The sequence below is a fragment of the Sphingobium sp. CCH11-B1 genome, from assembly GCF_001556865.1.
Taxonomy (GTDB): Bacteria; Pseudomonadota; Alphaproteobacteria; order Sphingomonadales; family Sphingomonadaceae; genus Sphingobium.
Window position 1 is genome coordinate 1 of sequence record NZ_LSJY01000004.1, and the last position, 46,093, is coordinate 46,093.

Annotated in this window: 43 protein-coding genes; 11 read left to right on the plus strand and 32 right to left on the minus strand. The window is 62.6% G+C overall.

Annotated elements, in window-relative coordinates:
- The first annotated feature begins 191 nt into the window (after positions 1–191).
- Positions 192–836, plus strand: coding sequence for a helix-turn-helix domain-containing protein (locus AX724_RS01150; RefSeq protein WP_231736427.1), 645 nt, complete (start codon positions 192–194; stop codon positions 834–836).
- A gap of 99 nt (positions 837–935) precedes the next feature.
- Here AX724_RS01150 and AX724_RS01155 read toward each other — a convergent pair whose 3' ends face one another.
- A complete protein-coding gene (locus AX724_RS01155; protein WP_228227165.1) occupies positions 936–2,156 on the minus strand; it encodes a cytochrome P450 in 1,221 nt (406 codons plus the stop codon).
- Between the two features lie 119 nt (positions 2,157–2,275).
- Between AX724_RS01155 and AX724_RS01160 the strand changes: the two genes are divergently transcribed.
- Entirely contained in the window at positions 2,276–2,641 is a 366-nt protein-coding gene (locus tag AX724_RS01160) for a hypothetical protein (RefSeq protein ID WP_009823698.1), read from the plus strand.
- A gap of 36 nt (positions 2,642–2,677) precedes the next feature.
- Here AX724_RS01160 and AX724_RS01165 read toward each other — a convergent pair whose 3' ends face one another.
- From AX724_RS01165 to AX724_RS01175, 3 genes are all read right to left on the minus strand, one after another.
- On the minus strand, positions 2,678–3,481 hold the full coding sequence (locus AX724_RS01165; protein WP_082733354.1) for an SDR family NAD(P)-dependent oxidoreductase: 804 nt from the start codon (positions 3,479–3,481) through the stop codon (positions 2,678–2,680).
- A gap of 74 nt (positions 3,482–3,555) precedes the next feature.
- The gene (locus AX724_RS01170; RefSeq protein WP_062731362.1) at positions 3,556–5,949 is read right to left on the minus strand and encodes a TonB-dependent receptor; all 2,394 of its coding nucleotides are present in this window, start codon (positions 5,947–5,949) and stop codon (positions 3,556–3,558) included.
- Between the two features lie 147 nt (positions 5,950–6,096).
- Positions 6,097–6,975, minus strand: a complete 879-nt coding sequence (locus tag AX724_RS01175) for an AraC family transcriptional regulator (protein ID WP_009823701.1) — start codon at positions 6,973–6,975, stop codon at positions 6,097–6,099.
- Positions 6,976–7,149: 174 nt separating this feature from the next.
- Here AX724_RS01175 and AX724_RS01180 point away from each other — a divergent pair, with 174 nt between their 5' ends.
- Positions 7,150–8,496 (plus strand): MFS transporter, encoded by a 1,347-nt coding sequence (locus AX724_RS01180; protein WP_009823702.1) that lies wholly within the window; start codon positions 7,150–7,152, stop codon positions 8,494–8,496.
- A gap of 53 nt (positions 8,497–8,549) precedes the next feature.
- Here AX724_RS01180 and AX724_RS01185 read toward each other — a convergent pair whose 3' ends face one another.
- The 3 genes from AX724_RS01185 to AX724_RS01195 form a co-directional block, all read right to left on the minus strand.
- Entirely contained in the window at positions 8,550–8,942 is a 393-nt protein-coding gene (locus tag AX724_RS01185; protein ID WP_009823703.1) for a carboxymuconolactone decarboxylase family protein, read from the minus strand.
- Positions 8,939–9,790 carry an NAD(P)-dependent oxidoreductase gene (locus tag AX724_RS01190; RefSeq protein ID WP_062731364.1) on the minus strand — a complete coding sequence of 284 codons (852 nt, stop codon included), beginning with the start codon at positions 9,788–9,790 and terminating at the stop codon, positions 8,939–8,941. Before AX724_RS01190 ends, AX724_RS01185 begins: the two co-directional genes overlap by 4 nt.
- 128 nt (positions 9,791–9,918) lie before the next feature.
- Positions 9,919–11,247, minus strand: a complete 1,329-nt coding sequence (locus AX724_RS01195; protein ID WP_009823705.1) for a spinster family MFS transporter — start codon at positions 11,245–11,247, stop codon at positions 9,919–9,921.
- A 143-nt stretch (positions 11,248–11,390) separates the two neighbouring features.
- On the opposite strand from AX724_RS01195, the gene AX724_RS01200 reads away from it, so the two are divergent.
- Together AX724_RS01200 and AX724_RS01205 are read left to right on the plus strand one after the other, a co-directional pair.
- Positions 11,391–11,663 carry a PRC-barrel domain-containing protein gene (locus tag AX724_RS01200; RefSeq protein WP_062731365.1) on the plus strand — a complete coding sequence of 91 codons (273 nt, stop codon included), beginning with the start codon at positions 11,391–11,393 and terminating at the stop codon, positions 11,661–11,663.
- 70 nt (positions 11,664–11,733) lie between these two features.
- Positions 11,734–12,363 carry a TetR/AcrR family transcriptional regulator gene (locus tag AX724_RS01205; RefSeq protein ID WP_066762676.1) on the plus strand — a complete coding sequence of 210 codons (630 nt, stop codon included), beginning with the start codon at positions 11,734–11,736 and terminating at the stop codon, positions 12,361–12,363.
- A 27-nt stretch (positions 12,364–12,390) separates the two neighbouring features.
- Here the strand turns inward: AX724_RS01205 and AX724_RS01210 are convergent, their stop codons facing one another.
- The 12 genes from AX724_RS01210 to AX724_RS01265 form a co-directional block, all read right to left on the minus strand.
- Positions 12,391–12,924, minus strand: coding sequence for a VOC family protein (locus tag AX724_RS01210; protein ID WP_009823708.1), 534 nt, complete (start codon positions 12,922–12,924; stop codon positions 12,391–12,393).
- On the minus strand, positions 12,921–14,135 hold the full coding sequence (locus AX724_RS01215) for a hypothetical protein (protein WP_066762677.1): 1,215 nt from the start codon (positions 14,133–14,135) through the stop codon (positions 12,921–12,923). Before AX724_RS01215 ends, AX724_RS01210 begins: the two co-directional genes overlap by 4 nt.
- Entirely contained in the window at positions 14,132–14,908 is a 777-nt protein-coding gene (locus AX724_RS01220; RefSeq protein ID WP_009823710.1) for an SDR family NAD(P)-dependent oxidoreductase, read from the minus strand. Before AX724_RS01220 ends, AX724_RS01215 begins: the two co-directional genes overlap by 4 nt.
- Before the next feature lie 25 nt (positions 14,909–14,933).
- A complete protein-coding gene (locus AX724_RS01225) occupies positions 14,934–16,121 on the minus strand; it encodes a sulfotransferase family protein (protein ID WP_066762679.1) in 1,188 nt (395 codons plus the stop codon).
- 124 nt (positions 16,122–16,245) lie between these two features.
- Positions 16,246–17,376: a phosphotransferase family protein gene (locus AX724_RS01230; RefSeq protein ID WP_062731369.1), complete on the minus strand. Its 1,131-nt coding sequence runs from the start codon at positions 17,374–17,376 to the stop codon at positions 16,246–16,248.
- 2 nt (positions 17,377–17,378) lie between these two features.
- Complete coding sequence (locus AX724_RS01235) at positions 17,379–18,467, minus strand: TIGR03857 family LLM class F420-dependent oxidoreductase (RefSeq protein WP_231736428.1); 1,089 nt, start codon at positions 18,465–18,467, stop codon at positions 17,379–17,381.
- Positions 18,468–18,521: 54 nt separating this feature from the next.
- A complete protein-coding gene (locus tag AX724_RS01240) occupies positions 18,522–18,977 on the minus strand; it encodes a nuclear transport factor 2 family protein (protein WP_009823714.1) in 456 nt (151 codons plus the stop codon).
- An 11-nt stretch (positions 18,978–18,988) separates the two neighbouring features.
- Positions 18,989–20,302: a DUF1214 domain-containing protein gene (locus AX724_RS01245; protein ID WP_231736429.1), complete on the minus strand. Its 1,314-nt coding sequence runs from the start codon at positions 20,300–20,302 to the stop codon at positions 18,989–18,991.
- Positions 20,289–21,053, minus strand: a complete 765-nt coding sequence (locus AX724_RS01250; RefSeq protein ID WP_009823716.1) for a tyrosine-protein phosphatase — start codon at positions 21,051–21,053, stop codon at positions 20,289–20,291. The genes AX724_RS01245 and AX724_RS01250 overlap by 14 nt, the downstream gene beginning before the upstream one ends.
- A 4-nt stretch (positions 21,054–21,057) precedes the next feature.
- A complete protein-coding gene (locus AX724_RS01255; protein WP_066762687.1) occupies positions 21,058–21,570 on the minus strand; it encodes a VOC family protein in 513 nt (170 codons plus the stop codon).
- Positions 21,571–21,633: 63 nt separating this feature from the next.
- A complete protein-coding gene (locus AX724_RS01260; protein ID WP_082733355.1) occupies positions 21,634–22,425 on the minus strand; it encodes an SDR family NAD(P)-dependent oxidoreductase in 792 nt (263 codons plus the stop codon).
- A gap of 121 nt (positions 22,426–22,546) precedes the next feature.
- The gene (locus AX724_RS01265; protein ID WP_066762689.1) at positions 22,547–23,425 is read right to left on the minus strand and encodes a helix-turn-helix domain-containing protein; all 879 of its coding nucleotides are present in this window, start codon (positions 23,423–23,425) and stop codon (positions 22,547–22,549) included.
- Positions 23,426–23,549: 124 nt separating this feature from the next.
- On the opposite strand from AX724_RS01265, the gene AX724_RS01270 reads away from it, so the two are divergent.
- From AX724_RS01270 to AX724_RS01280, 3 genes are all read left to right on the plus strand, one after another.
- The gene (locus AX724_RS01270; protein ID WP_231736430.1) at positions 23,550–24,866 is read left to right on the plus strand and encodes a sulfotransferase family protein; all 1,317 of its coding nucleotides are present in this window, start codon (positions 23,550–23,552) and stop codon (positions 24,864–24,866) included.
- Positions 24,867–24,956: 90 nt separating this feature from the next.
- A complete protein-coding gene (locus AX724_RS01275) occupies positions 24,957–25,274 on the plus strand; it encodes a 2Fe-2S iron-sulfur cluster-binding protein (protein ID WP_066762691.1) in 318 nt (105 codons plus the stop codon).
- Positions 25,275–25,312: 38 nt separating this feature from the next.
- Complete coding sequence (locus tag AX724_RS01280; RefSeq protein WP_009823722.1) at positions 25,313–25,816, plus strand: ester cyclase; 504 nt, start codon at positions 25,313–25,315, stop codon at positions 25,814–25,816.
- 35 nt (positions 25,817–25,851) lie between these two features.
- Here the strand turns inward: AX724_RS01280 and AX724_RS01285 are convergent, their stop codons facing one another.
- Positions 25,852–26,505: a TetR/AcrR family transcriptional regulator gene (locus AX724_RS01285; RefSeq protein WP_231736431.1), complete on the minus strand. Its 654-nt coding sequence runs from the start codon at positions 26,503–26,505 to the stop codon at positions 25,852–25,854.
- Between the two features lie 78 nt (positions 26,506–26,583).
- Between AX724_RS01285 and AX724_RS01290 the strand changes: the two genes are divergently transcribed.
- From AX724_RS01290 to AX724_RS01300, 3 genes are read left to right on the plus strand one after another with little or no spacing between them, the layout of a single operon-like run.
- Positions 26,584–27,522, plus strand: coding sequence for a Rieske (2Fe-2S) protein (locus AX724_RS01290; protein ID WP_009823724.1), 939 nt, complete (start codon positions 26,584–26,586; stop codon positions 27,520–27,522).
- A gap of 14 nt (positions 27,523–27,536) precedes the next feature.
- The gene (locus AX724_RS01295) at positions 27,537–28,610 is read left to right on the plus strand and encodes an aromatic ring-hydroxylating dioxygenase subunit alpha (RefSeq protein ID WP_062731378.1); all 1,074 of its coding nucleotides are present in this window, start codon (positions 27,537–27,539) and stop codon (positions 28,608–28,610) included.
- Between the two features lie 59 nt (positions 28,611–28,669).
- The gene (locus tag AX724_RS01300) at positions 28,670–29,746 is read left to right on the plus strand and encodes an LLM class flavin-dependent oxidoreductase (RefSeq protein WP_037544038.1); all 1,077 of its coding nucleotides are present in this window, start codon (positions 28,670–28,672) and stop codon (positions 29,744–29,746) included.
- A 92-nt stretch (positions 29,747–29,838) separates the two neighbouring features.
- On the opposite strand, the gene AX724_RS01305 is transcribed toward AX724_RS01300, so the two are convergent.
- The 12 genes from AX724_RS01305 to AX724_RS01360 all read right to left on the minus strand — a co-directional run.
- The gene (locus AX724_RS01305; RefSeq protein ID WP_062731508.1) at positions 29,839–31,494 is read right to left on the minus strand and encodes an FAD-dependent oxidoreductase; all 1,656 of its coding nucleotides are present in this window, start codon (positions 31,492–31,494) and stop codon (positions 29,839–29,841) included.
- A gap of 75 nt (positions 31,495–31,569) precedes the next feature.
- Complete coding sequence (locus AX724_RS01310; RefSeq protein ID WP_037544041.1) at positions 31,570–32,490, minus strand: TIGR03619 family F420-dependent LLM class oxidoreductase; 921 nt, start codon at positions 32,488–32,490, stop codon at positions 31,570–31,572.
- A gap of 87 nt (positions 32,491–32,577) precedes the next feature.
- Positions 32,578–33,153, minus strand: coding sequence for a 2-phospho-L-lactate guanylyltransferase (cofC, locus tag AX724_RS01315; protein WP_082733356.1), 576 nt, complete (start codon positions 33,151–33,153; stop codon positions 32,578–32,580).
- The gene (cofD, locus tag AX724_RS01320; RefSeq protein ID WP_009823730.1) at positions 33,150–34,076 is read right to left on the minus strand and encodes a 2-phospho-L-lactate transferase; all 927 of its coding nucleotides are present in this window, start codon (positions 34,074–34,076) and stop codon (positions 33,150–33,152) included. Before cofD ends, cofC begins: the two co-directional genes overlap by 4 nt.
- Complete coding sequence (gene cofE / locus AX724_RS01325) at positions 34,073–34,810, minus strand: coenzyme F420-0:L-glutamate ligase (RefSeq protein WP_066762717.1); 738 nt, start codon at positions 34,808–34,810, stop codon at positions 34,073–34,075. Before cofE ends, cofD begins: the two co-directional genes overlap by 4 nt.
- A gap of 10 nt (positions 34,811–34,820) precedes the next feature.
- Positions 34,821–35,477, minus strand: coding sequence for an NADPH-dependent F420 reductase (gene npdG, locus AX724_RS01330; protein ID WP_066762695.1), 657 nt, complete (start codon positions 35,475–35,477; stop codon positions 34,821–34,823).
- Positions 35,478–35,520: 43 nt separating this feature from the next.
- Positions 35,521–37,860: a 5-amino-6-(D-ribitylamino)uracil--L-tyrosine 4-hydroxyphenyl transferase CofH gene (gene cofH, locus AX724_RS01335; RefSeq protein WP_066762698.1), complete on the minus strand. Its 2,340-nt coding sequence runs from the start codon at positions 37,858–37,860 to the stop codon at positions 35,521–35,523.
- Positions 37,857–38,864 (minus strand): LLM class flavin-dependent oxidoreductase, encoded by a 1,008-nt coding sequence (locus AX724_RS01340; protein ID WP_062731383.1) that lies wholly within the window; start codon positions 38,862–38,864, stop codon positions 37,857–37,859. The genes cofH and AX724_RS01340 overlap by 4 nt, the downstream gene beginning before the upstream one ends.
- 101 nt (positions 38,865–38,965) lie before the next feature.
- Positions 38,966–41,347, minus strand: coding sequence for a TonB-dependent receptor (locus AX724_RS01345; protein WP_066762699.1), 2,382 nt, complete (start codon positions 41,345–41,347; stop codon positions 38,966–38,968).
- 288 nt (positions 41,348–41,635) lie between these two features.
- Positions 41,636–42,730: a CaiB/BaiF CoA transferase family protein gene (locus AX724_RS01350; RefSeq protein WP_066762702.1), complete on the minus strand. Its 1,095-nt coding sequence runs from the start codon at positions 42,728–42,730 to the stop codon at positions 41,636–41,638.
- On the minus strand, positions 42,730–43,659 hold the full coding sequence (locus tag AX724_RS01355; RefSeq protein WP_062731510.1) for a 3-keto-5-aminohexanoate cleavage protein: 930 nt from the start codon (positions 43,657–43,659) through the stop codon (positions 42,730–42,732). Before AX724_RS01355 ends, AX724_RS01350 begins: the two co-directional genes overlap by 1 nt.
- Positions 43,660–43,742: 83 nt before the next feature.
- Positions 43,743–46,093 (minus strand): LuxR C-terminal-related transcriptional regulator (locus tag AX724_RS01360; protein WP_066762721.1); only part of this gene is annotated, 2,351 nt, incomplete at its 5' end.

Consider the following 46,093-nt stretch of genomic DNA (forward strand, 5'->3'; position numbering starts at 1 on the left):
TTTTTGCACGCCGATCACCCCACGAAGGGGGTGCCTATTGCACGCTGATCCTCAGACATTTTGCCTGGGATCGCAGTTGTGACGCCATATTCGAGCCGAACAGTCACTATCTCGACTATTCGCTTGGCCCACGCGCGCGCGGCTCACGCCTGTTCCCCGACGGCCGTCGTCATGCGCCGCCCTTTGGCGAGGTGTCCTATCTGCCCAAGGGGAGCCAATTTGCGGCGCGCTGCGAACCCAGCGAATATCGCATTTTCTGTTTGACGTTTGAAAGCCACGCAGCAGATCAACTCTTCGAGAATGACACGCTACCTTCCTCATTGCCCCCCTGTTTCGATGTGAAGGCACCGTGGATACTGAACGGTATGTCCCGGCTTGCACACGAGGTGCGCCATCCCGGCTTCGCTCCCGCCATCATGGTCGAGACCATTGCGTTGTCACTGGTCATCGACCTCTGTCAACACCTTCAAATTCCACACAAATCCGATGTTGAAACCGATCAACGCATGGCGGACTGGCGCCTGCGCCGTCTTCAGGAACGGATCGAGGCGGAACTGGCGGGACCATTGTCGGTCGTCGACCTTGCGATAGAATGCGGTGTCAGCTCACGGCATCTGGCGCGGATCTTCAAGAACACGGTCGGAAAGACGCTCGGCAGCTACATTGCCGATGCGCGGATTGCGCGGGCCAAACGGGAATTGATGCAGGATGGCGCTCTCATCAAGGTCATCGCGGGCAATTGCGGCTTCCAAAGCGCTGCAGCCTTCAGTGCCGCCTTACGGAAGGCGACAGGCCTCAGCCCAGGGGCATTCCGGAAGGATATACTATACAGCTAGACCGCACCAGAGCAGGGGCCGACGCCATCGACCCCGCTCCAGATTCCCGTTTCAGGCGCTCACTCCCCATATCGGTGGGCGTGAGAGCCTTGGGAATATTCAGCCCCATTGCAGGTGGAGGTCCGGCACATGCAGGATATTGCCCACATAATATGGCACCCGGAAACCGTCTTTGATCCGGAATTCCGGTATGGCCTTGACGAATTCCTCGACCGCGATCTGCAGTTCCAGCCGTGCCAGGTGCATCCCCAGGCATTTGTGGATGCCACTGCCCAGCGACATGTGCGGCGCCTTGCGATCGAAGCGGATCGCTTGGGGATCTTCATAGAAAGCCGGGTCGCGTCCCACCACGGGGGAACTAAACGCCACATAATCGCCGGGCATTATTTTCTGCCCATGAATCTCGATGACCTTGGTTGCGATACGGAAGGCCGTAACCGGCGCGAAGGCGCGCAGGAATTCTTCGACTGCCAGGACGATCAGCGATGGATCAGCGCGCAGCTCGTTCTGTTTGTCCGGATGCGACGCCAGATAGTTGAAGATGTTGCCGAGCAGGGACGTAACCGTGTCGAGGCCACCAATGTACAGATTGAAGCAATGGCCGAACACCTCGTCATCATTCCACAAACGGCCATCGACCTCGAAGGTCAGCACCTTGCTGATATAGTCGTCGCGCGGCTGCTGGCGACGTGCCTCAATCTCTTCCAGCAGATAATCCTTCACGCAGCGTACGGCGTTACCGCGCACTTGCCAGTCGTTGGAATGGAGCATTTCCTTTTCCCATTTAAGGAATTGCGTCATTCTTTCCTGCGGAAGGCCCAGCAGATCGAGGACGATGAAGATCGGGAATTTTTCCGAAAACTCATCGATGAAATCGCATTGTCCGCGATCCTTGAAGGCATCGATCAAGGCCTGCGCTCGCTCGCGCACCTGTTCCTTCATCGCGAACATCTTCTGGGGTGCGAAATGACTGTTCAGCGCCTTGCGATAGCCGGTGTGGATTGGCGGGTCGGCCTCGGTCGGAATGACCAGCCAGTTCTCGCCGATATTCTGCGCCCATTTGCCCATGCCATTCTTGGTGAAATTGTCGGCATCGCGCAGCATCGCCTGTACATCCTCGGCATTTTTGAGCAGCCAGCCAGGTTGATCGCCCGGGAAGATGTTGGTGACATAGGTGATCGGCGGCAGCTCCGCATGCATCGCGGGGATCAGCACTTCCTGTGGGTTGTCATAGATCACCGTCCGCGAAAAGAGCGGCAGCGCCATCGCCAGTTCGGGCGGCACGTGATCCGGCAGGGGCTGTTGTGCGACTTGGGTCATCATAGTCTCCGAAGCAAAAAGAGATAAATTCCACCCCTGCCAAAGACAGGTGCGATCGTGGGCGTCCGTCTGAGACTGGTGAGCATGCGGACGATCCGCAATGACAGGAGGCGATGCACATGAGTGAGGCAGACGTGCTGGATCTGGAACAGGCGATCCGGGACAATTACCGGCTGTGGAACGAAGGGAAGCGCGACGAACTCGATCGCCTTTTCCGGGCGTTGGGGCCAGAGGGGTTTACGATCGAATATGTCGGATCGCCCGCCGTGGACGGCGACGCCGCGATGGCCGACATGTGGGCGGAATATGGCGGAAAATGCACGACGGAACCGCTCGAAGTGATCGTCAACGGCGCCGAGGGCGCCGCCTATGTTGCCAACCGCCTGCAAACCAAAGATGGCATTGTCACTCTGCCCAGCCTCGAAACCTACAAGGTCGCCGATGGCCGGCTGACGATCCGCTATTTTCATCGAACCGGTCATTAACCTTGCATGTTCCGACGTGCAGGCGCTGGACACGGCTCAGTCCTTCGCCTGCATGAAGGCCAGCAGGTCGGCATAATGGGGTTGGTGGACGAGGCCGCCGCCCGAAATCGAGATATTCTCGCCCGTGATGTAGCGCGCTTCGTCCGAAGCCAGGAACGCGACCAGCGCCGCGATATCATCCGGCGTTCCGAATTCCGGCGTCAATATGTGCCGATGGATGATTTCCTTCAGCCCCGGCACGGTCTTTTCGAGGGCTTCGGTCAGCACGACACCCGGCGCGATACTATTGCAGCGGATATTCTCCCGCCCATGCTGGGTCGCCACATATTTGGTGAGCCCGATGATCGCCGCCTTGGACGAACCATAGGCGATGCGCGCCAGATCCCCTGCACTGCCCGAATTGGATGCGGTGTTGATGATCGAACCGCCGCCGCCCGCGACCATATGCGGGATGGCATATTTGCATCCGAGCAGATAGCCGGTGAGATTGACGTCGAGAATTTCGCGCCAGATGCCGATCGGGATATCGACGGCTGTGGTATCCTGCGGGCTTTTGTCCGGATCGGTCATTGCCGCGTTGTTGTGCAATATGTCCAGCCTGCCGAAATGGTCTACGGTGCGATCGACCATCGCCTTTACCGATTGCGGATCGGCAGCATCGAACTGTACCGGCAGTGCGTTGTCGCCCAGCGGTTCCGCCGCGCGAACGGCGGCAGCCTCGAACAGGTCGGCGATCACGACGCGCGCGCCCTCCGCGACCAGACGTCGGGCGACCGCGGTACCGATACCGCCGCCGCCGCCCGTGACGATCCCTACCCTGTCTACCAACCTCGTCATCATGCGCCCGTCCCCGGTGATGGCTGGCGAGAGAAAGCTGCATCGATTGCAGATTGTCCCGCCAGCCGCTTATCCGATCAGAATTTAAACGTTGTTTCAACGCCATAGGTAGCCGGCTGGCCAACATAGGCGGCTGCAATTCCCAATGTCCGATAGAGATCGGGGAAGCGGCGCAGCAGATATTTCTTGTTCGTGATGTTGCGGCCATAGACCGCCACTTCGACATTGGGATTTTCAAGCTGGAACGCGATACGCCCGTTGAAAATGCCATAGCCAGGTACGAAGCCGAGGCGGTTTTCCGTCTCGTAGGCCGCCTTTGTCGCCGCCGACGCCTGATCCGCCGCCCGGACCGCATCGAAATGCTGACCCCCGACATAGGAATAGGCGCCAGTGACGGCGAGCGTGCCGCCGCCGACAGGAATCTTCTGCGTGGCGCTGACGTTAAGCTGCTTCTTGGGCAATTGCAGCAGCGGCAAGCCGCTCAGATCGACGACGCAGCCGTTGGCGACCCCGGCGCTATTGGTGCAGCCGCTGCCGGCCACCACCTGGATTTCGCTGAAGCTGCCCTTCGCATATTTGCCATCCTGCAGCGAGCCGTTGACGCTGAGCGTCATGCCTTCCCAGGGCACGGCGGTGATTTCATTTTCTATGCCCCAGATGCGGACCTTGCCGTTGTTCTGGATATATTGGGTAACACCGATACCGGTCACGAAGCTGTTGACGATCGCCTGATTGTCATCCTTCCAGGTATGGAAGACCGCCGAGTTGAAGCGCAGGCGTCGGTCGAAGAGATCGACCTTCAGACCGGCCTCCACATCCTTCACCTTTTCAGGAGAGAAGGCAGGCAGGCCGCCTGCACGCAGGTTCCAGCCGCCGGCCTTCGCCGCGCCGCGGGTCGCAGCATAGAGGAAGATATTGTCGCTAGCCTGCCAGTCGATGCCCAGGTTCCAGGCCGGATAGTTGAATTTGGCATTCTGCTCCTGATTGCAGGTGGTCGCCGTCACGGGGCTGGTTGGCGTCACGGTGCAGTTGATGCCAGTCGGCGTACCCGCCACGGCGACGTTATAGGGCAAACCATATACCTGCGCATTATGCAGCACGCTGTCGCGGGTGTCCCATGTATAACGGAAGCCGCCGACCGCACGCAGCTTCGGGGTCAGTTCATAATAGGCCTGCGCGAACAAACCGAAGGTCTTGTTGGTGACGTCGGCGTTGGAATCGCGGATGAGTCCGCCAAAAATCTGCGAGCGACTGAATTCATAGCCGCTTTCCTTGCCGGCATAAGCGCCCGTGATGAAGCTGAGGCTGTCGGTAATATTGCCGGAAAGCTGGAATTCCTGAGAAATATAATAGGATCCAGACCCTGCAAAAGTCGCCAGCAACGGGACGGCCGTACCGTCCGTATCATTCTGGCCATAGTTCATCGAATGGCGATAGCCCGTGATCGACTTGAAGTTCAGGCCACCCAGTTCGACGTTGAGCGTACCGGAAAACCCATATACTTCGAGCGTATTGAATGGCTTCACACCGTAGAGAGCCTGCGCTTCCGGGGTCAGCGCACCGATCGTGGCCGGGGTCGATGTCCCGGTCGCGGTGTTGCCCCACCAATGATCCTTGGTCAGCAGACCGGCCGTGAGGCCCGGCTGGAAGGCGGCGGGGACGATCGCCGGATTGAAGGCCCAGAGCGCGATCTGCTGACCATGGTTGGACTGGCGGTTCCAGTCGGCCGAAAGCGTCAGGTCCCAGCCATTGCCTTCATATTTGAGCTTGCCGCGTAAGAATTTGCTGTTGTTATCGGAAAAGTCGCGATTGGTGGCGAGATTGTCGCCATAGCCGTCCCGCTCGTTGATCGCGCCGCTCAGGCGGATCGCGAGCCCCTCTGCGAGCGGTACATTGATATTGGCCTGCGCACCCAACGTGCTGTAATTGCCAAACTCCGCCTTGAAGGTGCCGCTGAGCTCGTCGTTCGGATCGTTGGTGACGATGTTGATCGCGCCGCCGGTCGTGTTGCGACCAAAGAGCGTACCCTGCGGCCCGCGCAGAACCTCCAGCCGCTGAACGTCCTGAATATCGGTCATGCCCGTTGAGGGACGAGGGATATATATCCCGTCAATATAGGTGGCCACGGCCGGATCGTTGGCAAGGATCGGCTGGAGATTGCCCTGGCCACGAATGGCCACGAAGACGATGCCGTCGCCCCCCGCCGAACCGCGGCCGATGACCAGGCCCGGCGCGGTGCGCTGAAGATCGACGACATTTTCCACCTTGGCCGTCGCCAATGCTTCGGGCGTGAGCGCCGTGACAGCGATCGGGGTCGTCTGAAGACTTTCTTCAGTGCGGCGCGCAGTGACGACAATATCCTGAATGCCTTCGCTTGCACCCGATTGCGCCTGCTGCGCAAAAGCGGGCTGCGCCAGAGCGACGACGAGCGCGCCCATGCCGATCGCGCCCATGGTGACGGCCTTATCCATGTCTTCCTCCCCTAGATTTAATCATATGTCGATTTGACGTATGAAATATGTTTAGCTTGGAGCCGATTTGCGCCATAGTGGCCGAGCCCGGATTGACTGCGCGGCGATAGAATTTGGCCGCTCACCGACAGTTTCCTGCTGCCGCGGTCAGTGGACCTGCGTCGGATGGCAACGGAAATCCTTCGGCGTCTGGCCGGTCGCTGATCGGAAGGCGGCGGAGAAGGCGGACGTGCTGTTGAAGCCACATCGCCAGCTGATTTCCTTTATGCGGGAGTTGTCGCTGCGTAGCAATTCCTTTGCCAGGGCGATCCGGCTGCGCGCGACGAATTCACCCAGGCTGCAGCCCGTTCCCTCCTTGAAGACGCGTGCGACATGCCGCACGCTCATGTTGCAGTCGCGTGCGATATCGGCGACGCCGAGCGGCGCGGAGAGATTCTCCATCACATAATCAATGATGTTCTGGACCTGTCGCGTGCTGCGCGAGTGCAGGCCGCGCCGTTCGCAAGGGCCCATGTGCCGGGTGAGTTCGACCGCAAGACCCATCAGCATCGATTCGACGAGCGTCTGGCTGGCAAATCCGGGCGTCCGCAGTTCCGCAGCCAGTCCCGCAAAGAGCCGGCGCATGGAAATATTCTGGACGTCGGCGCAAGGCTCCACCTTGTTCAGCGGCTGCTCTCCGTCGAACAACTCCTCCAAAAATTCGTCTCCGAGCGCCACGCAGACGAGATGGCGCTCCTGGAGCGCAGGCTCGCCGAAATATTGGCGATGCGGCGGCATGTAGAGGATGTCCCCCGACGCGGCGCGCCGGTCCGGGCGGCCCATGCTGACCATGCTGCGCCGCGGCTGACCATCGAGCGAATAGTCGAGATAGTGTTTCTCGGGACTGAAAACGCCGCTGCTGGGCTGGACCCAGTCGAAATGCCGCACGTCCACATGTGCGTCGCGAACGGTGGCCGCCGCTTCGATGTAGAAATTCTGGACGCCAAGCCTTCCTTGGCCGGTCCAATCGCTCTCCGGACGAAACATCTCTACCTCTGCCATTTTATATTTGTCTGCGAGCCAGATAGGCGCGCCACCCGCTTTTTACCTCTATCTTCGGATAGGTGGTCAAGACCCCGCCTACAGGCACATCCATGGCGCGTGTCCGATCGAGGCGCGGCATGGGAGCATGGGCGATATATTTGTCGTGCCCCCGTTTCTATGTTCAAACAGGAGGCGCTCAATGTCCATCGCACCGCTCTTGCAGCAGCGGACGCCATGAGAGCGCCATCGGACAAACCTGCCGCCGCCAGCCATTATCCCTGGTATGTACTGGGCATATTGACGCTGGCACAGACCTGCCATGGCATAGACCGCGCCATCATCGGGCTGGTGTTGGCGCCGGTCGGACATGAATTTGCGCTCTCCGACGGACAGTTGGGGATATTGGCGGGTTTCGCCTATGGCATATTCTTCGCGCTCGCCGCCCTGCCCTTCGGCGTGGCCGTGGATAGCTGGAACCGGCGCAACCTGATGACCGCGGCGCTGACATTGTGGAGCGGCGCGACCGCCTTGTGCAGCCTCGCGACAGGATTCTGGACGTTGCTCATCGGCCGGGCCGCGGTAGGGACCGCCGAAGCGGGGGGATCGCCGACCGGCATGTCGCTGCTGAGCGATTATTTCGGCGAAGACCGGCGCGCAACCGCCATCGGCATCTGGTATCTGAGTTCGGGAATCGGGCTCGCCATCGCCTTCATCGTGGGCGGCGCAATCGTCCAGAGCGCCGGATGGCGCTGGGCGTTTGTGGCCGCCGGCGTGCCGGGACTGGTGCTGGCGCCGCTGCTGCTGCTCACGGTCAGGGAACCCGTGCGCGGGGCACATGACGGGCCGGCCCCGCAGCAGGAGGAAACGCTGAGGCTGGTGCAACGCATCCGCCTGCTCGCGGCGCGGCCGGGACTGCTGTACTGCATCTTTGCCATCGTCCTGATCGCGGCGGGCATCTACGGCATGAGCACATGGCTCACCACTTTCCTGATCCGGGTCCATGGCATGCCCATTGCGAAGGCGGGCATCCTCATCGCCATTGCCTATGGCGGTCTCGGTTCGCTGGGCGGATTCCTCGCGGGCTGGGTGATCGACCGCGTCAATCGGCGGCGGGGTGGCTTCGATCCGGCAAGGACATCCCTGTTCGGCGCGGTGATACCCTTGCTGACGGCCGTGACCGGGGTCGGTACGGTCCTGTTCCACGACGTCGATCTAATGCTGGCGCTGCTGATGGCCTGCGGCTTCCTCAGCGCGTCCTATAATGGTCCGATCTACGCCGTCATCGTGACAATCGCCGGACCGCGCCTGCGGGGCCTTGCGGTATCGCTGGTGCAGTTGGGCGCGAACCTGATCGGCGTGGGCGCGGGCACCTATCTGATCGGCGCGGTCAGCGACTTTGTCGGGGGAACGGCCGGTGTCGCCTGGGGAATCGGCACCGCCATGCTGTTCACATTCGCCGGGGGCATAATGCTGCTGCTGGCGTCGCGCGCGATCCGCCGCGCCAAGGCTAGCGGCGACGCATAAGAAAAGGGCGGCCTGATCTTTCAACCAGGCCGCCCTTCATCCTGCACGTCCCATCACTTCGCGGCGTTGCGTTCCTTGCGCCGTGCCTTGGCGGCTTCGATCCCCCGGAATACGGTGGTCGTATTGCCCGCCCCGGCATAGAAGAGCACGAAGAGCGGCAGGAAATCCAGCTCCTCATCGGTGAATTCTTCGTTGATGAGGGCGCCGTTCATCTGGATCTCGACCAGATCGGCGCGGCCCAGCATGGCCGTGGCGCCCAGCACCAGCAAGCGCTTCTCTCGCATCGAGAAAATGTCGCTCGCCCACAGATTGGCAAACTGATTACCGACGATTTCCTGGTTGAAGGACGATTCCCGATACGGGAGCGTCATTTCCGACGATCCCGGTCCGTAGACCTTGTCGAAGACTTCCAGCCCCTTCTGCCACTGCGCTTCGTCGATGCTCATGCCTTTTCTCCCATTACATTTTCCAAGCCCACGACCGTCTGATCGGTTCGGCGCGTCAATTCGACCAAGGGCAGCGCGATGCCGTAGCTGCGCGCCAGATCGATGGCGGCATCCAGATCCTTGACCATCAGGCTGCGGGTATATTCGCGCACTGCCGCTTCCTGCTCGCTGGACGACGGATCGTCGCGCACCGCCAACATCAACGGTCCGCCGACGCTGTCCGAACTGGCGTCGATCACTTCCGCGAGCTGGCGGATATCCACACCGGCATTGCGACACAGGACGGACGCTTCATAACCGGCGCGAAGGCAGCCGAAGACGATGACGTTGCGGGCGATCTTCGCGGCCATGCCCGCGCCGGGGCCACCCATATGCGCCACCAGCTTGGCAAAGCCGTCCAGCACCGGACGCACCTTTGCGATTGTTTCATCCGTACCGCCGACGAGGCAAACGAGGCCATGCTCGCGGGATTTAGGGCCGCCCGTCACGCCGCAATCGACCAGTTCCACGCCTGCCGCGTCGGTCAGGGCGCGAATGGCGTCCAGATCCTCGATCGAGACGGTCGCGACCAGCACCACGATCATGCCCGGTCGCGCGCGCGACAGCACGCCGTCGGGGCCTGACAGCACATCAATCGTCTGCTTTGCGTTGACGACGGCGATGATTACGACATCGGACTGCGCGGCCAGTTCCGCTGGACTGGCGACGACGGACGGCACGCCTTCCAGCATGTCGGCAGCGTCCGCGCGAATGTCGTAAACCGCAGCCAACTGCTGCGTCCGCGCAAGGCATATGGCGACGCCCGCGCCGATCTGCCCCAAGCCGATAACGCCTGCTCTTTCTTCCATCCTCACGATCCTTTCCGCCGCTTGGTTCGCGGTCCTGTCATATCCAGACCGCAAGGGTGGCATAGCCGGGGATGCGCCGTCTTCCCGTCAACTGCTGCGTGGCCGAACCTCGACAGATTTACCGTCTTTCACGACGCATTTGTTTCCAGCGGCAGATTTTTTGCGGCCAGGCAATAATGGAGAACCGCGATCAGGAGCACGGATGCCGACAATTGCATACTCAGTTGCAGGCCGCTTGCCGATGCCGAGAGACAGGCGGGTGGCAGCGATGCCTTGCCCGAAACGAGGCAGTCGGCGGCATAATTGCCCTTATAGAGAAAGACAGCGAGGCGATCGCTGAGATAGCCCAACACCACCGATCCCAACCCCAGCCCGGCGACGGTCTGGCCGAAGGCATGAAGCGCCGCAGCCGACGCCCGCATGCGCGGTTCGACCAGCGATTGGGTGATGGTCATGATCGCAGGCGTGAAGGCGTAAAGCAGGGTGGTGGCGACAAAGAGAAAGGCGACCAGCAACCGCCAGTCCGATTGATGGATCGCCAGCAGATAGAAGGGCAGGGCCAGCCCCACCGCGATGGCAGGCGCCCACCCGCCCCAGCGTATGTCCCGCTGGATAAGCCGTCCGATCAGATAGCCGCCACTGACCTGTCCGACCATCGTCGCCAAACTGAACGACAGCGCGAACACGAGGCCCGCATGCGCCAGCGGGAGATCGAACCGGCGAACCAGCAAGGGGATTAGGAACAGATTGGTGCCGAACCCCACCAGCCCGACGAAGCCGCTGCCAAAGGTCAGGTGCAGGAAGGCAGGCGAACGGGCGAGCCGCCGAAGCACCATGGCGAAGGGGGGCGTATCCGCACTCTGCCCGGCATCCTTCCGTTCAGGTTCGGGAATGGTCGCAACCAGTAGCAGCGCCAGCAGCAGGCCGGGCGCACCAACCGCCACGAGCGCAAGACGCCAGCCGAACGCCTGCGCCACTGCGCCGCCCGCGATCGCGGCGACGGCGCCGCCCAGTGGTACGCCTATCGCGATCAGCGAAAAGACGACCGCGCGGCGCCCGGCATCGAACCGGTCGGAAATCATGGAAACGAGCGCTGGCGTGAAGCCCGCTTCGCCTATGCCGACGCCCATGCGGCAGAGCAGCAGCTGGACATAGCTCCCCGCCGCGCCGGACAACGCGGTCATCAGCGACCAGAGCATGGTCACCACGGCAATGATCCGAACCCGGCTGTAGCGTTCGGCCAGCCGCGCCAGCGGGATGCCGAGCACGGCATAGAAGATGGAGAAGGCCAGCCCACCCAGCATGCCAAGCTGAAGATCGCTCAGGCGCAGGTCGTGGCGAATCGATTCGCCGACCACGGCGATGATCGTGCGATCGATGAAATTGAACATGTAGATCGCGCCCAGCAGCAGCAGGAACCATCTGTCGTGCGGCCGAAACCCGCCTGCGTCCTTCATTCTCTCTCCCCCGCATCTGGCGGCTTTCATTCCATATGTGGGACAGATAGAACAGATTCTTTTCGATATGTATCGGTTTTCTCTTGAAACCATAGTGGTACTGCGCCAACAGATCGCCATCTTCGATAAGGGAGTTTCAGCATATGAAGACGATCATCATTGCGCTGGCCGGCCTGGGCCTGACCGCCCCTGCATTTGCCCAAGCGCCTGCGGTGAATCGCAACGAAGCGATCTACTCCGCCGACGGCACCAAAATCGGCAAGGTGGATCGCGTGCTGACGGCTGCCGACGGCGCCGTATCCGCCGTTCGCGTCATCTATCGTGGCAAGTTCATCTCGATCCCCGCCACCACATTGACCGCAGGCGAGAAGGGCGTGACGACCAGCCTGTCGAATGCCGAGCTGAAGAAGCTGTGACTCCTTTCCCTGCGGTCTTGACGGGCCGCGGGGCATGGACCCAAGACGCGCCTCCACTTAAAGCGGAGGCATGAGCGCAAACCAGCAACAGCCTGCACGGACTTCACGGCGGGGTCGGCCACCACGATCCGAAGGCCCCGCGCTTGACCGCGCGCGGCTGATCGCAACGCTGCTGGATATGGCGCGGTCCGACGGGATCGAGGCGCTCAACATCCGACCTGTCGCGCAGCGGCTGGGTGTGTCCCCGCGCCTGCTCTACCATCATGTCCGCGACAAGGAGGCGATGCTCGCCCTGCTGACAGACGAGATATTGCGCGTCCGGATGCCTGACCTGTCGGCGCCCGACTGGGAAAGCCGCCTCCGCAGCATCGCCCGTGCGGTGCACATGGCCTATCGGGATTTTCCGGGCTCCGCCGCCTTCATCCTGTCACGCAGCGCGAACCGGCTGGAGCAGCCCAATGCGCTGACGATCCGCCGCGCCATATTCGAGGCGCTGGCCGAGGCCGGGCTGACGCAACAGCAAAGCGACGAGATGCTGGTGATCTTCTCCGTCATCGTGCTGGGGAACGTCGTCGTGTCGGAAAGCCTGGATGACAATGACGACCGGCTGGCGATGCAGCGCAATGTCGTGGAAGCCGCCCTCACCCGCGCGACCGACATGCTGCTCACCGCGATCCGTACCGTCGCGGGAGCAGCCTGAGCTCCAGCCCCAGATTCAGCCCCAGATTCAGCCGAGGTCGGCGATGGACCGGACGGGGCGATCGATCCCGTCCCACGCGCAATGAGCGGCGTGCATCCGGTCGAGCAATGCCTCCATTGCGGTAGAAATCTCCATCAGTTCGACATAGCCGCCATTGCCTTCGCGGGTATCGAACAACGCGAAACGCTCGCCCGACGGCATCCGGCCGCTGAAGGCCATGGCATAGCCCTCGCCGGACAGCCGCGCCACGCCGTCGTCATAGGGAATGCGCAGCATGACATGATGATAGCCCTCACCATAACGGTCGAGCATTTCGGTGAAGACCGAAGGTCCGTCATTGGTCTGCTGGAGCAGTTCGATCAGCAATCCGCCGGAAAAGCCGAACGCGACCTTCATCGCCACCTGCGTTGGCGCGCCGCGATAGATCTGGCCCGGCAGCACGGGCACGTCGAACACGAAAAACGGCCCCGCGCCCATGACCCGCGTCCAGTGATCCAAGGCAAGCTCCATGTCGCGCACCACCTGGCACAATTCCAGTATAGAGCCCTTGGGCTGCATCATGCATCTCCCCAGCTCGCGCCATGGGTTCGCAGGCCATGCTGGCGCGCGCGGTCCCGCAACTGCTGTCCCCGCGCGGCGATGTCGACCCGGGGCACCCTTGCGTCCAAGTCGCGATCAATGGCCACAAGATCGATGACGCGCACGTCGCGGATGAATCGGGCGGGATCGGCGCCGTCGGGTACGCCCTGCCAGCGCAGAAGCACCCAACCTTCTTCAAGGCCTGCCGTATCGATCCAGTTGGCGATGCCTGGATCGACGCCCGCCACCACATAGCTGATCATGCCATCGGTCGCTGGCGTGACCTGAGCGCTGTTGAGGCTGACCAGGCGCAGCATCGGATCGGGGGAGATGGTCCACGGATCGGCAATCTGGATGCCGGTATAATAGCTGCCCGCCGGATCGATCGTCACCAGCAACCCCTGCCCTTCCCCAAGGGCGAAACGCCCGCCAGCCAGATAGCCCCAGCCCCCGTCGCGGCCATTGGGTCCGATCAGCCGGTTGGGTTCGGGATGACCGAGAAAATCATTCTTGAACCCCGACCAGAAGGCGACCCAGGCTGGCAGGTCGGCGACGACGGTCCGGGCGATCTCCTCCTCGTCGCGCGGACGCATGTCGGCTGGCGGATCGAGGCTATAGACCTGGATTCGTGCGCCCGGCTCGGTCCGTAAATGAGTCGCGCCGCCCTCCTGCGGGCCGACCGTCACAGTCACCTGCCCGTCGGCATCGCAGAAGGGCTTGAGTTGCTGGAGCGTCAGCGCGCCCAGATTGCGTCCCAGTCCCGCATGATGCGCCGGTTCGACCTCGGCCACGATGCTGAACTGCGGTGGATCGGCGGAAAAGCGGATGTCGACGGCATAGCGCCCGTCGCCGTCGATTGGAATCTCGCGGTTGAAATTGTCGGGATTGTCGATCGCCACCGCCGCGCCCGGATAGATATGGCCGAACCAGCGCCGCGGGGCATTGCTGATATTCCATACGACCCTGGGATCGGCGGGATCGCCATTGGCTTCGCGCATGGCCAGTCCCAGCACCCACTGATCAAGCGCCCGATCCAGCCCCAACCGTCCGTCGAGCGCGCCTGCGAGCGGGTCCGCGAGCAGCATGAGGCGCGCTTCTTCGCGCGCGGCACGGATGTCAGGCCGTTCGATGAGGCGCAGCGCCAGCTTTTCCGCCGCTGCCTGATCGTCGGTCCAGAGAGGGTTCGCGGTCATGAAATGGTCCCCACCCGGCCGCCTTCGGTGAAGATGGTGCTGCCGGTCGTGTAGCTGGAACCATCCCCCGCCAGCAAGATCGCTGCGCCGACCGCCTCGTCCGCCGCGCCGAAACGCTTGATCGCGTTGCGCTCGGCAAGGCCCAGCCCTTTGTGGATCGCGGCCTCTTGCCCGTCCGGGCTCATCGATCCGACGCACAGGCAATTGATCCTGGTGTGCGGCGCCTGCGTCTTAGCCAACTCGCGCACCAGGAAAAGCAGCGCCGCCTTCGACACGCCATAGGCGACGGCGGGCGGGATCGGCGTGAAGCCGCCGCAGCTCTGGACCGAAATGATGCTGCCCTTGCCATGCGCCTTCATATCGGCCTCCGTCAGTTCGGTCAGACGCCAGGTCGCCATGACGTTGACGTCCATCGCTGTCTTCCAGACTTCATCCGTGTTCGCCCAGAGCCCGCCATCTGCGGCATAGACGACGCCCGCCGCCGCATTGTTGAACACGATATGGATGGGACCGAAGGCGGCGCGCGCGCCCGCCACCAGCCGTTCAAGATCGCCCTTCTCGCCCGCGTCGGCGGCGATGGCGATCGCCCGGCCGCCGTCGCGAGCGTTGATCTCTGCCGCAATCCGGTCGAGCCGGTCCTGCGAGCGGGCCGAGAGAACCACGTTGGCGCCCAATTCGGCATAGGCCTTGGCGACATGTTCGCCGACGCCCGGCCCGACCCCGGTCAGGATGGCCGTGCGCCCGTCGAGGCGGAAACGGTCGAGAACACTCATGCTGGATACTCCAGAAGATAGGGGATCAGGCGCGGTCGAACAGATGGCCGTAGCGCGCATAATAGTCGGCGAGCCGTCCATGCACCTCGCCCGGATCGATGCCGAACTGGTCGGGGCTGTGCCTGTGCTTACCGAGGCGGCTGGCGGCAGGATTGTTCGTCAGGAACTCCACGATGCGGTCACGATGGGGGTCGGTGAATGGCAGGCCGAACCGGTCGTAGATGCGCTCAATCGTCGCCATCGGGTCAGCGACGATATCGCGGTGGGCGAGGTCCAGGATGCGGCCCTCGATCGCTGCATCGTTGGCACGGGCCTGCGTCGCTCGCGCCAACCCCGCGCACCAGGTATCGACGACCGAGCGGCCGATCGCCTGAAGATCATTGGCGCCGCCGACCGCGGCCAAGAAGCCGGCGATCATGCTCGACAGCGAAGAAAGGGTCAGCACCGGATCGCGATGCGTCCACACCAGCATCGCGCCCGGATAGGTTTCCACCAGGCCCGGCAGGTCCATGAGATGCTGCGGCGATTTCAGCGTCCAACGGCCCCTTGGCCCTTTCCACTGGAAGTGCTGGAGCATCCGCTTGTGGGTGCGATATTGCCCTTCTGGCACGACGTCCTGCAGCCATCGGGCAAAGGCGGGCACGCCCAGTTCGGCCGGGAAATTGGTGCTGGCGAAATGCAGCATCATGCCATGGTTGCACTCGCCCGGCTGGGTGCAATCCATCCGCTGGATGTCGGCCAGTTGCGGCGCGTGCTTCAGCCAGTTTTCATAGATGGCCTGCACCTGCGCGATGCGCGGATCGCTGTCGAAACTGGATATTTCCGGCGCCGGCCAGGGGATATACCATTCCCATTCGCGCGGCGCCCGGGCCGCCGGATCGAGGCAAAGCAGGTCGTATGTGATCGTCGTCCCGGTGCGCGGCAGGCCGCAGACGATCAGCGGGTCGCCCACATCCTGCGCCACGATGTCAGGATGCAGCCGTTCGTCTTCGGCGAAGCGCAGCCGGGTTGCGAGCAGGCCGACGATTTTGTGATGCGCGGTCTCGCGTAACTGGGCGGACGGGTCCATCGCCTCGACTGCATCGACCAGCCGACGAAAGCCGGTCATGAAGGACAGGTCCGATCCAAAGTCCGACAGTCCGGTCACGGCGCGCGCTTCCGCGATCAGTGCATCGGCGGAAAGCGGCGCGCGCTCTGCGACAGCGCTTTTCATGAATGCCCTTCGACCGGCCGCTGCCGCATGACTCACCTCTCCATTCTATTATTCCACACTGTATATTTATTGATTGGGGCATCGGTCAAGCGGGCAATTCGCTTTTACACGCAGCGGCCCGTTTTCAGGCCGCCTTGTCTTCCACCGGCGTTAGATTCTTCATGAAGGCTACGAAATCCGGTCCGAGTTCGGGGATAGGCAGCCCCAGCTTTTCAGCCAGATACAGGGTCATGAAATTGTCGTTGAGCGATTTGTTGGTCGCGGGGATATTGCCGATGCCGACCTGCCGGTCGAAGGCGCCCACGGCGACCAGCGCCATACGGAGCGCCGCAACGATGTCATAATAATCGAGATGCCCGGCCTTCTGGCCGCTTGCCGCTTCCCAGATGGCGATCGTCTCGTCCCTGGTCGGCAGGCCTTCCAGCCGAGTGATGCCGAAGCGACGGCCGAACAGATCGTCGAAATAGAGCCACCAGGCGAGGTCAAGCTCGGCCGGTCCCAGCGCCGCGAGTTCCCAGTCGATCAGCGCGTTGACCTGACCATCGGCGGAAAACATCACGTTCGATGGCGTGGGATCGCCCCACAGCACATTCACCCCCGCAACGGCCGGCATGTTGGCGCGCACATAGGCCATGGCTGCATCCACGATGGGCATGGCGCGGCCTCGGCCGGCCGCCTTGTGCCACGCTTCGAGCGCGCCGACATATTGATCAAGCCCTGGCTGCCCATTTTCAGGCTGGGCGAGAAATTCAAAGCCATCGCGCCAGTCGATCTTCGCCAGGCTGGCAAAGGCGTTGATGGCGTTCGTGAAGCTTTGCCGTCGCTGCGCCGGGCTCATCTCGACCAGCCAGCCCTCCAAATTATAGTTGGGCTTCTGCTTGGCGCATTCCCCTTCCACCTTGCCCATAACGAGGAAAGGCAGGCCGAGAATATCGGGGTCGAGATGCATGCCGATCCAGGGCGGGACGGGCAGGTCGCCCCGCGCATCGAGCGCCGCCATCATCTTGCCCTGTAGCGCCAGGCTGCTGCCGAACACCACTTCCAGGTCCATCGGTTGACGGCGAACCACGAGCGTCTGGCTCTGGGGACCGGCCGGATCGACATAGTCGACGTCGACGAAAAAGATGTCCGCCGAAAAGCCTGCGCCCAGCGTCACATCGAGCGGGCGAACGCGAATGTCGTGCCATTCGGGCTTTTCGCCCGCCAGCCAGTCTTGTAACTGGACGGTGAGACGATCGGGGGTCAGCAATTCCATGATTACAGCCCCTTCCCCGCCAGCGCGCGCTTCAGTTCTGTGGTGAGCGGCCCCATATCCTTGGGCGACGAGCCGTGCAGCAGGATTTCATCGGCGCCCGCGTCCAGAAAGGCCATTAGCTGGTCGGCGCACTGGGCTGCGGTCCCCACGGCAGCGCCTTCATCCAGCCATTGCTGCGGAATGAGACGACTGACATCGACCAGTTCCTGCCGTGTATAGGCCTGATCCGCCGGCTTGCCGTTGAGGCCGGCGATTTTGGGATGGGCGCGGATATCCTCCAGCACCTTCGTGTCCCATCCATTGATGTCGACGATCAGGTCGCCAAAGCCGGGCAGTTCGAAATAAGTGATGGCGCGGCCGCCGACGACGGCCTCCTCCTCCTCCTTGGGCAGGTCCGGGGCGACGATGATATTGTGATAGATGCGCACGGACATGGGATCACGGCCGGCCTTTTCGGCCGCGTCGCGGACAATCTTCGCGCTGTTCTTCACCCCCTGCGCCGACACGAAGGGATGCAGCAGCACGCCGTCGCAATGTTCGCCGGCAAATTCCAGGCTCTTGGGACCGATCGCGGTAAAGATGATCGGCGGCGGCGTGCCGCCATGACGATCGGTGAGGCTGATGGCGGGGAATTTGCCCAGCACGCCCTCATAATTGATCTTCTCGCCCGCCCAGAGACGCCGACAGATCGAGATCAGATCGGCCAGCCGTTCCATGGTGATCGGCGGCGAACCGAGCATTTTCATATAGGCCGGCACGGCCCGCGCGAACATCAGGCGGAACCGCTCCCCGCTCATCGCCTGCATCATGTCGGCGACACTGGCCGTGACCAGCGGGTGGCGCATCGTTGCGTACATGGTGCCAGTGATGCGGATCTTCGACGTGGCCTCGGCCACCGCGCCCGCCAGCACCGCCGGCTCCTTGAGCGCATAGCGTTCAGAAATCCACACGCAACCAAGGCCGATGCGCTCCGCTTCCTTCGCTTCGTCGATGCCGCGACGCGGATCGTTGACGCGGCCTGGCAGAATATAGGTGCCGAACTTGTCGAAAAGCGCCCGTGCGCCCGGTTCCACCGCTTCCGTCATTCCCATGTCCTCTCAAATATTTGCCATTGCATTGCCGTTGGGAGGAGCATTGGCAACCTGTCAAACGACAGGTCCGGGGTGCACCTCGACATAGAGGCGGGTGAGCTTGAGCGCCGCGATTTTCCACTGACCGTCCCGACGCACATAGCGTTCGGTATAATGGCCGAAACCGGTGATCGACTGGCCGCCGGGGATCGGGCATTTGCCCGGCGCCCAGACCACCCGGTCCTGCATCGCCGTGATCATGTCCGCCTCGTCGCCGCGCAGGTCGATCTCCGAGGAGTGGATTTGATGCGCCGACCGCGCATCGATGACCGCGGAGCGCACCTGCTCCAATATCGCGGCGTGCCCGCTCATCGGCGGGTTGCCGGTATCCTCCTCGACGTCCAGCACCGCATCGGGAGTGAACAGAGAGAGAAATCCGTCCCAGTCCTTGGTATCGAGAAAGCGGCAATAGCGCGCCTTCACGTTGCGGATCGCTTCATAGTCGAGCAACCTGGTCAGTTCTTCGCTCATTTAGTCCTCCATCACCAGATGATGCGCGTGTGCGCGCGGAGGGTGCGTTCGCGGATCGCTTCCGCGCGAGCATCCGGTGTCACCAGCGCGGTATCGGCGGGCAGATGGCTGCGCACGTCGGCCAGCTTGACTTTCTTCATCGTCGGTGTGGGCCGCTCGTCGGTATTGAACCAGCGCCCCTGTACCGCGCCGCTGGCATAACCCGACGTGTCCAGCCAATTGTGGACGCCAGGGTCGCGCGCGGAAATGACCGCACGGAAATAGCCGTCGCCATCGAGCACGGCTTGCGCCGCGTTGAGACTGGACTGGTTATGATACCAGTCGGTCGTCTCATAAAGTTCGTTGGTCAGTATCAGCGACCAGTAGTCGACCTCCTTGGGGATCTTCACCTCGGTAATCAGCGCCTCGTCATCGGCGAGTTCGTAAGCGCCCTCATAATAGGACTGTCGGGCAAGACCGGTCATCTGTGAGAAGTCGACCACCTTGAGCGTATTGATCAGCCCTTCGTCGCGCAGCTTCTGCACCTTGTCTGGAAAGGCCAGCGCGCAGACGGCGGCCGTGGCGGGAATTTCGGCAAAGCGATGCGCCAGTTGCGCCAGCGTGGGGCGTCCCTTGGCGGCGTGATCGGCGTCCAGGCGCACGATGCCGAAGCGCGGTTCGCGCTCGACGCCCCAGTCGCAGGCGACGATCCGAACCATCAGCTTCTCGGTCGCGGGTTTCAGTTCCCACCAGTCGCCATCATAGTCGGCCGGACGGGTCGGTGAGAGGATGACATCGAACGTCCCGTCAGCCCCGATATGCAGATCGTTGAAATCATTGGCGTCCTGCGCGGGATGATGCTGCCCTGTGCGCAGCGTGTCCGGGCCGAGCTGGGCCAGGATCATCATTCGTGTCGTGCCGCGATCGCCCCGGATGCGATAGGTGCCGCCCTTTTCGATCAGCGCCGCCTTGTAAATGGTGTCCGCATTGGGCTGAAAGATATTCTGGCAGATATTGAGTTCGGGTACGAAGATCGGGTGACTGCGATCATGCATGATCGCGTCGTTGCTCGTGCGCAGCACGCCCGACAACAGCAGCCGCATCGATTCCTGCATGACGCGGGGATCGCTGCGCAACCTTTCCGGGATACGATCGCGCATCAACTGGCCCAGCGGACGAAGCTGGTCGAGCAGATCTTCCCATTCGAAAATGCCGTTGTCGCTCATCTCATTCTCCACCATATTCTTCCGGTCGACGGCGGACGCCCGGGCGATCCCGCCCGGCAGCAAAAGCCCGGCGAGGACGGCTGGCAGCCCAGCGCAGATTTCCCGCCTAGTCTGTGGCAAGCAATTGCCTCAGCGCAGCACGCCGTTCCGCGTCGACGCCTGCCGCCTCGAAATACCCTTCAATGCCGCCCCATCGCGTCGCGACCATATCGAGCGCGCTCAGGAGAAAATCATCCTGAACGCCGATCAGGATGGCCACCATGTCGTCGGGCGGCACGAAGCCGAAGGTGTTTTGCAGATCGCGCTTGAGATGACCCGACACGCGCAGATTCTGGCCGAATATGTCGGACTTGCGATAATCCTCCATAATCATGGGACGCGGCACGGCGAGCAGGTCGAGGAACAGGGCGACGACGACGCCGGTCCGGTCCTTACCCGCGGTGCAATGGACCAGCATCGGCGTGTCCTGCGCCAGCAGCGCATCGACCATCCGCGACAGGTGTGGCAGAAAGGCCTGCGGCATGAGGCCATAATTGTGCGTCATCACCTCGACGGCGCGCGCGGCGGTCGGCTCACGACCGAGCGACAGCCACATGTCCTCGCCCTGCGCGCGCAGGTCGGTGTTCATGTCGAGGTCGAGCATACGGCAATCCGGGCCGCACCAGCCATGCGGCGCCGCATCCCTTTCGATCGTCGATCGGAGGTCCGCCACCGAGCGGAAGCCCAGATCCGACAGCTCCGCATGATGATCCTCGAAGAAACTCGCCGGCCCTTCGGAGCGGAACAGGATGCCGGACCGGACCTGCCCTCCGTCCGCGGTCGGCAGGCCTCCAATGTCGCGGAAATTGAGGCGGGACAGGGCGATGGTCATACAGTCAGTCCTTCACGGGCGGATAGGTAGGGACGACGGCATGCATCTGCGCCAGAAGGTCGGGCGCCATCCAGACATGCTCGACATAATGGCCCAGCGTCGCGCGCTCGTCTGTGTAGATATAGCGCAGCGAGTCGCCCAGCGCGCCTTCGAACACGACCGGGTGCCGCGTCAGGTCGAGCGAAGCGACATGGGCGTCCCAATGGGCAAGCGGTCCGTCGATCCGGGTCGCGACATGATGAAAGCGAATGGCCAGATCGTTGCCCTCGGGCAGAAAATCGCTGAACAAGGGGGCCGTGTCGCCCACCGGCTCGATCAGTTCGACCTCGACGCCGCCGACCACTGCTAGCGCGATCTTGAGCACCGGCTTGCCGGTCGGATCTTCGCCGGGCTGGATGTTCGATAATTCGAAGAAGCCAGGCGTGCCATAAGCGTCCTTGAGCGCGGCCATCGCCGCGTCGAGATCGTTGGTGACATAGGCGACCTGGCAATGCTGGCTGTTGGGCCGGGCGAACATGGATATCTCCTGCTAATATCGACAATCAGGCCGTAAAAGCCCGGCGCGGCACCTGCCGCTCGGTCAGTTGGCGGACATCTTGCCGCCGTCCACGACCAGCGTGTCGCCGGTGTGGTAGGCCGCCATATCGCTCGCGAGATAGACGACCGCGCCTTCCAGATCGGACGGCTTGCCCGCCCGCCCGAGCGGGGCCTTCGCTGCGACCACGTCTGCGATCATCCTGCCGACCTCCGGATCGGCAAATGTCATTTCGGTTTCGATGAAACCCGGCGCGATGACGTTGCAGCGCACGCCGATCGGACCGAGTTCGGCCGCCAGCGCCTTGCCAAGGGCGTTGAGCGCGCCCTTGGCAATGCCGTAATGGGCCATGGTCGGCACACCCTGGAAGATCGAGCCGCTGCCGCAGATGATCAGCGAACCGCCCGGGTCGCCGGCTTCCGCGCGCGCCTTCATGTGCCGCGCACCCTCCCGCAGGGTGAAGACGGCGCCATCGAGATTGACGTCGATCAGCTTGCGATAGGTGGCGACGTCCATGTCGGTGAACGGCACCCGGCTGGCGACGCCTGCATTGGCGACCACCGTGTCGACCCGGCCCATTGCATCGAGCGCGCGGGCGAAGCCGGCGACGATCGCGGGCTCGCTGGACACATCGACGACATCGGCGAAGACCCGCACCCCATGCGCGCGCAATGCGGCCGCCGCCTCTTCATTCTTGTCGGCGCGCCGCCCCCAGAGGACGACGTCGCTGCCGGCACGGGCAAGACCGCGGGCAAAGCCGAAACCCAGCCCCGAATTGGCGCCCGTGACCAGCGCCACCTTGCCGCTCAGATCGAACAGATTTTCCGGCACGTCCATTCTCCCGATGGCCGCTCGAACGGCGGCGGCGCTTTGGCGCAACATTGCTGGCGACCGGGCCGATGAACAAGCGGCCCCAGTTTCGCGATCGTGCCAATGCCATCGCGAAACGGCCCTGGCTTCAATGCATCACGCCCTCTCGGAATTGCCGCGGCGTCAGTCCGGTCGCCTTGCGGAAGGCCGCCGAAAAGGCGGCCGCGCTGTCGAAGCCGCAATCCCAGGCGATGACCTTGATCGCCGGACCGGCCCGACGCAGCAACTGCTTCGCCCGGTCGATCTTGCGGTCGGCGACGTAGCGCGTGAGCGTCTGCCCAGTGGCGATCTTGAACTGGCGGAAGAAATGGCGGGTGGAGAGGCCGCATTCGGCCGCCAGTTCGGCGACGGACGGGGGTTTCCCCGGCTGTTCGACGCGATCCTCGATGCGTTGAAGCTGGGTTCGGGACATGCCGCCTCCTCCCGTTCCGCCATCGCGCGCCGAACCACGCAGATAGCGCTGCAATTCGATCGCAGCCTGAAGCCATATCGCCTGCGTTAGCATCTCGCTGCAAAAGCCGGGTTGCGCAATCTCGCCGGCGATACGCCGCAGCGCCTCGCGCACAGTCGGACTGCGCACGTCGAGCGAAGCCTGCAACGCGTCGCTCGACAGGTCCGGCCCGTCATGATCGAAGCCCATCCCGTCGAAGCCGCAGCATATGGATGTCTGCTCACCCTCGCCCCACTCGGTATGCAGTTCGCTTCGCGCCGGAACGAACAGCACGTCGCCCAGGGCGCTGGCCCTGCCCTGTTCCATCCCGCCATAACCGCCGCAAGGACGACCCGGGCGAGGGGATAGCGCAAGATCGAGAAAGCTGCGCGGCGACGAAAAGACCCCGCCCTGCTGGCCGCGGAAGCGATAATGATGCAATTCCATCACGACGCCGGGCAGCGCGATCCGACCCCGGACCGTGCATTCCATGGTCGGCGTGACGGGCAGATCATAGACGTGGGAAACAGCGTTCATCCAACCTCTCCGAACAGTTTCGCCTGTCGCGATACCATCGCTGCATAGCATGGCGCTTTTGGGGACCATTTGGCGCAGCGGCGATGGCTACGCACCTTGCGGAAGAAAGGGTCCGCGCTTTTAGATGGCGCATCGAGAAGAGGAGAGCGACATGGGCAGTGCCGGGCAGGAAGAGGCCGCGCGCCGTAACATCATCGACATTACCGACCTGCATCACCCCGTGCTAACCGATGTCCAGAAGCAGGTAATCGCCGGGGCCGAAGCGGCGGCGGACCAGATCGTGCTGAAGCCGACCGCAATCCTGGCTGCGGCGCAGGCGCAGACCGGGCTGTCGGATTTCGGCGCGGAGGATTTTCGCGAGCGGCTGGCCGTCTGGTGCCAGGCGGTGGACGAGGACGACAACGCATCCGCCGTCACGCGCGCCAACCTGTTCCAGATGATGATCCGCTTCGCCGCGACCCGCCTGCGGATCGAGGACATGGTGAAGCGCCACCCGGAGATATTGGACATCCAGATCGACCGGCCGATCATCGTCGCGGGCCTTCCCCGATCGGGCACGACGCATCTGCTCGGCCTGCTGTCGGCCGATCGCCGCTTCCGCTCGCTGCCCTGGTGGGAAGCGATCGCGCCGGTTCCCGCCCCGGACGAAACCCCGACGGACGAAGACAGCAATCCGCGCTGGACCAAGGCGGAACAGGGCTGGCGGATGATGGAATCAATCCTGCCTTATATGGCGATCATGCACGAATTTTCGCCCGATCATATCAGCGAGGATATCGAGCTTCAGGCGGTCGATTTCTCCTCCTATCTGATCGAGTGGCTGGCGCATGTGCCGCGCTGGCGCGACTATTATCTGAGCCACGACCAGTCGGGCACCTATGCCTATCTGAAGAAGGGCCTCCAGGTCCTGACCTTCCTGAACGGACCGAACCGATGGGTCATCAAATGCCCGCAGCATATGGAGCAGTTGCCCGCCCTCTATAAGACCTTTCCCGACGCTACCTTCGTCCTGACCCATCGCGATCCGGTCGGGTCCATCCGGTCCCAGCTCACCATGTACAGCTATGCGGCGCGCATGTTCCGCAAGACGATCGATATTCAAGAGCCGCTCGGCTACTGGCCCGACCGCTATGAAAAGCTGCTCCGCGCCTGTGTGCGGGATCGCCACATCCTGCCCCCCGACCAGACGATCGACGTCTATTTTCATGACTGGATCAGGAATCCCGATCCGATCCTGAAGGAGATTTATCGCATTGCCGGCATCCCGCTGACCGATGAGGCTCTAGCCGACCTGCACGACTATCTGGCCGAACATGGCGAGCAGGCCAAGGGCAAGATCGTCTACGATTTGGAGCGCGATTTCCATGTGACCGGCGAGGAATTGCGCCGCCCGTTCGCTTTCTATTTCGAGCGGTTCCCGGTGCAGGTCGAGGTGAAATAGCAGAGTTCACGACCTGCCTTTCGACAGGATAGAAATCACCGCCCCCTGATTAGAACGGGGTATTACTTTCGATTCCACCAGAGGAATGCCATGCCCGAATTGAATGTCATTACCCGTGACGGCGCACAGCAGACGATCAATGCATCCGCGGATAGCTCGGTAATGGAAGCCATAAGAGATTCCGGTTTCGATGAGTTGCTGGCGCTGTGTGGCGGCTGCTGTTCCTGCGCGACATGCCATGTCTATGTCGACCCCGCCTTCGCTCAATCCCTGCCCCCGGTATCGGACGACGAAAGCGATCTGCTGGATGGATCGCCGCACCGCAACGACTATTCACGCCTGTCCTGTCAGGTCATGATGACGGAAGCCCTATCGGGCCTTACGATCACCATCGCTCCTGAAGACTGAGCACAACACCAATCCTGAATGTATGAGAGAGGACTATCGTGGCCTGGAAAGAAGATATTCGTGAACAGCTGGACGTGTCGGATTCGACCGTGCTGACCGACAAGCAGAAGCAGATGGTCAAGCATTGGACCGACCTGCAGGAAACCCTGAACGCCGGCGATTTTGACGGCATGGATCGGTTTTTCCATCCCGATTTCCGGTACGGCAACCCCAACCGGCCGGATCTGGGCACCTATGAAGAGTGGAAGACCTCGCCGGTCGCGCTCTACAAGACCTTCTTCCCCGCCGCTTACAAGACCATCGACGCGGTCGGCAAGGGCGACGACGAGATCTGGATCTACGCCACCCACTATTGCAAGCATGTCGGCGGTCCCTATATGGGCGTGCAGCCGACCGGCAACGAGTTCCAGGTGAACTGGTTCTCGATCGTCAAGTTCAAGGACGACAAGATCGTCAGCATCTTCAGCATTTCCGACGTGCTGACCATGCTGAAAGACATCGGCGTAGTGGAAGTCCCTCAGCCGGTCGACCCCTACAAGTAAACAACAGATGTGCTACTGTTCTTCTTCCGCTCCGGTCAGGCGATCGGCGGAAGGAGGGCAGCGAGCAGGAAGGCGGCCAGCCTGTCCGCATGTTCGGCGGCATGGACATCATCCACTTCCCGCCCAGCCCCCAGCCGTTCCTGCATCGGCACGGCGCAGAAATAATAGCCGACCCCCTGCACCAGCAACGCCATCAATGCGGCCGTCGACAAGCCATGAACCGGCCGCTGGAGCCGCACCGCGTCGAGCAGGCCGTCGAGCCGTTTCTGGAACGGCAGCACGAAATGTTCGACGATATGATCCAGCCGCCAGGTCGAACGGCAACCTTCCACATTGGTCAGCGACACGATATCGCCATTGTTCGTCGCCCAGAGGCAGAAACGCTGGATCAGATGGCGCAGCCGAACTTCCGGATCAGCCGGTTCGTCAAAAGCGGCTTCGACGAAGGGCGAGGCCTGCGCCATCCGCCAGTCGACCGCGCGTACCCACAAATCTTCCTTCCGGCCAAATCGGACATTCAGGAGATTATGACTGACCCCCAGCCGCTTCGACAGATCACGCAGCGTCGTGCCCTCATAGCCGCGTTCCGCGAAGGTCGCGAAGGCCAGACCCAGTAGCTTGTCCTCGTCCACGGCCTGGGCGGCATTGAGCGCGGGGCGACCGCGTGTGCGCTGGGGGCGATCGAGCATCAGCAAATCCATAGCGAAAAGACGTTGACATATAAATTGTCATCCGTCAATTTAATCGAAAGGAGAGTGGATAGCGCTATGAGTCTCGATTCTGATCTTTGGTGGGCTGTCGCACGGTCCGAGGAAGTGACCTCTCAAAAGCCCCTGTCCGTCGACATCGGCGATCAGCCGGTCGTGTTGTGGCGCGACAATCAGGGTATCGCCCGCGCGCTGGAGGATCGCTGCCCGCATCGTCGCGCGCCTCTGTCGCTCGGCTGCATCCGGGACAATGGCCAGATCCAGTGCGGCTATCATGGCTGGAGCTATGACGGCGAGACGGGGCGGCTCAAAGAAATCCCGAACATGAAGGATCAGCAGAAATTCCCGCCGATCTACAAGGCCAATGCCTTTGCGGTGACCGAACAGGCCGGCTTCGTGCGGGTCTGCCTCAACCCCAAGGCGCAGGCGCCGCTCAGCGCCGACCCGAAATATACCTATGTCGGCACCGTCAACGTCAGTTGCAGCCATCAGGAATATCTCAACGCTCTCTATGATGACCCCAGCCTGATCCTGTCGATCCGTGGTGTCCGCTTCAGCCCCTATCTGATGTCGGAACTGCACGAGGAAAACGGCCTGCTGGTGATGGAGCGCAACTGCCAGTGGCATCCGCTGCATTGGCCGTCGCACTTCGTGGCCGAATTTCCGCTCACCCTGCTGACGCGCACCCATCCGCTGACCGGCGAAACGCAACTGACGCTGCGTGACGACCAGTTTAACGATCTGCTCCATGCCGTCCTCTCGCCCGTGCCTTCGGCGCGGGGCGTGACGGCGGTACGCTGGCGCGCCGAACTGGGCGTGCGCCATCCAGGTGTGCGGGGCGCCGTGCTGCGCGGGATCAATCCGTTGTCGGTTCTCGCGTCGGTTGACGGATCGAAATTGCGCGCCACCAAGCCCACCGTCTCGCTGCATGGCGAGGATTTGCGCAAGGTGATGCTGGAAACCACGCCAGCGACCCATGATCAGACCGTAGCGGCCTGAAGGAGGATTTGAAGATGCTCGAAACCGCCGATCGTCCCGTCTCGCACGACGACAATTCCGCCGCGCCATCGGGTGGCAGCCCGATCGCGCTGAATGCCATCAACCGCTGGGTGCCGCATAATCTGGTGATGCGCGACAGCTGGTTTCCGGTAGCGCATGATTATTCCGTGACCGGCAAGCCCGTCCGTCGCGCCGTCTATTCACACCCCATCTTCCTGTGGCGCGACAATGGCGTCGCCGTGGCGAGCGAGTTCCATCCCAATGAGCGGATCGCCCGCGACAAGAGCGAGTTCACCAACGCCCAGGGCCGCTATCCGGTAATGGAGCATTATGGCGTCGTCTGGGTATGGTTCGGCAATCCGCTGGCCGCCGATCCCCGCCATTTGCCCAGCCTGCCCTTCCTCCCGCCCAAGGGGGGCCTGCCGCGCCACATGACCGCGACCGTCCGTTTCGAAAGCTCAGCGCCGATCAGCCTGGAAAACCTGATCGACCTCACCCATGCCGACTTCCTGCACGCCGATGTCGTCGGCGACGAACGGTCGGACAGCGAGACAGTGGAAACCTTCTACGACAGCGAGACCGTCACGATGGTCCGCACCTGCGTCAACAAGTCGGTCGCGCCGGTGATGAAGTTCTTCAGCGGTATCAAGCAGCCGACCCAGAATGTGCGGCAGGTGATCCGCATCTATCTGCGTTCGCACTGCGCCATCGCCTATGGCCGGTTCAGCCCCGGCGACGATGTGCCGCTGTTCCACCCTTGCACGCCTGAAACGCGGGACCGCACGCGGATGGAAATGGTCATGAACACGTCCAACGCGGGACTGATGTTCCGTCATGTCATGCCCAAGGCAGGCTACAAGGTGTCGCGGCAGGACAGCTATATGACGTCCCCGCAAAGCCCGCGCTACATGCGCCATACCGACCGCAAGGACCTGCACAGCAAGTTCGACCAGGCCGGGCAGCGCTATCGCATGGCGATGATGGAGCTTGCGGACCGGCAGGCGAATGGCGATTTCGCCTATCGTGACAATGTCAGCGCCGATTGCAGCGACATCATTGGCCTGCGCAAGGAACTGTTCCAGTTCTGATCTGATCTCTCCCCATGAGCGGACGGCAGCGTCCGCTCTTTTTTCTTTTCGGAGACGCCATGTCCACGCTCGTCAATGCCGTCGGCGGTGAACGCCGCTGGTGGGCCGTCATGCCTACCCTGCCCGCCCCCGCCATGGCGGGCATCGGCCAGCAAATGGAACAGGCGGGTTTCGAAGGCTGCTTTTCGCTGCAGATTTACGGGCCGCCCTTCGTGCCGATGGCCGCTACCGCCGCGCTGACCGACAGCCTGAAGGTCGGCACGGGCGTCGCCATCGCGGGAACGCGCAGTCCGGTGGAGACCGCTTATGCGGCGATGGACGTCGATCGCATTTCCAATGGCCGTTTCGTGCTGGGGCTGGGCTCCAGCATCAAGAGCTGCGTCACGGGCATGTATGGGGAGCCGGAACGCAAGCTGCTGTCGCACCTGCGCGAAAGCGTCAAGGTCATCCGCTACGTCATCGCCAACGCGCATAAGGGGCTCGATCCGGTCGCAGGGGAATATTTCTCCGCCGATTTCGAGGAAATGATGCTGACCGCCCCGCCGGTGCGGGAGGAAATCCCGATCTGGATCGCAGCACTGCAGGACAAGATGACCGCGCTGGCGCTGGAGGTCGGCGACGGCCTGATGGTCCATGCCCTCTGGTCGGCAGCCTATACCAAGAGCCGCCTGCCTTTCATCACCGACACGCTGGCCCAATATGGCCGCAAGCGCGGGGATATCGAAATCAACGCCTGGCCGTGGATCGCGGTCAATGACGACAAGCAGAGGGCGATCGACGACAGCCGCGCCACCGTTGCGGCCTATTCGGGCTACAAGGAATATGAGCCCTTCTTCGAGGCGATCGGCTTCGGCGATCAGGCCCGCGCCTGCCAGCTCAGCCTGGGCGAGCATGGCGATATCGGCAAGGTCATCGGCAATGTTTCCGACGATATGGTCGAAGCCTTCGTGACCTGCGGGCCGGTGGACGAAGTGCTCGAAAAGATCGAGCCGTTCTGGGATGTTGTGGATTCGCTTTGCCCGATGACCCCCTATCGGGACCTGACCATGGAGCAGTTGACCGACTATAATGCGGGCCTGTTCAAGCTGGTGGCGACCGCCCGAGCGCGCGCGGGCATGGTTGCCGAACCGGCGTAGCAGCCTGCGGCCCTCTCAGAAGTTGAAACGGCAGAAGCCGGGATCGGGATATTCCTTATCCCGGCTTTTGCCGTTAACCCGCCCGAAAAGGATCATGCCAGCACCAGTGTCTCGGCCATGGCTTTGCCCGCGATGAAGCCGGTCACCATGGCCGGGCCGACATTGCAGCCATGGGCCGGCGACTTGCCGCGCCAAATGGAATTGGCGTCGAGTCCTGCGGCGAACAATCCCTCCACCGGCGCGCCATCGGTGCCGATCACGCGGCACTGCGCGTCGATCTTGAGGCCCACGGTCGTCGACCCGTCGCCCGGATGGATTTTGATGGCATAGAAGGGCGCGGTTTCCACCCGGCCCAGGCACGGGTTGGGCTTATGCTTGGGATCGCCGATCTCGATGTCGATCTGCGTGTCGCCCTTGCCGAAATCCGGATCCTTGCCGGTCTCGGCATAGCGGTTCATCTTCGCGACCGTCGCCATCAGGCCATCGACGTCCACCCCGATCTTGCCGGCCAGTTCGCGCAGGCTGGGCGCTTCCGTGACATAGCCCGCCGCGATCAACTTTTTCAGGCCGCCACCGCCGGGATAGACCATGCCCATGCCATATTTCTTGATGAAGGCGGCGTCGCCGATGATGTGGGCGGGCACGGTGCCGCTCTTGTGCATGGCCTCCACGAAATGGACCGAAGCCTCGTTCCCGAACCGCTCGCCCTTGGCATCGACCGCGATGCAGCCGGGCTTCGACATGTCGATCAGATGGGCATAGCGCGCGACATAGCCGTCCGGCCGCGTCATCTTCGACACCACGGCCCAAACCGCATTGACAAGATTGTCGCCGTCCAGCGAAGCGCCGGCATCCAGCCCCATATTCATCCCGTCGCCGGTATTTTCATAGGGGAGGATCGAGACATGCTCCTCGGCATAAGGGATGTAAGCCTTGCGCAACTGCTCGCTGGCGGAAAAGCCGCCCGACGCCAGAAGCACGCCGACCCGCGCCGCGATATCCTCGCCATTAACGCGCACACCGGTCACGCGGCCGGCCTTCACCAGCAACCGATCGACGGCGGCGTCCTTGCGGAGCGTGACGCCGGTATCGATCGCCGATCGGATCAGCCGCGCCGCCAGCGCGTTGCCCATGGTCAGCCGCGTACCGCGCGGATAGCGACGAACCTTATCCAGGCCGAACTTCGCGGCCAGCTTGCCGAAATGGAACAGCGACTTGGGCGAGGGCATTCCCGCCAGATAGGGTAGATCGAACAGATCGATCATGAAGCCGCCCGGCGCATTGAACTCCTCGCGCGCGGGACGAAGATCGGCGAAATGATCGCCCAGTTTCTTACCGTCATATTCCTGCGGCGACAGCAGGCGGCCATGATCGGCCGCACCGGGGACTTCCGGATACCAGTCACTACTGGGCGGCGAGAGCAGGAAATGCACCTGGCTGTTCTGGTCCAGCCATTCCACCATTTCCGGACCGGCATCGAGATAGGCGTCGATCAGCGCGGGATCGGCCGTCGGTCCGATGACGTCCAGCACATATTGGCGCGCCACGGCGCGGCTGTCCTCGACACCGGCCGCCCTGGCCTGCGGACTGTCGGGGATCCAGATGCCGCCGCCCGAAACCGCAGTCGTGCCACCGAAATGTGCGGCCTTTTCCAACACCAGAACCGACAGCCCGGCAGACGCGGCCCTGATCGCTGCCGTCATGCCGGCCGCGCCCGATCCCACCACCACAACATCATATTCGGCCATCAAGTCCTCCCGATCCTTCTTTCGAGAACCAAGAGGGAAAAGCGCAGCCTTCCGCGCCTTTCCCCCGGCAGGTTTTCAGATTTTGGGCATGATTTCCTCGGCCACCCATTGGAGCCGATCGAGATATTCGGTCAGCCCGGATATCCCCGGCGGCAGAGGAACGATGGTTTCATTGACCCCCAATCCCTTCAACCAGCCCACCTGATCGATGACCTTCTGCGCATCCCGCGTTCCGGGCGCGCGCGGGTCATCCATGATCTCGTGATGGGCGCCGACGTTGAGCATTTCCAGTGCAAAGAACAGATCGATCGGCCGCCCGTCATATTCCGGCTGCGAACGGATGAAATCGAGGCATTCGGGGAATTTTTCCGGTGGCGTACGGAAGGGCGACCAGCCATCGCCGAATTTCGCCACCCGCCTGAGCACCGGTTCGGCGTCGCCCCCGAGCCAGATCGGCAAGCGCGGCTGCTGCACCGGCTTGGGCGCGAAACCGACATTCCTGAACCGAACGAATTCGCCTTCAAATTCGGGCTTTTCCGACGTCCACAATTCGATGATCGCGGCGATATACTCGTCGGCCATGCGTCCGCGCTGGTGGAAATCGACATTCAGCATGTCGAACTCTTCCTTCAGCCAGCCGACCCCGAACAGGGCCGTGGCCCGCCCGCCGCTCAGCCAGTCGAGGGTCGACCAGGCCTTGGCCTGAACGATCGGACTCTGCAGCGGCAGGATTGACACCGAGGAGCTTAATTTCATCGTCTTGGTGCGGCCGGCCAGGAAGGAGAGGGCAACCGTGCCATGGACATAATGGTCGCCTGACAGGCCAATATGATCTTGCGGAATGATGAAATGTTCGCCCAACATGCACTTGTTGAAGCCCAGTCGATCGGCCGTCGCCATCGCCTGTCCGATGTCGTCCCCGGTCAGGCTGTATTCCCAAGCTTGCGTCATTGCCGCGACATGCATGCTGTTGGGCACGCCCACGTTCAGTTTCATCGACCGATCCTCCCTGATTTCCAGATCGGCAGGTAGAATGGCCGGGATCGGTTCGACCACACCTTCCCTTGGGAAGGATAGCGCCGGTCAAGATTTCAGTCTTGCCGCGCACATATCATGCAGTTCAGCCAAATCGGCGGGCGTGTCGATATCGAAGCCAAGAGCGGCCCGTTCCACGATCGCGGCCCCCGGACGCTGCTGCCTGTGGGGCGTAAGGCTGTCCCGTCCGAAGGCGAAGCGGAAGGGGTTGGCGTCCCGGAGTGCCACCGCATTTGTGCCGCGGCCGTGCCGATCCGGCGCGAAGGCACAGCCGCGATCGTCAGCGGCAGTCAGCAAGGCCTGGACGTCTTGCACCGTCAGATGCGGCAAATCGGCATGGATCACGAGCAAGGGGCGATTGCCCAATTGCGCCCGCGCGCTCTCCAACTCTGGATTGAGGCCTCTGCCGCTGTCGGGCAACCAATGCGACGGCCATTCGGATACTTCCGTCGGCGCAAGAAGGTATAGGGAATTGATCGCATTCACATTGGACAGACAGGTCATGACCCGCGCGGCCATCGCCGACGCCAGCGCCATGCGTTCGGCCGGTTCCAGCGCTTCCCGAAGTCGCGACTTACTTTCCACACCCTGTTTCAAGGGGACGAGGGCAGCCCAGTCCGTCACGAACGAAAGCTGATCGCGAGATCGAGCGCCGCCTGCGCCACGCGAATCTTGTCATCCGGGGTCGTCATCAGGGTCGCACAACGCCCAACGACAATGTCCGGCGCCTCGCAACGGTCTCCGTTATCGATCAAGATGGCGTCGATCAGCCCGGCATAATGCCGGGCGATGCTGTCATTATCGACCGCCATGCTCAATTCCTGCATCAGCTTGGCGGTCGGGCCCTTGACCGCCGTGCCGCCGACAAGTGGAGACACGGCGATGACGGGCGCCTTGGTCTGTTTGATCGCGGAGCCTATGCCGGGCACCGCCAGTAACGGATCGATACTCAGAAATGGGTTTGATGGGGCCAGCAATACAGCGTCGGCCGACTGGATCGCCTCGATGACGCCCGGGGCTGGAACGGCGTGCGTGGCGCCCTCGAACATGATGTGTCGCACGGCCGGCGCGCAACGCTGTTCGACGAAATAGCGTTGAAACTCAAGCCGTCCCTGGTCCGTAACCAATATCGTCGCGAGCGCCTGGTCGCTCATGGGCAGTATCCGGGTGGCGATGCCCCACTGGGCGGCAAATCGCGCCGTGATCTGCGACAGGCTCTGCCCTTGCGTCAGGGCATGGGTCCGCGCCACATGCAGGGCCAGGTCGCCGTCGCCAAGCTGAAACCAGTCCTCCCCGTCCAATTCGCGAAGGGCCGCCATGAAGCCCCAGCTTTCGCCTTCCCGCCCCCAACCCTGCGCGCCATTCGCCTTGCCGGACAGCGTATAGAGCAAGGTGTCGATATCGGGCGAAATGTGCAGCCCCATATGCCGGAAATCATCCCCGGTATTGACGATCGCCGTCAGCCCCTCGCCCGCCACGATGCGCGACAGACCCAGAACCAGCTTCGCGCCGCCGACGCCACCGGTCAGAACAACGACGCGCTTCATGCGAACAGATCTTCGTGAACGGGGCGCACCAGATCAGCGGCGGGGCGAGCCGGGCCGGTCAGCGGGCAACCCCGCACCAGCGCTGCCGGTATGCCTTCCGCGCCTTCCCCGGTGGCGAGGCAGGCGGCCGTCGCGACGATATCGGCCAGGGCGACCTGGGTAACTTCAAGCGTCCGCCCGTCGCGATCCAGTTCGCCCCTTCGATCCTGCAACGCCGGCAATCCGGCGGCGCCGATGGCGACCGCCACCACGCCCATCCGCCAGGGTCGGCCAAAACTGTCCGAGATGACGACGGGCAGGCCCAGTCGGGCGTGCAGTTGCGACGCCGTTCCATCGGGATCGACCGGCAGGAGCAAGGCGCGATCGCCCTCCCCCGCCCCGATGTTGGACCGATCGATCCCGGCATTGGCCATGACATGGCCCAGCCGGTGCCGCGCGATCAGGACGTGGGGCACGGCGCGCAGGATGGCGCTGGATTCATCCAGCACCAGTTGCACCAGCCGCGCATCCTTGCGCGTGATATCGGCCAGGCGCTGCGCCTCTTCTCCAGGCTCCACATCAGCCAGCGACATGAAACGCCCCTCGGCCTTGGACACGATCTTTTGCGTCACGACCAGAAGGTCGCCGGCGTGGGGTTCAATGCCGCGCCGATCAAGCGCCACATGCAGAATGTCCGCCAGATCATCGCCCGGTCTGACCTCCCCAATTCCGGTCAACGGTACGATTTCGATCATCAAATACACCTCAAGCGTCGAGCGGGATCAAATCTCCTGTGATACGAATGCCCGCGCCGTCAACCTTATAGGTCTTGTTCATGAAAATGAGGATCGACGTCAGCGCCTCGGCGGCGGCGGAGTTTACCAGCGCGCCGCCGTGAAGCCCCCTCAATCCCATGGCATCGGCCAGCGCCACGATGCGACCCCGGGCATCCTTGTCGTCGCCGAAGACCAGTACGTCGCAGCCGACATCGATATCCTTGGCCAGCTTGTGCGCGGCGACATTGTGGAACGCGGACACGAGCGTCACGCCCTCTCCCAAAACCGCCTGCGCCTTTTGGGCGGCGGAGCCTTCGTCGGGCAACTGGACCCGCATCACCTTGGGCGGGACGAGGGGAACGGTCGTATCCACGACCAACTTGCCAACAACATGCGGTGCGATGTCGCGAAGTGTCGCCTCCTGCGCTGCGAAGGGCACCGTCACGATGATGATGTCCGCATTCGCGACGACATCCACATTGGCGCCGCCCCGCAGGCCATGCCCCAATTCCGCAGCGGCCTTTTCCGCACTTTCGGCGTTGCGCGATCCGATCGTAACAGGATAGCCGGCACGCGCCAGCCGCCAGGCGATTGCAGCGCCCAGATTACCGGTGCCGCCCACGACGGCGATGGCGGGAAGAGTCATATATTTTCCTTCAATGAAACTGGCGAGCGACGTTGCAGGTCGGTCACGATGGTTCAGCCAATACGGCGCGACGCGGCAGCACCGGCTCATAAAGCGTTGTGCGCTGGCGCACCGGGCGCCCGACGGATGCCGCCAGAGCCTGCATTTCCCTGGGACCGAATTCCTGCCCATTGACGCCACCGGCGGCCCGGGTGATCGATTCGTCCATCAGCGTGCCTCCCATGTCATTGGCGCCCGCCTTCAGAATCGCAGCGGCGCCCTCCGGCCCCATCTTCACCCAGGACACCTGGATATTGGGGATCACCGGATGCAGCGCGATGCGTGCCACGGCGTGCATCAACACCGCTTCGCGATAGCTGGGCCCCGATCGCGCCAGCCCTTTGCGCCATATCGGCGATTCCATATGGACGAAGGGCAGCGGCACGAATTCGGTGAAGCCGCCCGTCTCCTCCTGCAATCCGCGAATGCGCAGCAGATGGCGCGCCCAATGCTTATATTCCTCGACATGGCCGAACATGATCGTGGCCGTGCTGCGCAGGCCCACCCCATGGGCCACGCGCATCACCTCGATCCATTCGTCCGCTGTCACCTTGTCCGGGCAGATGATGGCGCGAACTTCGGGGTCCAGTATCTCCGCCGCCGTACCGGGCAGCGTGGACAGCCCCGCTTCCTTCAACCGCGCCAGATAATCCTCCAGCGGCAGGGCGAGCGTGCGGGCGCCATGCGTCACTTCGAGCGGCGAAAAGGCATGGATATGGATGTCCGGCGCGGCCTCGCGCACCGTCTTGAGGACATTGAGATAGGTATGCCCGTCATAATCGGGATGGATCCCGCCCTGCAGGCAGACTTCGGTCGCGCCGCGATCCCAGGCTTCGGCCGCGCGGCGTCCGACCTCTTCCATGTCGAGCCTGTAGGCCGGACCGCGCATGGCCTTGGTGCTGCCCTTGGAAAAAGCGCAGAAGCCGCATTTATAGAGGCAGATATTGGTATAGTTGATGTTGCGGTTGACCGCATAGGTCAGCATGTCACCCACGGCCTGCCGCCGCAATCGGTCGGCCCGCTCGACGATGGCGGCAAAATCATCCTGCTCGGCATCGAACAGGGTCACGATGTCCGCTTCGCTCAGCCGTTCACCCTCCTCCGCAGCGTCAAGGATGGACAGGATCGATCGGGAAGCGAGAACCGGCTCCATCACCATGGTGTCGGGCGCGGGATCGCCATGCCCCGCGGACCATTCGTCCACCTTGGGCAAGCCCCGCCCGTCGATGGCGCGCAGGATCTGGGTGGCAATGGCTGGCGCAGCCCAATCCCGCGCAGCAAGCGCATAACGCGGGCCGATGGCGAGCCGCTGCATCAATATGCGGCCTGCGGCCTTTGTGGCGTCCTCCAATATCTCCAGATGCGGCCAGGGCGCCTCCGGGTTCACATGGTCAGGAGTGACCGGCGACACCCCGCCCCAGTCATTGACGCCGGCCCGGATGAGCGGCGCCAGATCGACGCGATCATGGAGATTGGGCGGCGCCTGGATCGTCATCTGCGGCCCCAAGATGATCCGGGCGGCGGCGATGGACCAGAGATGATCGTCGAGCGACGGTTCGGCATGATCCGCCATGCGCGTCCCCGGCTTTGCCCGGAAATTCTGGATGATGACTTCCTGAATATGCCCGTAGCGGCGATTCAGATCGCGAATGGCGACGAGCGCCTCCACCTGTTCGTCGCGCGTTTCGCCGATACCGATCAGCAGGCCGGTCGTGAACGGCACGCGCGCCCGCCCGGCTTGCTCGATGGCGGCCAAGCGCAGGGCAGGCGTCTTGTCGGGCGATCCGAAATGCGGGCCGCCGCGCGCGCACAGGCGATCGGAGCTGCTCTCCAGCATGATACCCATGGAGGCGGCATGAGGCCGCAACTGCGCATAATCCTCGCCGATCATCAGGCCGGGATTGAGATGCGGCAGCAAGCCCGTCTCGCGGAACACCAGTTCCGCCATTTCGGCCAGATAGGACAGGGTCGAGTCATGCCCGAGCCCGCTGAGAGCCTCTCGCGCGGCGGCATAGCGGGCCTCGGGCCGATCGCCGAGCGTGAAGAGGGCTTCCCGGCAACCGGCCGCCGCGCCAGCGCGGGCGATGGCCAGAACCTCGTCTCTGCCAAGATAGGCATCACCCGCGCGGGCCGGCGTGGTGGCGAAGGTGCAATAGTGGCACACGTCGCGGCACAATTTGGTGAGGGGAATGAAAACCTTGCGGGAATAGGTCACGCGACGGCCATGCGCCGCCACCGTCATCGCCTCCGCCGCCTCCATCATGTCGCCGAGCGACCGGGATCGCAGCACCGTCGCGATGCCCACTGCTTCGTCTTCGCTCAGATACAGTAGATCCAGTGTCACATCATACTCCGCGCTCGGGCAAGCCCGCGAATGGTTTCTAGCGGCGCGGCGTGCCCGGGCAAGGCCGCGATGAAGGTCGAGACACCCATCGCCTCCATGCGCCGCAGCATGTCCACCGCCGCATCGATTGGTCCCGCCAGCGTATCGAAGTCCGCCAGAAACTCGGTCAAACCCAATTCCTCCATCAGGGCCACATTCCTGCCGCCCACGACCACATGCTCGGTCGGATCATAACGCGCGTGCAAGGCGTCGATCTTGCCGCGAAACTGCGTCGGGACACGCGCCAGGGTTTCGGGCGTTCGGAAGGCCATGCCGTTGACGACGATGAACGCCTTGAGATCGTCTATGGCCTCGGCCCGTGTGGGGCGGATCGAGGCGAAGGATACGACCCAGATATCGATCGACAGGGGATCGCGGCCCGCCGCCTGCGCGGCATCCCGGACGGTATCGATCCGGTCCTTCAGCGCGTCGAGATGGCGTTCGCCCGCGAACAATATGACGCCGTCGGCCTGCTCACCCGCCAGCGCCAGCGCCTTGGGACCGAAAGCGGAATAATAGATCGGAATCGGGCGAGCGAAACGGAGCGGTGTGATCTGCATGCCGTTCATCTGCGTTGGCCGTCCGGCGAACAGATCCCGCAGCGCCGCCAGTTCCGTTCGGATTTCCCGCTGCGTGGCGGGCGGGCGGCCGATCGCCATGACCGTGCTACCGCCCGTCGCCAGGCCCAGCGCCACGCGCCCGCCGGAGAGATCGTCGATGGTGCTGAGGGCGGAGGCCGTCACCAGCGGATGTCGCATGAAAGGCGAGGTGACCAGTGGCGCCAAAGTCGCTTTCGGCGCGTCAAGCGCGGCGAGGGTCAGCGACACGTAGAGTTCATGCCAACCCGCCGGCGAATCGCCCACGCTGATAAGCTCAAAACCAAGATCGGAGGCAAGACGGACCTCTTCGCGAAATCCGTCCAGCAGATCCCCCCACATGCTGCATATGCCGAGCTTCATGGTCATCCTCTCGAGAACTCCCTACGACCTGTCGTCTCGCTGCAAACCTGTCCTTGTAGAGGGGGAAAGGCGGGCAGGTCGCTCACCCCTCCCCTCTCACGGGCGCGTCAGAACGTGTATTTGGCCGTGACGCCCCACGTCCGCGGATCGCCGGCATAGACCGAACTGGTTGGGAAGGACGGCAGAAGAACGCTGGAAGCCGAGACATATTTCTCGTTGAAGAGGTTCTTCACATAAATGCCCAGATCAAGGCCCGTACCGCCTATCCCGCGCCAATCCAAACGCGCGTTGGCAAGTTGGTAACCCGGCAGCTTTTCGCCATTCTGACCGCCAAAATCGTCGGTCATGAACAGGTCGGCGTTGACCACCACATCGCCGTCTGCCGGGCGGATCGGCAGTGTCCAACTCACGCTGGCCGTGCCGGAGAAACTGGGCGAATATTTGTTGATCTGGCCCTCGCCCAGCACGATGGTCGAAGGCAGTCCGGCAGGAACGGTCAGGCTTTCCACCTTCACATTGGTATAGGCGGCATTAAAACCGACGGTGAGGCTGCGCACGGGGCTGATGGACGCCTCCAGTTCGACACCCCAGATCCGCAGATCGGCGACATTCGCGGCCAGGGAGCCGTTGGTCGGCGAATCCGGCGTGCCGTTCGGAACGGTCGTCTGCGTGTTCAGGAACTGAAGTGCATTCTTATATTTGCTGTAATAGGCGGCCAGATTCAGGCGCCCACGCGCGGACCCGACATGATAGTCATATTTGGAGCCGATCTCGACGTCGGTGATTGTTTCCTCACCCGTCTTCTGGAAGGGACGAAGGTCTGCGCAGACGCCTCCGGTCGCCACGCAGGCCGGATTCGTGCCGCCCGTGGTAAAGGGTGTTTCGAACAGCGGCGTGTTCACATTGACGCCCCGATAGCCCCGTCGCGACACGATATAGAGCAGCCAGTCCGGGGTCGCTTTATAGTCGAGGCCGATGGTCCAGCTCGGCTCCTCGCCCTTGTTGGATACGGTGCCGACGCCGTCGGCCAGATTGAGGGCCGCCGTGCTGAGGCAGGTGGATTCGTCGACATAGGTCGTGCCGATGGTGCCGCCGCAGGCCGACACCTTGTCCCAGCTGTAGCGAGCGCCGAGATTGAGCTTCAGCTTGTCGGTGAATTCATACCCGATCTGGCCATAGACCGCCCAGTTCTTGTTGCGGACGTGGGCCGTCACCGCAGGCGCCGGGACGCCGCCCACCGAAAATGCCGTGAACTGCGATCCACTGGGACCATCGGACTTATCATTATTAAAGAAGGCGCCGACGATGAAGTTGAACGAGCCAAAATCGCCTAGCAACTGGGTTTCATTTGTTAGATATTGCCGATCCAGCACGGAAGACGCCGTGAAAAGGGTAAACGGCACGGCCGAGGGCGCGGGAGACGGCAGACCCGTGGGGATTTGCAGTTGCGGCAGCCCGCCGGTGTTGATCAGCTGATAGCTGTAGTTCTTTCGATAACCGAAAATGTTGCGTAGCGTCAGATCGCCGAAGCTGAAGGACGTGTCATTGGTGATCGCCCTGGTCTTGCGATAGGCCGCGCCGCCGTTGATGCCGCCGTCGAACGACCCGCGACGATTGGCTTTCTGTGCCTGCAAAGCTGCCTGCACCTGTGGCTCGACAACCCCCAGGCCCAGCGCGGCAAAGGGGAAATTCTCGCGCAGCAGATAGAGACCGCCGGCGAGTTCGTCGCCTTTGAAATATTCATAGATGGTGGTGCTCTTGAGGCCCTCGAACGGCTCGACCAGCAGCGAGAACCGGTAGGCGTCCTGATGGATATTGTCGAATCCCGGGCCGCCGTCGAAGGCGATCGTCCGGGGGTCTTGACGACGGATCTGGCCTGCAGCGCGGAAAGCGACCTTATCCTCGATAATCGGGATATTCACCGCGCCTTCGAGTTCGCGATAATCGAACCGTCCATAGGTGCCCTCGACATAGCCTTCGAAGGCGTAGCTCGGCTTCTGGCTGCCGATCACGACCGCGCCGCCCAAAGTGTTGCGGCCGAACAGCGTCCCCTGAGGCCCCTTGAGCACCTGAATGCTGCCAATGTCATAGGTCGGGACGTTCGAGCCGACCGAAGGCAAAGGGGTGTCGTTGAGATAGATGACAACACCGGGAGTCACCTCGCCCAGGGGCAACTGGCCAATGCCGCGCAGGGTCAGCGCGACATTGTCCTTGCCCCCTTCGGAGGAGAAGGTGAAGCCGGGGGCGATCGTTTTAACGTCGCTTACCGTCTGGACGGTGCTGCGCTCCAGCGCCTCTGATGAAAAAGCGGAAATGGAAACCGAAACGTCCTGCAGTCGTTCTTCCCGGCGGCGAGCCGTGACAACTATGTCACCGGCATTCGCACTATCCGCCTGCGGCGCGGGCGAAGCGACGGACTGCGCCCATGAGGGAAATGCCACCGCTGCGGCACTCGCAACCAATGCCAATTTCAGTGCGGCCAATCGCATAAAAATCCTCCCAATCAATTAGTTTTCCCGTGCGACCTGCGTGCGGCGCAGGTCTGGTCGCCTGTGGCAAAATCGACATTAGTCGCAATTTACCACCTATCGCTGGACAGGATTTCTATGGATCGGATGTAATTGATCTGGATGTGGTATTTGCACCGCAGTGGCGCGACAAGCCGCCGCGCACCGGTCTTGCCGTTCGACATAGCCAGCGACCCGGCGAACGCCCCGCCCTGATCCAAGCACGTTTTCTACGGAGGCGAATGCCGCTGTCCTGGCGCGATCCGCGCCTTAAGACCAAGCCGCGATCAGGTCCGCCGCCGACGCGACGGACGGCTCGCCAATGGCACCCGCGTCGAGAGACAAGCGGGGCGCCGGCGATGGCTGGACCACTCCATGACGCTGTACGAAAGTCGCCCGCGCTTCATTATGCGCGTGCCGGGGCGCTTCCTCCATTGACAGAACCGGCGTCACGCAAGCGTCGCTCGCAGCAAATAGAGCGGCCCACTCATCCCGGCTCTTGGCCAGAAATGCCGCGGCAAATTCAACCTGCATCGCGGGCCAGCCTTCGCGGTCGTTCTGGTCATAACATCTGTCGGAGAGACCCAATCCGTCCACCATCTGGGCAAAGAATTTCGGCTCCAGACATCCTACCGCGACGTGCCGTCCGTCGGCGCATTCGTAACAGCGGTAGAAGGGCGCCGCACCATCCAGCAAATTGGAGCCGGGCGCATCTTCCCACAAACCCTTGGGCTGCCATGCGTAAAATAAGCTCATCAACGACGCGACGCCATCCGTGATACAGGCGTCGACGACCTGCCCCCGGCCCGTCCGTTGCGCCGCCAGCAGTGCGCTCAACAGTCCGAAGATCAGGAACATGGCGCCGCCGCCATAATCGCCTACCAGATTGAGCGGTACTGGCGGCGTACCCTGTCGCTCTCCCATCGCGTGGAGCGCGCCGGTGATCGACAGATAATTGATGTCATGGCCGGCCCGCAGCGCAAGCGGCCCGGACTGGCCCCAGCCCGTCATCCGCCCGAACACGAACCGCGGATTGCGCGCCAGGCAGACATCGGGGCCAACGCCGAGGCGTTCCATGACGCCGGGCCTGTATCCCTCGATCAGCCCGTCCGCCCGCTCGATCAATGCGAGCAACCGTTCCCGATCCGCGTCCTGCTTGAGATCGAGATAGGTCACGACCCGGCTGCGGTGCAGGATGTCCCCACCGACATCATCCCAGTCCCCCGCCGCGACCGATGGCGGCCGGGCGATGCGGACGATCTCGGCGCCCATATCGGCCAACAGCATCGCAGCGAGCGGTACGGGGCCGATCGCGTCGATCTCCAGCAGGCGAATACCGGTCAGGGGCCCGTTTTTTTTCGTCATCAGATATTCGTCCGGTCCGCGCCCTTGAGGTCCAGCATGGCACGCGCCTCATCGGGCGTGGCGATTTCAAGACCCATGCCTTCGACGATCTGCCGCGCAGTCTTCACCTGCTCCGCATTGGTCTCGGCGAGCCGGCCCGGGCCGCCCCACAGCGAATCCTCCAGACCGATACGGACATTGCCACCCATGGACGCCGCCATGGCGACAATGCTCATCTGACGCGCACCGGCCCCCAGCACGGACCATTCATATTGGTCGCCGAACAGCCGGTCGGCCGTTCGCTTCATATGCATGATATCGTCGGGGTGGCTGCCGATGCCGCCCAATATGCCGAAGCAGGTCTGGATGAACAGCGGCGCCTTGACGAGGCCGCGATCGAGAAAATATTTCAGGTTATAGAGATGGCTGGTGTCATAGCATTCGAATTCGAAGCGCGTGCCCAGCGGCGACAATGTGGTCAGTAGATGTTCGATGTCGGCATAGGTGTTCTTGAACACCAGGTCGCGCGATGCTTCGAGCGCGGCGGGTTCCCAGTCATGCTGGAACGACTTGTAGCGATCCAGCATCGGGAACAGACCAAAGCCCATAGTCCCCATATTGAGGCTGGCCACTTCCGGGGCGAAAGTTTGGGCGGGACGGATCCGTTCCTGCACCGTCATGGAGGGGTGCCCGCCCGTTGTCAGGTTCAATACGGCGTCGGTACGCTGCTTAATGACTTTAAGAAAGGGTTCGAACAGGTCGGGATTCTGGTCCGGCCGCCCATCGACGGGATTGCGCGCATGGAGATGGATGATGGCGGCGCCCGCCTCCGCCGCGCCGACCGCCGATGCCGCGATCTCCTCCGCCGTCACGGGCAGATAGGGCGACATGGAGGGCGTGTGGATTGCGCCTGTAATCGCGCAGCTGATGATGACCTTGCGTTTTGCCATGATATTTCCTTTCGCGCACATTGCGCCGGTCGCAGGTTGCGCGAACGGTGCAATCTATCCTTCGATAGGATATGGCGTGCGCTTCAGGGCAGGATGCCGAGCTGCCGCGCCCGCAGAACCGCCTGCGGCCGACGGCGCACGCCCAGCTTGTCGTAGATTTGCTGCATATACCATTTGACGGTGCCTTCGGTCAGGCCGAGACGGTCGCCGATTTCCCGGTTGCGCAGGCCTCCGCTCACCATCGTTAAAATGTCGACTTCCCGGTTGGCGAGGCGCCCGGTCAGGCCGAAATCATCCTCATCTTCTTCGTCCGCTTCGATCTGTGGTCCCCGCCTCAACATCGACACAAGGCGGACGGCGAAGCGATCAGCGGGCGTTTCCAGTTCCGGCCCCTGCGAATAGGCTTCGATGATGAGAGACGCGATGACTTCTCCCTCATCGACGAAGACCCGCACCCAGGCGGCCGGTTCGGCCATCTCTACGGCAGCGCGAACGGCCCTGCGCGCCTCGGACCGGTTGCCCTGAAGCACCGCGATTTCCGCCAGCAGCAATTCGAAGATCACGGCGGACCGGACCGCTCCCGCGCGTTTGACGAATTCCAGCCACCGATAGGCGACCTTGCGCGCTCGGCCCAGCCGATGGCGCTGCATCTCGATCCTGAGCCAGGCAATCGCGATATTCTCATTGCGCCGCGTCGGGTGCAGGGTGGGAATGGGTTCGCCGTCCAGTTGCGGATCGCCCGCCAGGAAATGCTGCTCCGCCTCGTCGATCTGCCCCGCCTTGATCAAAAGCCGCACCTCTTCAGCCACGATGAAGGAGCGCAGACGATCAAGCCCACATTCGATCGCCACGAGATGGGCATCGTTAAGCGTCGACAGCGCGCTGGGCAGATCGCCCCTTGCCGCCCGCAGGCGCGCGCTGACCAGATAGCCCGACGCCATCTGATCGGAAAATCCCCATTGCCGCACGACTGGCAGATACTGGTCCGCCAGTTCCGCCGCCTGTTCAAGGTCGCCTGCATCATAGAGCAGTTCGGCCAACGGCAACGCGGGCAGCGCGGCCAGACCGGAACCTGCGCCATGGATTTCAACAGCTAACGCGAAGGCCTCTTCCAGAAAGCGTCGCGCCAAGGGAATCTTGCCCTGCGCCATCATGGTCGGCGCGACCGAGGCCTTCAGGGCGATGGATGCGAAGGCCGAGCCGGGACGCGACAGCGCGCGGCTGGTTTCCGCCTCCAGCTTGAGCATGTCCTGAAAATGATAAAGTTCGCGCCGCGCCGACATGAGCTGCGCCAGCAAGGTGCAGCTGAGATAGGCATGGCTGTCGGCCAGTTCGGCGAGCAGCGGCTCCGAATCGGCCTCGACCCTGACCATGTCGTCTCGCGCCGCCGCAAGCATGACGAAGCGATGGCGGATCAGCAGGTCCAGTTGCTCGATTTCGTGCGCGGGCAGGGACTGGGCCTCGCGCTTCGCTTCACAGGCCTGCCGCGCGGCGGAAATCAGCCTGTCAGCCGAGGAAAAGGCCAGTTGGCGGATGCGTCTCCAGGCCAGCGCCAGGAGCAGATTAGGCCGTTCGGCCAGGATCGGCCAGGGCAGTTCCGCGCCGAGTTCGTCGATGCGGTAGAGATAGCCCGAATAGGTCAGTCCCTCCGCCAAGCGATCCAACTGGTCGGCGAGAAAAGCCTTGTCCCCGCTCAGCCGCGCATGTTCGATCGCCAGGGCAAGCTGGCCGGCTTCGGCAAAATATTCGCTCGCCCGTCGATGCATGACAGCAGCGCGGTCCGGTGCCCGATCGATCAGCCGGCCCAACACCATTTCGCGGAACAACCGGTGATAGGCATAGCGGCTATGTTCCTGATCAATCGCGTTCAGAAACAGGCCTTCACGAAAGACATGGTCCAGCATCGCGCGCGCATTTTCGTCGCCGGTTACCGCAGCGCAAGCGGAGGGCGTCAATTCATCGAGGATCGAGGTGTCGACGAGGAAGCGGCGGACGTCGTCCGGCTGCAAACTTAACACTTCATCATGGAAATACTCGGCAAATTCTGGGCGCAGGCCAGTCAGCCGGAGCTTGGCCGCGCTGTCGCTGGTGCGGCGATAGAGATCGCAGGCAATAACGATACCGGAAACCCAGCCTTGGGTATCGCCCACAATGTCCTGAAGTTCGCGCGAATCCACCGGCGTCCCGATAGACCGCGTGACCAGTTCCGTCGCTTCCGCCAAGGTGAAGGACAGATCGGCGACGCCCACTTCGACCAGAAATCCGAGCGCACGCATACGCGCCAGCGACAGGCCGACCGTACCGCGTGCGGCGATGATGATGGTCAATGCGTCGCGCGCGCTCGACGATAGTTGCGCCAGAAACTCCAGAATCGGCTTTGCCAGAAACTGCGCGTCATCCACAATGATAACCGGCTTTACGCTGCCCATCGTCG

What these genes read in the sequence shown, in the direction of transcription:
- AX724_RS01340 (WP_062731383.1), bottom strand. Translation starts at nt 38,864, where the DNA reads ATGACCATGAAGCTCGGCATATGCAGCATGTGGGGGGATCTGCTGGAC.
- AX724_RS01215 (WP_066762677.1), bottom strand. Translation starts at nt 14,135, where the DNA reads ATGACCGCGAACCCTCTCTGGACCGACGATCAGGCAGCGGCGGAAAAG.
- AX724_RS01270 (WP_231736430.1), top strand. Translation starts at nt 23,550, where the DNA reads ATGGCGCATCGAGAAGAGGAGAGCGACATGGGCAGTGCCGGGCAGGAA.
- AX724_RS01225 (WP_066762679.1), bottom strand. Translation starts at nt 16,121, where the DNA reads ATGAAAAGCGCTGTCGCAGAGCGCGCGCCGCTTTCCGCCGATGCACTG.
- AX724_RS01170 (WP_062731362.1), bottom strand. Translation starts at nt 5,949, where the DNA reads ATGGATAAGGCCGTCACCATGGGCGCGATCGGCATGGGCGCGCTCGTC.
- AX724_RS01185 (WP_009823703.1), bottom strand. Translation starts at nt 8,942, where the DNA reads ATGAGCATCGACGAAGCGCAGTGGCAGAAGGGGCTGGAAGTCTTCGAC.
- AX724_RS01190 (WP_062731364.1), bottom strand. Translation starts at nt 9,790, where the DNA reads ATGGAAGAAAGAGCAGGCGTTATCGGCTTGGGGCAGATCGGCGCGGGC.
- AX724_RS01345 (WP_066762699.1), bottom strand. Translation starts at nt 41,347, where the DNA reads ATGCGATTGGCCGCACTGAAATTGGCATTGGTTGCGAGTGCCGCAGCG.
- AX724_RS01350 (WP_066762702.1), bottom strand. Translation starts at nt 42,730, where the DNA reads ATGACGAAAAAAAACGGGCCCCTGACCGGTATTCGCCTGCTGGAGATC.
- AX724_RS01265 (WP_066762689.1), bottom strand. Translation starts at nt 23,425, where the DNA reads ATGAACGCTGTTTCCCACGTCTATGATCTGCCCGTCACGCCGACCATG.
- AX724_RS01275 (WP_066762691.1), top strand. Translation starts at nt 24,957, where the DNA reads ATGCCCGAATTGAATGTCATTACCCGTGACGGCGCACAGCAGACGATC.
- AX724_RS01175 (WP_009823701.1), bottom strand. Translation starts at nt 6,975, where the DNA reads ATGTTTCGTCCGGAGAGCGATTGGACCGGCCAAGGAAGGCTTGGCGTC.
- AX724_RS01165 (WP_082733354.1), bottom strand. Translation starts at nt 3,481, where the DNA reads ATGATGACGAGGTTGGTAGACAGGGTAGGGATCGTCACGGGCGGCGGC.
- AX724_RS01290 (WP_009823724.1), top strand. Translation starts at nt 26,584, where the DNA reads ATGAGTCTCGATTCTGATCTTTGGTGGGCTGTCGCACGGTCCGAGGAA.
- AX724_RS01295 (WP_062731378.1), top strand. Translation starts at nt 27,537, where the DNA reads ATGCTCGAAACCGCCGATCGTCCCGTCTCGCACGACGACAATTCCGCC.
- AX724_RS01310 (WP_037544041.1), bottom strand. Translation starts at nt 32,490, where the DNA reads ATGAAACTGAACGTGGGCGTGCCCAACAGCATGCATGTCGCGGCAATG.
- AX724_RS01285 (WP_231736431.1), bottom strand. Translation starts at nt 26,505, where the DNA reads ATGCTCGATCGCCCCCAGCGCACACGCGGTCGCCCCGCGCTCAATGCC.
- AX724_RS01220 (WP_009823710.1), bottom strand. Translation starts at nt 14,908, where the DNA reads ATGAGTGTTCTCGACCGTTTCCGCCTCGACGGGCGCACGGCCATCCTG.
- AX724_RS01200 (WP_062731365.1), top strand. Translation starts at nt 11,391, where the DNA reads ATGAAGACGATCATCATTGCGCTGGCCGGCCTGGGCCTGACCGCCCCT.
- AX724_RS01300 (WP_037544038.1), top strand. Translation starts at nt 28,670, where the DNA reads ATGTCCACGCTCGTCAATGCCGTCGGCGGTGAACGCCGCTGGTGGGCC.
- AX724_RS01205 (WP_066762676.1), top strand. Translation starts at nt 11,734, where the DNA reads ATGAGCGCAAACCAGCAACAGCCTGCACGGACTTCACGGCGGGGTCGG.
- AX724_RS01240 (WP_009823714.1), bottom strand. Translation starts at nt 18,977, where the DNA reads ATGAGCGAAGAACTGACCAGGTTGCTCGACTATGAAGCGATCCGCAAC.
- AX724_RS01235 (WP_231736428.1), bottom strand. Translation starts at nt 18,467, where the DNA reads ATGGGAATGACGGAAGCGGTGGAACCGGGCGCACGGGCGCTTTTCGAC.
- AX724_RS01195 (WP_009823705.1), bottom strand. Translation starts at nt 11,247, where the DNA reads ATGAAGGACGCAGGCGGGTTTCGGCCGCACGACAGATGGTTCCTGCTG.
- AX724_RS01305 (WP_062731508.1), bottom strand. Translation starts at nt 31,494, where the DNA reads ATGGCCGAATATGATGTTGTGGTGGTGGGATCGGGCGCGGCCGGCATG.
- cofE (WP_066762717.1), bottom strand. Translation starts at nt 34,810, where the DNA reads ATGATCGAAATCGTACCGTTGACCGGAATTGGGGAGGTCAGACCGGGC.
- AX724_RS01260 (WP_082733355.1), bottom strand. Translation starts at nt 22,425, where the DNA reads ATGGACGTGCCGGAAAATCTGTTCGATCTGAGCGGCAAGGTGGCGCTG.
- AX724_RS01160 (WP_009823698.1), top strand. Translation starts at nt 2,276, where the DNA reads ATGAGTGAGGCAGACGTGCTGGATCTGGAACAGGCGATCCGGGACAAT.
- AX724_RS01155 (WP_228227165.1), bottom strand. Translation starts at nt 2,156, where the DNA reads ATGACCCAAGTCGCACAACAGCCCCTGCCGGATCACGTGCCGCCCGAA.
- AX724_RS01355 (WP_062731510.1), bottom strand. Translation starts at nt 43,659, where the DNA reads ATGGCAAAACGCAAGGTCATCATCAGCTGCGCGATTACAGGCGCAATC.
- cofD (WP_009823730.1), bottom strand. Translation starts at nt 34,076, where the DNA reads ATGAAGCGCGTCGTTGTTCTGACCGGTGGCGTCGGCGGCGCGAAGCTG.
- AX724_RS01210 (WP_009823708.1), bottom strand. Translation starts at nt 12,924, where the DNA reads ATGATGCAGCCCAAGGGCTCTATACTGGAATTGTGCCAGGTGGTGCGC.
- AX724_RS01255 (WP_066762687.1), bottom strand. Translation starts at nt 21,570, where the DNA reads ATGTTCGCCCGGCCCAACAGCCAGCATTGCCAGGTCGCCTATGTCACC.
- AX724_RS01250 (WP_009823716.1), bottom strand. Translation starts at nt 21,053, where the DNA reads ATGACCATCGCCCTGTCCCGCCTCAATTTCCGCGACATTGGAGGCCTG.
- AX724_RS01180 (WP_009823702.1), top strand. Translation starts at nt 7,150, where the DNA reads ATGTTCAAACAGGAGGCGCTCAATGTCCATCGCACCGCTCTTGCAGCA.
- npdG (WP_066762695.1), bottom strand. Translation starts at nt 35,477, where the DNA reads ATGACTCTTCCCGCCATCGCCGTCGTGGGCGGCACCGGTAATCTGGGC.
- AX724_RS01230 (WP_062731369.1), bottom strand. Translation starts at nt 17,376, where the DNA reads ATGGAATTGCTGACCCCCGATCGTCTCACCGTCCAGTTACAAGACTGG.